Source organism: Sporomusa sp. KB1 (assembly GCF_007830295.1).
Classification (GTDB): Bacteria; Bacillota; Negativicutes; order Sporomusales; family Sporomusaceae; genus Sporomusa.
The window spans coordinates 3,412,770-3,470,440 of record NZ_VLKC01000002.1; the positions used below are offsets into that span (position 1 = coordinate 3,412,770).

Genomic DNA, 57,671 nt, shown 5'->3' on the forward strand with positions numbered 1-57,671 from the left:
GTTCGGTGATCGAAGTTCGAGTGTTCGAATGAGCAACGAATGAAGATAACGAACTAATAGATTAATCCTAATGCGCAGTCTTTCTTCTGTGAAGTTTTTAGGGAACATAATTTAGCAAGATGTTTACCTAATTTATATTCCTCGATAGCTCAGTTGGTAGAGCAATCGGCTGTTAACCGATTTGTCGTAGGTTCGAGTCCTACTCGAGGAGCCATTTATAGATGCCAAACGAGGCAGCTCGTTTGGCATCTATAATCTAAATATATATAATGGCGGCGTAGCTCAGTTGGCTAGAGCATTCGGTTCATACCCGAAGTGTCCGGGGTTCAAATCCCTGCGCCGCCACCAATTGCTTATCTGATAGAAAGAGGCTATGTTGAAACCTAAGTTTCAACATAGCCTCTTTCTATATTTTATTATTGCCGTCAGCTGTAATTAATTAGCAAAGTAGTTTTCCGTAGAATTTTATTGCTTTTTTGCACATGCTATGTAATAATAATATTGTAGAATAAAATTGGATTAATCCATTAATCCAATTGGTTAGGATGATAAATGTGATTGTACAAAAAATTGGTGTACCTATTTATCTGCAAGTAAAAGCGTATGTTCTAGACAAAATAAAAATGGGTTATTACAAGCCCGGTGATAAACTGCCTGCCGAACGTCAATTAGCGGAGATGCTAGGAATTAGTCGTAACACTGTCAGTGCTGCGTATAAAGAATTGCTTTTGGAAGGGATTCTTGATTCCGAACAAGGGCGAGGTACTTTTGTGCGTACCCAGACGGCAGATATAACATCGGCTGGTGCCGACATTGCCGGTAGCCGACTTGAACGGGCACTCAAGGTTATTGACTCAGCTATGACGCAGGTGGTTGAGCTTGGCTTTACTGTTGAGCAATTTGCTACTATTACTGCCATTCGTGCCAAAGAACGGGAACTGGCAACCCGTCAACTCAGGGTGGTTGTCGTAGAGGGGACACAGGAGTATGGTGAACGCTTTATCGATCAGCTTGGGCAAGTAGCTAATGCACACTTTGAAGCGGTTACGCTGCTCCAATTATCAACAGGTGCTGTAAGAACTGAGTATCTTGAGGCTTGTGATTTAGTGGTAACAACAATGGATCATCAGGCCGCAGTTGCTGAGATTCTTGGCAACAGTCCCAAGTTGATGGCTGTGGCTACCACGCCGAACCTTGAGGCGGTAATCAAACTGGCTCGTTTGCCGATTGATAGTGAGGTGGCTGTTATTGCCAAAACACAGGGCTTTATTGATGCTTTAGAACAACTTCTTGCTAAGATTGGGTGTAACGCTGTTAAGCTAATGCCTTATCTCGGGGAAGACCGGGAACAAATAAGGGCAGCTATAGTCAACTATAATGTGGTTATTACTGCCTGGGATTTGCAGAATGTCGTGCGTCAAGTAGCAAGTGCAACACAGGATATCATCACTTTTTATTATGAAATCGACCAGGGATCGCTCCAGCAGGTTGCTAGCCGGTTGGTTGCCGAGACTGATAAAGCAAAGGAGTAATGAAAGATGGCAGATAAGGTAAAGGTTGTATTAGGTGTAATTGGAGCTGACTGTCATGCTGTTGGCAACAAAATCCTCAACCATGCTATAACAGCAGCCGGTTATGAAGTAATTAATCTCGGTGTTCTGGTTCCACAGGAAGAATTTGTTAACGCAGCTATTGAAACTGATGCAAAAGCAATTCTGGTAGCTTCGCTTTATGGTCATGGTGAAATAGATTGTCGTGGATTAAGAGATCGTTGCCGCGAAGCCGGTATTGAAGATATCATGCTCTATGTTGGTGGCAACCTGGTTGTTGGTAAAACAGACTTTAACGAGGTTGAGAAAAAGTTTCTCGACATGGGATATAATCGTGTGTATGAACCAGGTACATTACCTGACAGAGTGATTGCAGACATGAAAGAGGACTTGAAATAAAAGGGGTCTTGTGCTTTGAATAACATTTTACTTATTGATTTTGGTAGTACTTATACCAAAATTACGGCAGTAGATGTTGATCGGGAAGAAGTATTAGGCACAGCTAGGGGTATCACAACGGTTGAAACAGATATTATGGATGGTCTCACGCAGGCGCTGTCGGACTTATTTGCGAAAACAGGTAAGCTTGAATTTGGCCAAGTATTAGGTTGTTCAAGCGCTGCGGGTGGACTGAAGATGATAGCTGTTGGCTTAGTGCCGGAGATGACTGCCGAAGCAGCCAAACGAGCCGCATTAGGTGCTGGTGCTAAGGTGCTAAAGGTATTTACTCACGAACTAAGTGAATATGAGATCGAAGAAATCGAAGAATTAAAGCCTGATATTATTCTTCTTGCTGGCGGGACTGATGGTGGCAATCAGAAAGTTATTATGCATAATGCCGAACTGCTCGCCGGACTGAAAATGGATGTACCAGTGGTGGTAGCTGGCAATAAATCGGTTACACCCAAAGTTGTCAAAATTCTATCAGAAAAGCTTACGGAAGTCCGGCCTACTGAAAACGTCATGCCGAAGTTGGATGAACTCAATATTGAGCCCGCTCGTATTGTTATTCGTGACATTTTTCTAAAGCGGATAACCGAAGCAAAGGGATTAAATCGCGCGAATAAAATGGTTGACCGGTTGGTTATGCCAACACCAGCCGCCGTTCTTACAGCCTCTGAACTTTTAAGTCAAGGCGGGGACGGAGAGCCGGGACTGGGCGATTTGATGGTCATGGATATTGGTGGGGCTACTACTGATGTGTATTCTATCGCCAAAGGTGATCCTACAGCTGGCGGGGTGTCGCTCAAAGGTTTGTCTGAGCCTTTTGGCAAACGTACAGTTGAGGGTGATTTGGGAATGCGTTATAGTGCCGGGGCGCTCCTAAGGGCAGCCGGAGCTCAGATGATTGCCAGTTATGCTGGAACTTCGCCGGAAGAAGTAGTTGCCTATGCTGCTAAAGTGGAAGCCGATATTGACCATCTGCCACAAACAGATACAGAAGACAGTATTGAGATTGCTATGGGTAAAGCCTGTGTACGGTTGAGCGCAGATAGGCATGTTGGTCATCTGGAAACCTATTTTACGCCTTTTGGTACAAGCCTTGTTCAGACAGGTAAGGATTTGACCAAAGTGGCCACTGTAATTGGCACTGGCGGGGTTATTGTCAACCATCATAAGCCTGAGGAAATATTGAAGGGCATTGTGTTTGATGAAACCACCCCTCAAGTACTTAAGCCTCAGCAGCCTGAGTTTTTTATTGACAAGGACTACATTATGGCATCGATGGGGCTGTTGGGCGAAGAATATCCAGCAGTGGCTGTGCGAATGATGAAAAAATATATTGTTAACAAATAGAGATTAGAGGAGGCTTTTCCACATGGAACTTAAAAATAAAAAGTGGACTCATGACGAGTTTAATGCCATTCGCCAAGAGGTTCTCAACCAATGGCCGACTGGTAAAGATGTTAATTTTGAAGAAGCTGTAAAATATCATGAAACCATTCCTGCCAAGCGTCATTTTGCTAAACGTCTGGTTAAGGCCAAGAAAAATGGTGAAACACTGACCCAACCGCGCGCTGGTGTTGCTCTTATTGATGAACATATTAATCTATTAAACTTCTTGAAAAAAGAAGGGGAAGCCGACCTGCTGCCAACCACTATTGACAGCTATACTCGTCAGAACCAATATGAAGCTTGTCAAAAAGGCATTGATGAAAGTCTTAAAGCTGGTCGCTCGTTACTAAATGGTTTTCCGGCCGTTAATCATGGTGTAGCCGGCGTACGCCGGGTTGTTGAAAGTGTTGATGCTCCGCTGCAGGTTCGTCATGGCACCCCGGATGCCCGTCTCCTAGGCGAGATTACGATTGCTGCTGGTTATACTTCCTATGAAGGCGGCGGTATTTCCTATAATATTCCTTATGCTAAAAGTGTTTCATTGGAAAAAACAATTTTTGATTGGCAGTATTGTGATCGCATGATCGGGTTGTATGCTGAACATGGGATTGAGATTAACCGGGAGCCGTTTGGTCCACTGACTGGCACCTTGGTACCGCCTAGCGTTTCCCATGCTGTTGCTGTTATCGAAGGTATTTTGGCCGCTGAGCAAGGGGTAAAGAATATTACCTTAGGTTATGGTCAATGTGGCAATTTAATTCAGGATATTGCAGCTATTAAAGCACTTGAACAGCTTGCGGAAGAATATATGCTCAAACATGGCTATGCCGATTGTGTACTTACTACCGTATTCCATCAGTGGATGGGCGGTTTCCCACAGGATGAGGCCAAAGCCTTTGGCGTTATTTCCTGGGGCGCAGCAACGGCAATACTGGCTAAAGCTACCAAGGTTATTGTTAAAACTCCGCATGAGGCGCTGGGTATTCCTACGAAGGAGGCCAATGCTCAGGGGCTTAGAACCACCAAGCAAATGATTAATATGCTCAAAGATCAGGCATTCCCGCTGACCAGTGAGCTGCAGACAGAAATTAATATCATTAAAGCGGAAACTCGCTGCATTCTTGACAAGGTATTTGAATTGGGTAATGGCGATTACGCGGTTGGTTCAGTTCGCGCCTTCGAAGCCGGTGTTCTTGATGTACCATTTGCTCCAAGCAAATTCAGCTTGAATAAAATCCTGCCTGCCCGCGATAATAACGGTGCTGTACGTTTGTTCGAGGTTGGCAACCTGCCATTTACTCCCGACCTTGTTGCTTTCCACCAGGAAAAAATAGCAGAGCGGGCCAAAGCCGAAGGGCGTGCGCCTAGCTTCCAAATGGTTATTGATGATATTTATGCCATTTCCAAAGGCCATCTGGTAGGTCGTCCGCGTTAGAGTTAGAATCTATCCATAGTCGAACTATAAAAAACAGCAGGCGAGAAAGCCGGGTGAAGCATCTCGCCTGCTTACTAAATAAAAGGTAATAAAGGAGCTTGGATAATGAAAATACTTGATGTAGTTTGTTCAAAAGGCCGTACTGGTTTTTATTTTGATGATCAAAGGGCTATTAAAGCAGGGGCTGGACATGATGGCTTTACCTATATTGGAAAGCCGGTTACTGACGGTTTCAAAGCGGTGCGTCAGGCTGGTGAAGCTGTGTCGGTTATGATCATTGTGGAAGATGGCCAAATCGGTTATGGTGATTGCGCAGCTGTTCAGTACAGCGGTGCAGGCGGACGTGACCCGTTGTTCTTGGCTGAAGACTTTATCCCGGTTATTGAGAAAATGATTAAGCCTCGCCTAATTGGCCGCGAACTGAATTCCTTCAAAGAACTGGCCGAAGAAGTCGACAATTTGAATGACGAAAATGGCAAACGTATTCATACTGCACTACGCTATGGCGTGACCCAAGCCATTCTTGACGCTGTTGCTAAAGCCAAAAAACAGCTTATGTGTGAGGTTGTTGCTGACGAATATAAGACTCAGGTGAGTGAAACCGGAATTGCTATCTTTACTCAGTCAGGTGATGACAGGTATAATAATGTTGACAAGATGATTATTAAACATGCCGAAGTATTGCCTCATGGCCTTATCAATAATGTTAAGGAAAAACTGGGTGAAAACGGCGAATTGTTATTAGAATATGTTGGTTGGCTTCGTGATCGTATTATGAAGCTTAAAACTACGCCTGATTATGCACCTGTACTGCACATTGACGTTTATGGAACTATTGGTTTGGCGTTCAAAAATGATGTTGATCGCATAGTGGAATATTTCCGTCAGTTAGAAAAAGCTGCCGCACCTTTACACCTCCGCATTGAAGGTCCTGTTGACGTGGAAGAACGCGAACAGCAGATTAAAGTACTTGCTGAAATTACCTCCCGCCTTCACAAAGAAAACATCAAGGTTGAAATTGTGGCTGACGAGTGGTGCAATACTTTGCAGGATATTAAAGACTTTGCGGACAACGGTGCAGGCGACATGCTGCAAATCAAAACACCTGACCTTGGTGGCATAAACAATATTATTGAAGCAGTACTATATTGCCAGAAAAAAGGTGTTGGTGCTTACCAAGGCGGTACTTGCAACGAGACTAACCGCTCGGCAGAAGTGTGTGTGCATGTGGCTATGGCTACCAAACCAGCACAAATGCTGGCTAAGCCTGGCATGGGCGTAGATGAAGGCTATATGATTGTTTATAATGAAATGCAACGCATTCTTGCAGTGAGAAAATCACGGAAGTAATGTAAGAATTTGGGGGTACTTGTTAGATGAAGTCCACAGTTACTATGGGTCTTGGCGACCAACTTATGTATGCCAGCTACTTTGCACCGCGTGGCCGCAATCGGATGTATATTCTGGGGCAGCAAATAAGCGAACGCTATTTATCGCCGCTTGACCGGCTAATTGGTGTCATTGGTGACGCCGGTGCCGGTAAGTCTTCGCTGGTAAAAGGTATGTTCCCTGGTTTGGAACTCACCAATGATGATGACGGTGTCAATATCCGGCCGCTGCCGCTCTTAAAGAATATTGATAGAGGCTTTTTTTCCAGCCATACCTACCATGTGGATATTCGGTTTGAACTGGCATTCACACAAATTCATGTTTTAGCGGAAGTCGTTCAGCAAGCGCTGGATCATGGTAAACGGGTTATTGTGGAACACTTTGATCTTTTGTACCCCATACTCAAAACTAACGCCGATGTACTCATCGGCGTTGGCGGCGAGGTTATTGTTGTACGTCCTACGATATTTGGTCCTATACCGCAGGAGATACGTGATGTTGTTGTAAAAACCTTGCAATACCGAAAAATGGCCCATACGGCAGAAGACCTTACTAACCGTATCTTAGTTAAAGAATATGGTGCTATCTTGGAATTTCGTCATCGTGACGTTCACCACGGCTTTGTACTGGAATATCCGTTGGAATTATCGGTAGCGTTACCGGAAGTTGAACGCAAGGTGAATCGAATGATTGACGAAGGTATCAACATTAGCTATTGTGATGAAGAACATATTAAAATTGATGAGATGACGTGGAGTTGCTCGGGTCCGCGCACCCATGTGCGTAATACGGAGGAAATAGAAAACTTCCGCCTTATTCCTGAATATAAATATGACCCTAAGACCCGGACATACCTAATTATTGGTCTTGTTGGCCCTATGTCTGATACGCTTGATGGTTTTATGCTTTAGTGCACCATCAAGGACTAGAGACTGATTGCTGTTATAGCTTCTAATCAGTTTTTTTTCTTTAAGGGAGGTTATTATGAATGAATTAAAACCGGCGCAAGCCGGTACTCTTGAGTCTAACGATATTATGATAACAATGGCGCCAGGTGCTCAGGGAAGCGGTGTCGTTATTGATCTTGAAAGCATTGTATTGGCGCAGTACGGCCCAGCGATAAAGCAAGCAATTGCTGCTGTCGTTGCAGAACAAAACGTTACTGATATATATATTAAAGCAGTTGATCGAGGGGCGCTTGATTGTACCATTCAGGCACGAACGCTGACTGCTCTTGCCCGGATGGGCGTCATTCCCCCAAAGGAGCTGATATAATGGATTTGCGCCGAACTATGCTTTTTATGCCTGGTAATAATCCTGGCATGCTGCAAAACGGTGGTGTATTCGGGGCTGATGCCATTATTCTTGACCTGGAAGATGCTGTTGCTCCTCAGGAAAAGGATGCTGCACGGCTATTGGTGGCCCAGGCGTTGAAAACTATTGACTATGGTACCAGTGAAAAGGTCGTACGGATTAATCCGCTAGATACTTTTGCACATAAAGACATCCCGGCCATCGTACCTTGCTGTCCGGATGCCATTTTGGTACCAAAGGTTGAAAGTCCGGAAGATATACAGGAAGTAGCTCGCTTAGTGGCAGTTGCTGAAAAACCAGGGCAAGCACCGGTAAAACTGATTGCCCTGTTAGAAACCCCACGTGGTATTGCTGAAGCTTATCAAATTGCTAAAGCAGACAAACGGGTAGTGGCATTGGCTTTTGGGGCGGAAGACTATACGGCGTCATTGGGGGCTAAACGTACGAAGGAAGGTACAGAAATATTTACCGCCAGGACAATTGTAGTGAATAGTGCCGCTGCTGCCGGAATCCAGTCTATTGATACCCCGTTTACTGATGTTAATGACCGTGAGGGGCTTGTGGCAGATACCCAACTTGCGAAACAGCTTGGTTTTAAAGGTAAGCTGACCATTAACCCACGACAAATAGATGATATCCATAACGTATTTAACCCAACTGCGCAAGATATTAACTGGGCTGAGCGGATAATTAAAGCGATCCGTAAGGCAGAAGCGGAAGGCGCAGGGGTAGCTTCGCTTGATGGTAAGATGGTAGATGCTCCTATTGTCGCCAGAGCGGAACTCATACTGTATCTGGCCCGTTTGCTGGGCTTGGCAAAGGAGGCTTAACTAATGAATAAATTAACAAATGCCATTGGTCGTGATCTGCCGGAATCTATTGAAGGATATGGTAAGGTGCGGCCTTTTGCCGGTGCTTTTGCCACACTGCCTGATATGCCGCGCCAGGCACCAAAGGTAAAACGGGCGTTGCCTGGTGAGCAAAAACTGGTAGAAAATATAGAGACAGTATTTAAACGAATCCCGATAAAAGATGACATGACACTCTCTTTCCACCATCATTTACGAAATGGCGATGGCGTTGTCAACCTGGTACTCGCTGTTGCTGCTAAGTTGGGACTTAAGAACTTAACCGTTGCAGTGAGCTCGGTATTTCCTGTACATGCCCCGCTGGTGGAGTATGCTAAAAATGGTGTGGTTGTAGGGCTTGACACTAACTATATGTCGGGCCCGGTAGCACAAGCCGTGTCCAATGGTGTATTTCCCCGGCCTGTAGTGATGCGGACCCACGGTGGTCGTGCGCGAGCGATAGAATGTGGGCAACTAAAAATTGATGTAGCCTTTATTGCTGCTCCTGCTGCTGACGATTATGGCAATGTAAATGGCGTGGAAGGTCCTGCTGCCTGCGGTTCACTCGGCTATGCTATTCCTGATGCCCAGTATGCCGACCATGTTGTCGCTATTACAGATCATTTGATGCCTTATCCGCTATCCCCTGTTTCTATTCCACAAACGCGTGTCGACTATGTTGTTAAAGTAGATTGTATCGGTGATCCGAAAGGTATTGTTTCCGGTACGACGAAAATCACGCGCGATCCTGTCGGTCTTAAAATTGCAGAAACAACAGCCAAAGTTATTAAAGCCGCTGGTTTGCTTACAGATGACTTTTCCTTCCAGACAGGAGCTGGTGGTGCATCCCTCGCAGCTGCCTATTATGTCCGGCAGATGATGGAAGAGGCAGGCGTTACCGGCAGCTTTGCCTTAGGCGGTATAACCGGCTATATGGTGGAGATGCTGGAGGCTGGGCTCTTTAGAAAACTGATTGATGTGCAGAGCTTTGACCTTGATGCTGTGCGGTCAATAGCGGCCAATCCCAAACACTTGGAAGTAGGCGCTGACTATTATGCCAGTCCTTTTACTATGGGAGCTGCTGTAAATAAGCTGGATGTAGTGGTGCTTGGGGCCACTGAGATTGATACAGCTTTTAACGTTAATGTAGTTACTGGTTCTGATGGTGTTGTTATGGGTGGTTCAGGCGGACACAGTGATGCAGCTGCCGGTGCCAAGATGACCATTATTGTCACTAATCTGCTGCGTGGTCGTCTGCCGATTATCAAGGGTCAAGTGTTAACGGTGACTACTCCTGGCGAGACAGTAGATGTGCTGGTTACCGAACGCGGCATAGCTGTTAATCCGAACCGTACCGATCTCTATGAAAAATTTAAGGCGGCAGGTTTGCCGTTAAAAACAGTAGAAGAACTACAGGAACTGGCGGAAAAAATGGCAGGCATACCTGAAAATATTACTACTGGAGAAAAAATTGTGGCTGTGGTCGAATATCGCGACGGTACTGTGATTGATGTAGTGCGTCAAGCAAAGTAAGTACACTGGCAGTTAAGGAGGCGTGTGGCATGTGGGAAAACTATGATATACGAGAAATTAACCTGGATAGTCCCGGAGAAGTAGAAAGTGTTCGTGCTTTCCTTGCTGCTTTTGATCTTACTTTTACGGCTACTGTTGACTACACGATTGCTCTTTATCAAAATAATGAAATGATTGCTACCGGCTCGCTGGCGGGGGAAGTGCTGCGGAATATTGCTGTTGCTCCTCAAATGCAGGGCGAGGGTTTGACCGCTGATGTGGTAAGCCGCCTGATACAGCAAGCCGGGCAGCGCGGTATTTACCACTACTTTATCTATACGAAACCCAGTGCTGCACCTATGTTTAGTGCATTAGGATTTAAGGAGTTAGCCCGTAGTGAGCCACATGCTATACTACTGGAGGCCGGGATAGGCTCAATTGACGAGTATTGCCGGGAAATATCCCGCAAAGTCGAAGGCTTGCCGTCTGGTCCAAGGGCCGTACTAGTAGTCAATTGTAATCCATTTACATTGGGGCACAAGGCTGTAATCGCTAAAGCAGCCCAAGATAACCAAGCTGTTGTCGTGCTTGTTGTCAGTGAAGAACGCTCGTTGTTTCCCTTTGCTGTCCGCTTGCGCCTGGTGCGGGAGGGACTGGCTGAATTCAGCAATATTTTAGTGTTGCCTGCCGGTAAATACATTATTTCCGCAGCAACCTTTCCTGGCTATTTTACGCGTGGAGAAGCTACTGTTATAGCGCAGACACGTCTTGATGCCACAATATTTGCCCGCTACATTGCTCCAGCGCTGGGCGTTACCAGGCGTTATGTGGGAGAGGAACCTTATTGCGCAACGACCGGCAGCTATAATGACGCCTTGGCTGATATTCTGCCGCAATATGGGATTGGTCTTGAGACTATCCCCCGTATTACTGTTGGTGGCAAGGTTATCAGTGCATCACAGGTACGAGAGTTCATCCGTCAGGATAACTGGCCGGCGATTAAAGAGCTGGTTCCTGATACTACATACAAGTATCTAATCTCGCCAGAAGCTCAGCCAGTGCTTGCTACTGTTAAAGCGGTGGATTCGCGGCATTGAAAAATAATGCAATGACAGGTACAATATAGCATATATAATGTGTAATTTGCTTACTATAGGAGAAAAAGCGAATTGTTACCAAAATAGGGGGCTTATAATAAATGGATATAGGCGAAGCAGCATTAAAACTTCACCGTGATAATCAAGGAAAATTGGCAGTAACCTCTAAAGTACCATTATCATCCAGGCATGACCTTAGTTTGGCTTATACGCCAGGAGTTGCAAAACCGTGCATGGAAATAAAAGACAACAAAGAGTTGTCTTTTGAACTTACCTGCCGGGGCAATATGATTGCCGTTGTTTCTGATGGTACCCGCGTCTTAGGCCTGGGCGACATTGGACCGGAAGCAGCTCTGCCGGTAATGGAAGGCAAATCTGTTTTATTTAAGATGTTTGGTGATATTGATGCTGTACCTATTTGTCTTGACACCAAAGATCCTGATAAAATCATTGAAACAGTTAAACTTTTGCAGCCTACTTTTGCGGGAATTAATTTGGAGGACTTATCCTCACCAAAGTGCTATGACATTGAAGATGCGTTGAAAGAACAAATGGATATTCCGGTTTTCCATGACGACCAGCATGGAACAGCTATTGCTGCAGTATCGGCGCTAATGGGGGCACTGCGGTTTGTGAAAAAAGAGCTGGCAACGGCGAAGATTGTTGTTAATGGTGCTGGCGCTGCCGGTACTGCCATTGGACGTTTGCTGGTTAATGCTGGTGCAAAAAATGTATTTATGGTTGATGTTCATGGCGCGCTGCACAAAGGTATGACAGGCCTTAACCGTGTTCAGACTGAATTAGCTAAGGTCACTAATCTAACTAAACTAGAGGGCAATCTGGAATTTGTGTCCAAACATGCAGATGCATTGCTTGGCGTATCGGCTCCAGGGGCCTTTACCAAAGATATTATCCAAAGCATGAACCCGGATTCTATTGTGATTGCCATGGCCAATCCGATACCAGAAATAAGCTATGAGGATGCCAAAGCTGCCGGAGCCAGAGTAGCTGGGACAGGACGCTCTGATGCTCCCAATCAAGTAAATAATGTAACTGTGTTTCCCGGAGTGTTCCGGGGAGCCATTGATGTAAGAGCCCGTCAAATCAATGAAGCTATGAAGATTGCGGCCGTTAAGGCGATTAGTAGTTTGATTCCTGAGAATGAGCTCAGAGAAGACTATATTGTGCCTGATCCTTTCGATCCACGTATTGCACCTGCTGTTGCTGCCGCTGTTGCTAAGGCTGCGATGGAGACAGGGGTAGCCCGGATCAAAGTTGATCCTGAAGAAATTCGTAAAAGAACAGCTGAACGGATTAAGCATAACCGTTAAGTTAGGAGGAAGAATGCGTACAATTGATGCTTCACAAATCACAGAGGCTATTGCCAAGCTTGCTGTCGATGCAAATTATTATTTGTCTGACGATATGCGCAGTGCATTAGAAACGGCCAAGGAGCAAGAAGAGTCGCCGCTGGGGAAAGCTATTATTGGACAACTGGTAGAAAACGCCTGTATTGCCCGTGACGAACAAGTTCCTATTTGCCAGGATACGGGGATGGCTGTCATATTTATGGAAATTGGCCAAGACGTTCACATTGCTGGCGGCAGCTTGTCTGATGCCGTTAATGCGGGAGTGGCTAAGGGCTACACCGAAGGTTATTTAAGAAAATCAGTGGTTTCAGAACCATTGTTTAACCGTAAAAATACCGGCAACAATACGCCGGCGGTATTACATACCACTATCGTTCCTGGTGATAAAATCAAGATTGTTCTGGCTCCTAAAGGTTTTGGCAGTGAGAATATGAGTGCACTCAAAATGTACAAGCCCTCAGATGGCTTGCCGGCAATTAAGAAGTTTCTTGTAGACACTATTTTTAATGCGGGTCCTAATCCCTGTCCGCCAATTGTTGTTGGTATTGGTATCGGCGGTACGATGGAGAAAGCGGCATTTTTAGCTAAAAAAGCTTTAATTCGTCCTGTCAATCAGCGAAATTCCCATCCTGAATATGCTAAACTTGAACAAGAATTCCTAAGTCTAGTCAATCAAACAGGCGTAGGGGCGCAAGGGCTTGGCGGAAGGATAACGGCACTTGCTGTTAATATCGAATACTATCCAACTCATATAGCGGGCTTGCCAGTGGCGATCAATATCAATTGTCATGCCACCCGCCATGCTGAAGTTGAGTTATAGAGAGGTATTAGAGATGGAAAATACAATAAAAATTACAACTCCGTTGACCGAGGATAAAGCCCGTAAGCTTAAAGCCGGTGATTTTGTTCTTATTACCGGAACCATTTATACTTCACGGGATGCCGCACATAAACGCATGGTGGAAGCCTTGGCCGCAGGTGAAAAGCTTCCGGTTGACTTTAAAGATCAAATTATCTATTATGTTGGCCCAACTCCTGCCAAACCCGGTCAGGCAATTGGATCAGCAGGACCAACTACCAGTAGTCGTATGGATGCCTATGCGCCGCGCATGCTTGAGGAAGGTTTGCGGGGGATGATCGGCAAAGGCTACCGCTCCCCGGCTGTTGTTGAGGCTATGAAAAAACATGGTGCCGTATATTTTGCCGCTACCGGTGGTGCGGCTGCGCTGATTGCCAAAACTATAAAAAAATATGAGGTCTTGGCGTATGAGGATCTTGGTCCTGAGGCACTGGCTCGTTTAACTGTGGAAGATTTTCCGGCAATTGTTGTTATTGACAGCGAAGGTCGAAATTTCTATGAACAAGGTCAAGAAAAATACCGTACGATCAATTGCTAATGAATCTTTGGATGCCGCAAAACCAAAGGCTTGGCGGCATCCAAAAAATCCTTGAAACCCTGCTTGACAAACAAATGAAATATCAGTATAATATATTTTGTGACTACGGGGCGTGGCTCAGTTTGGTAGAGTACCTGGCTTGGGACCAGGGGGTCGCAGGTTCGAATCCTGCCGCTCCGACCACTTTATCTTAGGATAAAAAAAGTCATTGTTGCGGGTGTAGCTCAATGGTAGAGCACTAGCCTTCCAAGCTAGCTACGAGGGTTCGATTCCCTTCACCCGCTCCATTTTATGTCTAATAACATATGCGCCTGTAGCTCAGCGGATAGAGCAACCGCCTTCTAAGCGGTTGGTCGTAGGTTCGATTCCTACCAGGCGTGCCAGAGAAATCAAGGCTTCCGAGGAATCGGAAGCCTTTTGTTATGGTAAACTTGCCGTTTATTTGCCGTTTATTTTCAAAAAACACTACAAATAAACACTAAAAATATATAAAGATACAAAAAGTTAAGCAGGCTATTTGGCCTGCTTTAAAAAACTTTATTTGCTCTTTCCGTTATAGGCTATCATCTTTAAAGTAAGCCTTAATTAATATGAAGAATGCTACTACTCCCAAACCGGTATAAAAAAGAATATTTAATATGTCGCCTTTAGTGAACCCTATAATCTTCATGTTAGTAAATATCAGCTTCCATGTAGATCGGGGAATGGTATTAATCCAAACAACGCTAGGATCATCTTTGTCATAAATTACTGGTATTCTACTGGTAAGAGAATACTGGTGATCTAGTTCAATATTATTTGTGAATCCATCATATGTAATTGCATGAATGTGTCTGGTTTCTGTTTGTGTGTATTTTTGCCAGAATTTACTTACACGTCCATTTTGGGGTTCATATTCGCTAATAGTTGCGATCGTTTCTACACCGTACTTTTTTAGTTTTATTGCAGTGTGAATGTTTGTTCCAATGTCTAACAGAAGCGAAAGCATAAAACAAGTTATAAGGAGAAATATAATCCAAAATAGTGCTTTAGATCGTGTTGTATTGTGCATTTTTTCAAACTAACCCCTTCCAAATAGAGTCAGAATTATTATATCATTTTATAATAGATATCGAAAAAGCAGGCTATTTTGCCTGCTTTTTTTGTTTCTCCAATATCTCTTTTCCTTTAGCTTTACTATCTGCTAATATGCCTGCCATTATATCGATTGTATTACGTGAGCGTAAATATCGGTAGTGGTAGAAGTTCGGGCGTGTCCTAGTTTACCGGATACTGTGCGAACGTCTACGCCGCTTTTGATTAAGAAGCTGGCCGCCATGTGCCTAAAGCTATGCGGCGATATGTGTGGCAAGTTATTTGCTTCTGTAAATTTACTAAGCCAATTATTCAATGTGTCGGGGTGCATTGCTTTACCGTTCCAGGTACAGAATAAAAAATCGTTTTCCGGTTCTTCTGCGCCTTCCCATTTCCCGCCCTTTTCTATTGTGCCACCTAGTTTTAGCCTTTTTGCAGCTTGTTCTGCCTTATGGCGTTTCAATATAGCCATAACAGTGGGCGGGGCTGATACTATACGGCTGGATAATTCGGTTTTTGGTTCTTTAAGGGTTAGCCCTTCACCTGATATATATTGTAGGGTATGGCGTATTTTTAATATATTTCGGTCAATGTCTATTGAATTCCATTTAAGGGCGAATAATTCTCCGCGTCTCATGCCTGTTGATAGTGCCAGCAGTATTAGCGCTTGATACTTTGTTTCTTCGGCGTCTAGTTTGGCCAGAAATTCAGATAGTGTCTGTTCATTATATACGGTAATATGTGGTGATGTGGCTTTTGGTGTGTCGGTACGTTCGCAAGGATTAGCAGAGCATAGGCCCCACTTTATAGCGCAGATGAGCCACCGGGAAAGGGGAGGGAAACCTCCCCAACTTCCTTGGAGATAGTATATCACCTCTTTTGATAAAATGAAATGGCTTAACACGGAAGTATTATTTATTGTGGTGGCCGCTCTATATTTTTCCTCTCGGAAACCAGTGGGTGGACTCGAAATGACAGCCGATGTATTGATGGTGATCGCCTTGATATTGATTGTAGTAAAACATATTGTGTATAGGTGGTACAAATGAAATACGAATTCGAATCGGAAAAAGATTTAATCCTGTTTATTATTGATAATATAGTCACGACACGCGAAGCTATGGAGATACTCGGCTGCTCCCGGCAAAACATTGATGATTTGATTAAACGCGGGAAGCTGACACCGGTTAAGAAGTGGGACAGAGATAAACTGTTCTGGAAGTCAGATATAATGAAAAGGATAAAGCCGATATAAGTAGCAAAGCCCCTGGCGTGTGCCGGGGGCTTATTTCTTCTGTCAGCCTACTTTGGTTTCAGAAGGAAGTTTTTTATTTAATTTTGAAATCTAAATTTGAAACTTGCCAATGGCATCCTGAAGATCGGATGCCAATTTTGCCAATGATTGACTAGAGGCTGCGATTTCTTCCATGGATGCCGATTGCTCCTCTGTGGCTGCAGAAACAGTCTGCGTCTCGGATGCCGCCTGTTTACTAGCCATATCAATCTTCTGGATAACGTCGACCAGTGTTTGATTGCCATCGGCAATCTGCTGGATAGCACTAGTAATATCTGAAATTTGCTCAGAAAGTCGAAGAATTGCATCTACAATTTGTTTAAAGGTTTCTCCTGTATTATGCACCAAGGAAACACCAACTTCAATACCAGTGGCTCCCGCTTGGGTGGTGGTAACAACTTGATTCAGATTGGTCTCGTTTTTTGCTACCAGGGTGCCGATTTGTTGAGCTGCCTGATTGGATTCTTCCGCTAATTTGCGGACTTCTTCCGCTACCACGGCAAAACCGCGTCCCTGTTCACCGGCCCTAGCTGCTTCAATAGCGGCATTCAAGGCCAGAAGGTTGGTTTGTCCCGCTATAGAAGATATAAGAGTGACCATTTCACGAATATCCCGGGAGCTGTTGCTTAGTTCGGTTATACATTCCTGCGTAGCGGCAGTATTTTGACCAATCTCATTCATTTGTTTTACCGCTTGCTCCGCTATCTGCTGTCCCTGTTCAGCCGACTGGGTAGTAGCGGCAGCTGTATTGGATACATTACTCGCTGATCGAGAGATGTGAGTTACTTGCTCTGTCATATTTTGAGCGATACCTTGGATTTGGTCAGCGTTTTCTGATTGCAGATCCGCGCCGTGAGCAATTTCAGTAATGGATCCGGCAACTTGATTGGCGGCATCGGCCGATTGCTGAGCGCTGGCTGTTAGTTCCTCGCTGGAGGCGGCTAATTGATCGGACTGAGACTGAACTTGCTGTACTAGGCTGCGCAAATTTTGATTCATAAGCAGCATACTATCTTCCAATTCTCCTATCTCATTCTTGGTATGGAATGCTTTTGTCCGGTTTATTAATTTACCTTCGGCAATTTCTTTAGCAATTTGATTGATGCGTAAAATCGGGCGGGCAGACGATCGACTAAGCCAGAAAGTGAAGCCTAATGCAAGTAAGAAACAAAAAAAGGAAGTTCCGAATAAAAGTCTTGATAAGGTTGTAGTTTCACTGGCGGCATCGGCTTCAGTCGTTGTCACCAATAAGAACCAGCGTTGGCCGCCAGGCAAGTCAATTGGGTTAAACGAGCCGATTTGCTCGACACCGGATGTATTCGGTTTGTATTGCACAGCAACATGACCATTTTTCTCAGCTGCTTCTGCAAAAGCGGTGCTTAGCCTAGGGTCAATCCCTTCGGTGATGTTTAATTTATTCTTCAGTTCTGCGGATATCTCACCGGTTTTGACGTTCATATTGCCAGGAATTTCCGGGCGGGTGGGATGTGCCAAATAGATGCCGTTGTTGTCAAGCAAAGCACCGTACCCTTTTTGCTTGAACTTAATATCTTGTACAATTGGAATTAATTTATCCAAAGAATAATTGCCAAACAGGATGCCGATAAATTCATTCCCACGCATGACGGGAATACATAATGATACAGACTGCTTCTGAGTACCTCGGGACAGAAATACCTCAGAAATATATGGCTTTTTTGTAGCTACTACTTTTTTAAAAAATTCCCGTTCACTGACATTAACCGTGAAATTCGCCGCATTAATCAACATGCCATCTGGAGAAGCAAAAGAAATGTCATCGAATTTATCCAGGCGCTGCTGTGCTTCTTTTAGGGCCGGCTGAATTTGTGTTTTATCGCCGCTTTGCAGTCTTGCTATACTAGCGAGATCCTGCAATTGAGACATAGATAATGCAAGCTCTGATTGGACATGGGCGACAGCCTTAGATACTACTGCTTCTTCTGTCTGATTTAGGCTTTCGCGCAGAGATTTCTCAGAAAAATAGTACCCCGTGCAGGATACGAGTAGCAATGTGCCGACAACTAAGGCGCCGATTAGGGTCATTAGCTGAAACCGGATACTTTGAGTGAACTTCATGATAGTCATCTCCCTAGTAAAATATTTTATATTACAGATAAAAACTTGATTTCTACTTTTTACTTTATAAAAAGATATTGCTAATATTCTTACTAATTAAGCTCTAATCAGGCTGAGTGGATGATATTTAAAAAGTATTATAGGCTTTATGAAATACTCATTTTATAAGTTATGTAATTACTACTTACTACTACAAAATAGCAATAAATCCCTCCTATTTACAAAAAATAAAAAGGAATTATTTATCGTGCTGTCTCAATTATACTTTAGAAGATATTGTTTATGTATTTACAGAACAAATGTTCTATGGTATAGTAATACCGAACAAATGTTCTGCGGGGAGGGTGTTACTATGGCTAACGACAAAAACAAGGAATTCGAAAAGAATATCGAAATGGGCAAAGAAAAGGCTCTGGAAAACGCATTACGCGGCATTGAAAAAGAATTCGGTAAAGGCGCGATCATGAAGCTGGGCGAAGCTGCCGCGCAAATGAATGTGGAGGTAATCCCTACCGGCTGCCTGCCGATCGATATGGCTTTAGGCGTTGACGGTGTACCGCGTGGCCGGGTGATTGAAATATTTGGCCCGGAATCGTCGGGTAAAACTACGGTAGCCCTGCATATTATTGAGAAGCGCAGAAAATGGACGGCGTTGCTGTGTTCATTGACGCTGAACATGCACTTGACCCGACCTACGCGAAAAGGCTGGGCGTTGATATAGATAATTTACTGATTTCTCAACCTGACAATGGAGAAGAAGCACTTGATATCGCAGAGGCCTTGGTGCGCAGTGCAGCGGTAGATGTTATTGTTATTGACTCTGTGGCTGCCCTGGTGCCAAAGAGTGAGATTGATGGCGATATGGGCGATTCACATGTTGGCCTTCAGGCTAGGCTAATGTCACAGGCCTTGCGTAAATTAACAGGTTTTGTGAGTAAGTCTCGAACCACAATTATTTTTATTAATCAATTACGGGAAAAAGTTGGTGTTATGTTTGGTAACCCTGAGACAACTACAGGGGGCCGGGCCTTAAAATTTTATGCCTCTGTTCGGATGGATGTCCGGAAAGGCGAGGCACTAAAACAAGACAATGTTGTTGTTGGCAGTCGGACTAGGGTAAAAGTCGTTAAAAATAAAATTGCTCCGCCATTTAAGAAAGCCGAGTTTGATATTATGTACGGCGAGGGTATTTCGCGGGTAGGCAGTCTGATTGATCTAGGAGTAGATTTGGATATTATTGCCAAGAGTGGCGCTTGGTTTTCATATAAAGCAAATCGATTGGGGCAAGGTCGGGAAAACGTAAAAATCATGCTAAAAGAAAATCCGGAGCTTGCAAACGAAATTGAGCAGGCTATCAGGGATAAGATAGCGGGCGGCGCGGAAATGCCGACAGGAACTTCTACTCCTGAGGATAACACCGACGAAGAAGCAAGTTACAGCTTAACAGAGGAGGCGTAACATACGATGCGGAGCTTTGATGAAATAATAGCTGCAGGAGTTATCCGTCATCCAGACGAAGCCGAATGTTTATTTTATGGCAATCATGTTCCCAATCAAGAAAATGGTGCTTTTTTCATGGGAAATTTATTAATCATGGCTACCACAGAACATGAAAATGGCATTATAATAGAACATGTGAGCGCCAGTCTGCCATATGGAAAATTAGATTCACAAGACATTAGGGATATTAAAGAAATTTTTTGGTTGCCACACGAAATAAAAGATGTAGTAAGATTGCATATACCGTCAAAGATAGTTCATTTACAGAGAAAACGTAAAGTTCGAGTCGCGTAATTATAGTAAAATTGGGTGTGCAATTGGTGTGCAATTAACCATGTTTTTTAATAATTTTACGGCTTTTTGCTAAAGATAAATCACGTACTTACTGGATTTGCAAGGTTTTAAAGCCCACTTTTTCACACTTCTAAGCGGTTGGTCGTAGGTTCGATTCCTACCAGGCGTGCCAGAGAAATAAAGGGTTTGCGGGTGATGCAAGCCCTTTAATTATGTCAAGTTGCCGTTTATTTGCCGTTTATTTTCAAAAAAGCATACAAAAGAATACCAAAGATATCAAAAGTTAAGCAGGCTATTTGGCCTGCTTTTTTCGTTTCTCTATAGCATTTTTACCTTCAAGTGTACTCTTCTCTAAGAAGCTTCCATAATGTCAGCGGTTTGCTGCTCAGCCGACTGTATTACATGTGCATATATATCTGTAGTGGTGGATGTACGAGCGTGACCGAGTTTGGCGCTAACAGTGCGAATATCTACCCCGCTCCTTATTAAAAAGCTGGCAGCCATATGCCTAAAGCTATGTGGTGAAATATGGTCCAGTAAAAACGCTCCATTTCAATAGGGAAGCGTTCCATATAATATAGGAGCGCTGCGGTAATAAGGGAGCGCTGATACTAACGGAGTTTTCATATGAATGTGTAAACAGCGATGTATTTAATAGTGCACATGAGCAGTTAGCGAATTTCAGAAACCGACACAAATAATATGGTATTTTGAGTTAAGAAAAGTTAAGGTTTTTTGAAGCTGAAAAGGCAATTGCAGTAGGCCGCGGCGATGAATTTTGCATGTACCCTTTGCACCCCAAAAATGCACCCTGGCTGGGATGCAAATAAGATGCATAAAAAAGTGTGCACATGAGTGCGTTTCCCGCCCGTAAAGCTGCGAGTTATTAAGTATATAGGTTTTTAATTGTCCAGTAAAATATAAGAAGCCCGCCAGGGGCTTAAAAATGGGAGAGATAATAATGAAAAATGTAAAGATGGAAGTAGCCGGCGACATTCTAACAATCACAGTGGATCTGAGCAAGCGCTATGGAAAGAGCAGCAGCGGTAAGAATGTGATTGTGGCCAGCAGTGAAGGTAATCAGGTCGGTACCGGAGACGGATTATAAGATTGGATTGAATATCTACACTAAGGCCGGCGAGGAGTGAAGCACCATAGAACAAAGGAGAAAACGCGGAGCTCCGCCCGGGAATAAGAATGCGGCCGGCCATGGAGCTCCAAAAGGCAATAAGAATGCCGCCAGTAATTGTGGCGGCCGGGGTGGTCCGGTGGGTAATAAGTATGCTGTCGGGCGGGGTAGGCCAAAAAAGGTAGTTGCTGAGTCTGTAACGGGGACGTAGGTGGCCAAGGTAGCTGCATGATTTCGAGTCGTACAGCTTGTTTTTTCAGTTTACTGGTACCCGACGAATACTGCGAGCTGGATAAGGGTCCAAACTATCTGTCCAAACTTGTATTAGGGAAGCATTTTAAGAGGGGAGAAGTAAAAGCCGAAATTAAAACGGCAGATGTACAAACAGACTTCACTAAGAAAAACTCAAAAAAATCAATAGGGTAAGTTAGATTGTTTTGGATTCTTAAAAGGGTATTCGGATTATTGGGTTGAAATCTACCTAGCATAGTCATTAAAGAACCATAAATTTATGTGACAAGGTTTGGAGGCGAATTTCCTATGGACGGCAAAGTAGTAGAATCCTCAATCAAATCCGAAGCAAGACGTGCGTTTCTCGCGCTCTGCATGCATAAAACACGACTCTTACAAGAGCCTGTTGTCGATCCCTATATGGCTTGTGGACATCCAAATCCATCTGGCCTTGGCGAAGCAGCCCGCTTTTCGCAAACTGGTTCCTGGGGGCAAAGTTCAGTTTTGTTTCCTAATCTTGAGACCTATCGTTTAGCGGACAAATGCGGCAGAGCACCTTATGGCGGGGCGGAATATGGCGTTCCTCAGACGCCCGAAGCCGATGTTGTGTGTAGAAAAATTGCGGCGCTTCATAAAGGTCATAGCGCCGTCATCTGTCCCTCGGGATTATCTGCGATTGCGACAACTTTAGACGCATTTTCACCAAAAGCGGTTCTTATCCCTGACAATGTATATGGGCCAATGATCCGATTCCTGAACCGACGACGTATAACCCAAATCCGATATCCATCAGGCGCTTCAACAGATGAATTTAGCTCGGCCCTATTAAAAGCGCGTATCGAATATCCTCAACGCGAAGACTTGATTGTCTATATCGAGGCTCCGGGCAGCGGTACTTTTGAAATCCCCGACATCGATGGTATTATAGCTGCATCACAAAATGCGAAGTTACGTACTGTTATGGACAACACATGGGCAAGCCACGTCCGTTTTATACCGCTTGAACATGGTATAGATGTTGTTGTGCAAGCGACAACTAAATACGAAGGTGGATATGGTGATACTCCATCGGGTATTGTTATCGCCAAGCACCCACAAGACATGCAGATCATCGCCGACGAATTGCGCGCAACCGGTAATGGTGCGGTCGCACCAACGACTTGCTCGCGGCTTTATCATAGAATTGATTCTACAGAAGAACGTCTCAATCAACACGCCGACACCGCACAGCGGCTGATCGACTGGTTCTTGAAACAGCCTTTCGTCACCGCCGTCCTGTCGCCGACTTTAGAAACCTCACCTTATCACGAACGTTTTAAACGCTATTTCGGCAAAGGGAATGGCCTTTTTAGCGTCGTTTTCCATCCGGAAATATCGGCAAAACATATAGAGGATTTTGTCGATGCACTACACTTGTTCTGGGTTGCCGAAAGCTGGGGCGGGCATTTGTCGCTGGTATTGCCAGTGCATGCCAAGCGCGAAGTCACACCCCTGCCGGATGGTTATGTTTTACGTTTCCACGCCGGACTCGAAGAATACCAAGATCTTTTGCGTGATCTCAATCAAGCGACAGGGTGCTTATCGTAAATAAATATGCTGTTGGGAGCGGCAGGCCGAAAAAGGCTGTTGCCGGCTTGGAGTAGTCTGTTACTCACTGTTGGTGAACATACTCTGCTACAGGTGATAGGGGGCGAGACTAAGATCCCGCCCTAAGTGTTTAAACAGCAGTATGCTGGCTTTCCCGGTTTATAGGAAGGGTTTTGTTGGCACAATTGCTATTAAATAATGCCGTCACATGACGTTAAAAGTTGCAGGACAATTACGTCCATTCGTTTCCCCGGTACTTGTTCACTAGATCATTAAATTCCCTTTCATATTTTTCAAGACGTACCTTATCTTCTTGTGAATTCAAAAATGGTTTTCGTTTACCGATAACTAAAACATCCTTTGTCTTTCTCTCAGTTTTAAGCGGATTCTTCAATTTTTTGTAAGGTTCAAGTACAGATGAAGTGATATTAACAGTATTTGCTGTCAACCATGCAATTTGTTCAGTTGAAAACAAATTACCATTAAACTCTAACCTTTCTAATTTCACGATTTTTGCAAGTGGAGTAATATCATTGTCATTAATTTTTTTAGCTGAAAAAATAAGTGTCTTTAAATTTTTTGTGCGTGAAAGCGGTGTTAAAGAATCTAAAATATACTTATTCCATATCTTATCTCCGAAATACAACTCTTCTAAACTAGGTGCTAAGGGGATTTCTTCTAACGTGTGCATCCTTGTAAAGTCGTCAAAACTAAGACCTTTTAATTTTGAGTTTTTTGATAAATCCCAAAGATGAGTAACGCGCTGATTCCAAAAAAATATCAAATACTCAATATTTATAATGGTTTCCAGCTTTTTGAAATCAGCTATTAAAGGGCACTTCCAGAAACATATAATTTTGAATTGGTGCCCATAGGTTTCAATAAAGTACTCGAATGTATCCTGAGTTAATCCACTAATCCATATTTCAGTTGCTTTGCAATCCTTTAAACTATCAATATCATTTTTTGTAATGCGTCCACCAGATATATCGGATTGAAGTAAAGATACGCATTTATCAGCAATCATATCTCTGCAAGAAAAACTCTGTAAGTAATAATCCAATCCTTGTATCTTTCCCATTATTTTCTCCTATTTTATCTGAGCAGTTTTAAATGCCTAGAACTCTGAGGCATCGACAACGAAAGCATAAGTAGTGTGGCTGCTGGCCTTTGATGTTAGATTCGCTCGAATTACAAACTTGCTTTGCTTTTTGTCACAACTGACAAAGTAACTTTCTCGGTGGGGGTGAAGTTCCGTCCTAGGTGTTTAAATTCAGTAGACTTAAACCGGCTAGTGCCGAGAACTTTTCTTAATTCCATATAAACCTAGAGCGTCGCTTGCCAGTGCATCTTTATAAAGATTTATTATATTATTAACTTTGAAAAACATACACTTTGCTTTTCCGATAGTGATATCTTTTATATGGCCTCTGGCATATGCTTGATCTTGTATCTTGTACCAAGCCTTTTCGGGAGGTTTCCCGGTTTCGATATACCATTGCTCTTTGGGGTAATAACGTTGAACTTCAGCTGTCGGCCTAAAAATGTCTTGGATCTCCGATGGAAGATTATCTTCTACATAATGCATGCTAGTGAGCTTATATATATCGACGCCTAATAATAAGCCGTATCCATCTTTAACGTGTAGATTTGATAATCCTTCGCTATTCTTATCCTGTTCCGCACCCCAGGCCGATACTCTATGCATTCCCTCGCCGGTTATTACATCAGGCATTTGCCGAAACGTATCTGAAATAATCCCCATGCCGGTTCTTTCGCTAAAAGTGGGATCTAATATTTTTATTTTGCAGGTTAAACCTCTTTGCTTATCATCTTCTGTGAGTTCAAATGGTTTTGACATGGGAAATGAAGGCATAATAATTGCGCCTTCCGGTGTAACAATATTCTTCAATGCGGAAATTACTGTTTCGGCACCACCATCGACTTTACCAAAACTGCTGAGAGAACTATGGATTTCAATATACATGCCTTTTTGTAAGCCAAGCTCACGGAACCTGGTTTCGATTTCATCACGGGTAATCATATTATTTCCTTCTCTCAATTTGTCTGTAAACCCCTGGAATGAGTAGAGTTCTCAGCATTCCTGGGGTTACTATTTATAAGCTGCAATGGCGGCCGGGCTGGGGCTGGGGCTGGTTTAATAAGTATGCTGTCGGGCGGAGGAAGCTGCAGTGACCAGTGTTTGAAAAACTTTGTGCTTAAAAAAGAATTTGTTTTCAGCCCTAGCCAATAAAAAGAGAGTCCTTACAGCCATCTATAACGTCAAATATACTTACATCTAACTGCGTTTTATATCATATAGAGTAGGAGGGTTAGTCCCCTCCTATGAATTACCCTATGTAAGTTTACCACTAACTACAAAATTCAGCTTTCCTCAACAAACCCCATATCTTCATCCGTTTCTTCAATCCCTAGTTTAATCTCTTTTTGTATTTTTAGTAGCAAAGGATGTTTTGGATTAGAGGCAAGTCCTTTTTGAACTTGAATCATTGCTTCTTCCAAACGCCCCTTATTTCGGTACAGCTTAATTATTAGCATATACCCCGACATATGTCCTGGATTATCTTTAATAGATTCAAGATAAAAGTTTTCTGCTCCCTGAATATCTCCGTCTTTTTCTCTCACCTTCCCAAAAACAGTTTTAATACGTGCTTTCTCCAGCTTGCTAATTCTTTGTTCTTCAGCAATTTCTTCTGATTTTAGCGCCAGACTCTCCGCCTCGTTCCTATATGTCCTTGAGTGTGTTACAAGGGCATATGCAAAACCAGAGTATACCCACCATGCTTTCGGGTCGATTTCGAGAGCCTTATTGAAATGTTTATGGGCCAGGCGTATGTCTCCAACCCGAACATAAGATACTGCTAATCTATACTCAACATCAACGTCGTCCTGCATTTTAGACAGCACAATATAATATTTTATTGCTTCGCTATAATCTCCCCTCTTATAAAGCTCCAAGGCCATAGGCCGAAGTTCGCTTGCATAGGAACTTTTGAATTGGAGCGCCTTATTCAAGTTGAGTGATGCGCTAAAATGAGATACTGTTTCGCCTATATTTTCCGGACTGTTATTCGCTAGGCATAGTCCTTCATAGTATTGAGCTACCTTATCGTGTAATATTAAGCGTTCTTCTTTTGTAAGCATTCGATAGAAATGTTTTTTTAGTAGTGGGTGCAACCAATACTCATCTTGATCATTAATCCCTACAATAAATCTATCAATTAGACTAGATAAAGTATTATAAGCTTCTGTTCCCCAAAGGTTTGTTATTAAGCTTAGTGTTGCTGGAACGTTCAGAACCGATAAAAATTTAGCTAGACTTAATTGATCTTCAGGAATTTCTATGCCTTCTAATAAATATTCAACTAGCAATTCCCTAAAACGGTTATAAATTTCCGGATTGGAAATTATCTCCTGAAGTGAGATTTTTTCAACTTGCTGTGCGGCTAGAATTGCCGCCATAGGATGTCCATGTAAATTTGGAACTAAATCCGTACTATCAAAGCTGTAATTCCCCCCACGAATAGATCTTATATGAAAGTCAAGTATTGCTTTAATATATTCGTCCGACATTGGAAACAGTCGTATAGGATTAGCTTTATATTCAAGTGCAAAAGATCTTGTACCTACTAGAATAATTTTATTTCCCTGGTAACCCGAAGAACTACAAAGACAATCAAAAAATTCTCTAAATCCATTATGAATGAAGTGTCCACTTTGATTCAATACATACTGCCAATCATATATTACGAGACATGCATCACTATACGTATTAAATGCAGCCATTAGCTTATCGATGATAGGCGTATAATCTTTGTTATTGTTATATATTTGTTCTATTTCTTCTGTTTTTATGTCAGCACGTAGTACATGTACTAATTGGCTAAGGAACCGTACTATTCCCGTTCCTGGGGTTAGACGTATTTCACACTTTGTCCACCTTGCTTCGGGTAGAACCTTCTTAAAAATCTGGGATAAAAATGCGGTTTTACCAATACCTCTAATACCTTTAATAAAGACTACTCGTTCATCTTTGCTATTAAAAAAATTGTTTACCGTCGGAATAAGGTCTTCTCGATCAAAAAAAGGCTTACTATCCTCATTAGACTGTTCCTGATGCTTAGTATATTTCGAGAGATTCATAGAAAGGTTCTTTAGAATATCAGGGACTTTAGCTAGATGATCTGGGGATAAATTAGGCATTAGACTTGAAATCTTAGCAAAAGCCTGTTGTAGATTATTAAATCTAAAGGAATCTAAGTTCAAATTCGTCCCTAGTGGCAAATAAGACAATATTTGAGCGACATCTTCCTGGCGTAGTCCTCCATTAGACATAGCTTGAGAAAGGTAATTCATTTTTGCTTTCCAAATTTTGTTTTGAATAACAGGTAAATTATTGTAGTTTCCGGCACTAATTTTATCACACTCAAGTTGCACCTTAGTTAGCGCAGCGCTATCCAAATATAAAATAGGAATATAACTAACCAGTTGGGCGGGCAGATGTTCCACGGCAGACTGTTTTTTTTGAAATTGCAGTTCTAAGTCTATATCAGCGATTACAATAGCTTCACAATCCTTGTTAATGGGCTTAGTGAACTTTTCGTCGGTCATTCCTAGGTTATCCCCAACGAACTGAGCGAAAATCTTAGAATCGCCGATTTTTGCGGTGTTAGCAAATACACTTGGAAGTTCATTTAAAAGTTTACTCGAACAGATATCTTCAAAAGGTGCAGTCGATGGTGACCATGCTGGCACGACTAGCAACAAGTTATCTGTATAATTTGCAGTTAATCGAATAGCTTCAATACATATCATTACCAAGATATTGAACCGCTTTCCGTTTACCTCAACTTCAATACTTTTCCGCTCTTGACTCTCAGTTACTATATCAGTTTCCCATTTAGAGCGATATTGCTTTTTAATAATATAATTCTGACCAGGAGTTATAATTGGACAGACTGCTTTCCGTATATCAGATTCGGTACCAGAAAGAGAGACTGCGATATGGCTTTCTGTATAACTATTCTCCGCATTTGCATTAACGACATGCGTTCCTGCAATTATAATGATATTATTGGATTTTGCAAATTCGTCTAGTTGTGGTAGCAAATAAGGGGGTATAGAATACTCTGGGAAAATAATAATATCCGCTTTGCCCCCAGCCGCTAATTCTAAGCAAGCCTTGATTTTTTCAGTAATAATTTCAAGATACTCTTTTTCTATGTTTGTACAAAATTTCTGTATCGAATCGTTTATTGACCTTATCTGATTAAATCCGTCCTTATAATCACCCGAAGGTTCTTGGAGCCAGTTAGCACTCACTGTCAAATATGCTGGGAAAAAATCAATCTGTGCTAAAGCAACCCGTACCTTTGCCATATTGTTCACCCCCACGATCAGCAAATATATATTGTATTTTCTAGACTAATTGCGATTTTCCTCCACTTTGGTAAACTTTAGTAGAATATTGACTTTTTTTGTATTTATTACAATCCACTGCACATCCAGCAATCTTGTTTTTATGTTTACCTATAATAAATATTTAGAAAACACGGGGATATTCTCTACAGGAGCACAAGACCTATATATCCCATTCAAAATACAAGACCTCTTTGTAAATTCCGACATTTTCCAAGTTAAGAAAAAGAAAAATCCTGACAGATTTGCCAGGATGAAATTAAAATGTCGGGAAGTAGAGTTGATTATTTTTTAGATATGTTGCTGCACGGAACTCACTTGGAAGATTTAAAATATCAAAAAGTATATCAAAATAAATGCATTGCATATAGTCTAGCAAATTTCCGGAAGGACAAGCCAGTAGGCCATTATGTACAATATGGGACCTTAGGCCAAAAATCCTTCCTAGTTGAAAAGTATCATAAACTTTTGATAAGGGCATTTCGTATATCCGTGCTAGCCTTTCGTTAAGGGGTTTGATATTTGTATCAGGCATAGCCAATGTTTCTAATGCAATCCAAAATTTCAAAAAACTGTTTATTCCTTCATCATATGTAGCAAGTTTGAGCCATCTTAATGATAAAAAAATTCTGTTCTGGTCAGGTACTGGTAACATGAATATAATTCTACTCACTTTTGACATAACATTCAATGAATCAGTATCTAACTTAGTTTTTGGCAGACACATTGGATTCCGAAATACTCTCCCAGAAAAGGAAGTTTGTTCCCGGGAGGGAACGATAATTTGGTCAAATTCATGTTCGTACAGTATGTTTTGACCATTAAAAGCAATAAAGAGTCCAGCAATGGTGTCTAGTTTATCTTTTGCTGTATTAATATCCTGCCCCTCTTGAGTTGGGCAAGGAGTTAATAGTACTAAATGCCAACCTTCACTTGTGCTCTTATTATCCAAGTCAACTTCGATTTTAATTTCAGCATTGTTATTCTGATAAATGTTTTGATTCTCCCAAAAGTAAGCTAGTTTACCAAAAATAAATATGGCTTGAACATAGCCAAAGTTTACTGATTTTACTCCATTCGGGACTTCGCTTGGATTAACCCGCAAAATTTTATAAGTTGATAAGAATAATGTAGTATTTCTCCAGGATTCTGGAAGCAAAGCAATTAGATTAAGGGTGTACTTTGATTCTTTAGACATAAAATCACTCACCGATATTAAATAGACTTGTCATTTAAAGCTGTTACTAAACCTTATAATCAACATGATCTCCAACGCCATCCAAGATAGCATGTTGCTGCTTATCTGGTTTCAGCTTGGAGTTATTTTTTTTGGATTTTTTGGCTCTAAACTGCCTTTTTTGTCTTGGTAGGTACTGTGTTTCAAAATCAAAGTAATCCGGCATTGCTTTACGAACGGGCATGATTTTTCTTATAGGTTGTACCGGTTCAACACGTTCCACAATACCACCCCCGCTATTTTGTTAGTACGGAGTTTTACATTATGTTGAAGATTTTTCCTCTTGAGTTGCTATGTATTCTAGTAAATCTCCTAACAGGCAGTTGAAGATTCAGATTTTTTCACCAGTATCATTCAAAACAAAGGCTGCTTCGAAGGTGCAATCAAGAGCGGTAGCAATGGCAGCTAGTTCCTTTTGACTAAAATTATCTCGTGTTAGCTTACCGCTAAGATTTTGTGATGACGTATTAAGTTTTTCGGCTAATGCACTTACTGTCATTTTACGCTTTATGAGAATGATTCGGATTTTTTCAGACATAGACATTTTAGCAAAACCTCCCTTATTAAATTTTAAACTATTTAATTACAAATATCAATAATTAATTAAAAATGTAGCGAAATAATTAAATAAAATATTTACAAATGAAATTAAATAATTTATAATGTAACTATAAAGTTTTAACAAGGGGGGTAACTACAATGTTAAAATCCATAGTAACCACTCTTGGCAATACCCTAGTAAAGCGAGGCATATCCCGCCCACACGCCTTTCAAAAAGCCTGGCGTATGGCCCGGCAAAACAAATTCTTTGCCAAAGCTGTCGGCGTGACTATCGGCAGCCGTCAGGAAGCGCTTAAGCGCCTGGCGCAATATGGCCGGGATATGGTCAGGGTGTACCTGGTGCATGAGAGCAATAACCCGGTGGATTCCAACGCAGTGGCCGTGGTTGTTGCGGTGGCCGGTAAAGGGGAATACAAGGCTGGATATTTGCCGAAAGAAGGCGCCAACCTTTTGGCCCGGGTGATCGATAAGTTAGGCGGGCAGCTGGCAGCCACATTAGAGAATATTACGGGCGGAGGTGATCGCAAATACGGACTAAATATAAGCTATGCATTGAGGGCGGCATAGCTCGCCTGGTAAGAACGGAGTGTGAGAGATGAATTTACAATTGGTAAGCGGTAACATGCTGGAGGCAAAGGAATATCAGGGGCAGCGGGTAGTGACCTTCCGGGACATCGATGCTGTACACCAAAGGCCGGAGGGAACGGCTGGCCGGAACTTTCGAGAGCATCACCACTACTTTGTTTGTGGGGAAGATTTTTTCAGAGTCGCCGGAGATGAATTGAGTAGATTGAAACAGGCGACGAATTTCGTCGGCAGTAACGCGAAGGAATTAATCCTTATCACCGAATCAGGCTATCTCATTCTGGCTAAGTCCTTCATTGATGATCTCGCCTGGCAGGTGCAGCGAATGCTAGTCAAAAGCTACTTCCGGGCCAAAGGCCAGGCCGAGGAAAAGCAACTATCGCCACCAGGCACCACAGCCGACATACTTAAAGAGAATATACTCACAGGTAAAGCCTTTGCCGAAGCTATGGGCCTGGATGAGCATCAAGTCTTAATAGCTGCGATTGCAAAAACTGAGCGCCAAACGGGGGATGATCTTCAAGACTTCAGGCACCTGCTGACTTCTGCGCCGAATGCCAGGCAAATAGAGCCTAGATATAAAGGCAGATCCCGGGGCGAGAACAAGTTAAGCCCTGAGCGGTTAGCTGTATTAGAGGCACTAAGCAACGCCGGGGGGCCGCTAACACCAAAGCAAGTAGCAATTATAACCGGTCGGGGAAGGAATGCAGCACAGAAACTACTTATAAAACTAAAGGAGGCGGGAGCAGTCGATATTGTGAGGTATGGGCAATACGTTCTAAAGGAATCGCAAGTACCAGTCAAGCAATAGAAAAGGCCGCTAAGTGTTTGCACCACTCAGCAGCCAGGGACAAGCAAGGAATCAGGAGAAACCCCGCCGTCAAATTCATTCTATCAGGCGGCGGGATTAGAGTCAAATGATAGGGGGATTAAATATGAATATTAATGTGCCTAAAAATGATGATTCAGGAATTTTACATAGGTTATTTGAGTTAGCCCATAAACGCGGCATTAAGATTTATTCAGATTTCGATCTTGGCGAAAACATTTTTGGCTTGTGTGTTAATTTTGATGGAATAAAGAGAATTGGGCTCAGCAGCAGACTCTCTCTTACTGCGGCAATCTATGTATTATCGCATGAGCTAGGCCATTGTCAGCTACATGCAGCTAAAGTCAATTACGCTCTGTATCACAAGCGGGATAATTACTATGACAGCATAGAGCAGCAGGCAGACCGGTTTGCCGCAAGGTTAATAAAAGTGTTGAATCGGAGTACCGGGGTAAATCACCAAATGAATATTGATGGGGGGCAGTAAGCATGTATTTATCAAATCAAACCTGCCCCGTATGCGGGCACCGTCTACATGTAACCTGGCCGTGGCCGCCGGTCATTACCGGTACGCCAACAGCGCTAGTATTTGTTTGTCAGAACTGCGCTATTAACGAGATGGCTGACGGGTATATAGAACGAAAGCCTTTTGCAGATGATGTGATTATTAAGCCAGAGGGCCGGAATGTTTTAGCGCGGCATTACAGCGCCTATAACCAGGCGATTCCCTATATGGCTGAGAAAAAGTTTCCTCTTGGTGCTTAGGTAGAATATGAGATGGGGAGAAGATATCACATTAATTAGCGCATGCAAGTTAAAGGCGATAGCCCAGATGGTGCCAGACGAAAGCGGCCATCGGCGCTGGCAGATTGATAACGTGGTTGATGTTAAGGATATTCTAAATGCTGTAGGCCAGGAATTTGAGGGCGTTGCTCACAGAGATATTGAATTGGGTAGGGAGGAATAACCGGTGCCTAAGTTAAAAGTGGATGAAAGATTTGTCTGGGCGGAGTTGCTTTGTCTTAAGACGATATTAATAGAAGTTGTGGCTGGTAAGCGGCATGGGATGCATGCAAGGAAAGCTGCGGCGATTGCGGGGCAGATTGAGAGGCTTGCGGCGGCGGTGATCGTACCGGTGGATAAGATGCTGCTGTAGGGGGTTAATCAAAAGGTCGTACAGGGAGAAACTAGGCATTCGACAATAGTTATGAAGTTATATACTGCCGGATATGAAGGATACGGCGGTTAAGGTTTTGGAGGAATGTCTGGTTAACATATAACTTGTTTACCATGGTGACAGGTCGCTACCTGTCTCTTTTTTTATTTGAGAAGCCACTTGGCCAAACGCTCGTTCTTAAGGAATTCATTACGGTATCTTTGATTTTCAGCTAATAAAGGTTCAAATTGCTCAAAGGAATCTTTCCGACTTTTTGCTATTGGACTATTTTGTAGTGTTTTGTAAATTAGACTGAAGACTAAACAAGCAATATTTCCCAGTTCCCAGATATGTGATTGCTTTATTAACTCATCAGCACGATCAAAGTAGTTATTAACATGTGTCTGTTTATCTATTGTTAGTAGCGAGGCAAATAAATTTCCGTGTGCGTAATATTCATTGATTTGTTTTTTTACTCTATGAAGGTGTTCGGACTCCGCTTGATAGCTCTGTTTTAGCCATTTGTACACCTTATGTTTAATCTCTGGTACGGGTTTAGCCCCTATGCTATCAGTAACTATGAAATTTTCAATTTGGGTGTGGTGTAGACTGTAAGCAGCCAAACAAGCCGCTTCAAGCGAAAACCTCAACATTAACTGAGCTTGGACTTGATGATCTCTTAAAGTTGAAAGTAAGCACAGGGAAAGACTACTGTGCACTTGTGCGTTAAGCAAATAGAAAGGCATGGCCTTTCTATTGTGAATTTCTGCTATATTTTCTAGTAGGCCGATTATTTCCTCTGTATTTCGGATGAGGGCTTGGTTATTATCTATAAATTCTTGTACAATCTGGTTTTCTTGCTCAGCCAACTCGTAGATCACCTATATATCACGCCTTTCATTACTGCTCTTTGGTTTCTTCTGCTAAATAATTGCAGAGCATACCTAATTACATAGTAAAAATTTTTCGATTACATGAATATATCCTGCTTACTATATTTTACTATGTAATTAGATTACTGTTAATGGCAAAAATAAAGAGGAATAAATTTCATTTTGCCGAATGCGTACAATAATTAGGAGTCTCATTATTTTAGGGGTTCTGATATAATTTTAAATACCATATTTTAAATTTTAGAGAAGACATATAATAAAGCAGAGGAGAGATGAGGTGCGCCACTATGGCAACGGGTGAGCAAATAAAGGCACTAATAAAGGCACATTTTGAAAACAGCTCTGACCGATTTGCAACAACTGCTCTACAGGTTGCCGCCCATGAAGCCAGACAAGGGCATGATACACTAGCTGAGCAAATTAGGGATATAGTACAAAAATCAAAACCAACAAGTCCTAATGTCTCCGTAATACAGTTTAAGCGAGAAATAAGTGACTTGATAGTTTGTAACAATTCGGAAAACCGGTTAACTGATTTAATTGTTCCTGATCCGGTTAAAAATAGGCTTAAGAGAATATTAACTGAATTTAAGCAACAAGAGAAATTAAGGAAGTTTGGACTGAAAAATAGACGAAAAATCCTTATAACTGGCCCACCTGGGACAGGAAAAACCCTTACAGCTTCTGTACTTGCTGGTGAACTCCACTTACCTTTAATGGTTGTAATGATGGATAAATTACTTACAAAGTTTATGGGTGAAACAAGTGCTAGACTTCGTCAAATTTTTGATACGATTCAGGATAACATGGGCGTTTATTTATTTGATGAATTCGATACTATAGGTGCAGACCGAGCATATGATAATGACGTTGGTGAAATGCGACGTGTCTTAAATTCATTTTTGATGTTTATAGAGCAGGACAACTCATCAAGTATTATTATTGCTGCCACTAACAACGTTCGTATGTTGGATCAAGCATTGTTTCGTCGTTTTGATGATGTATTACAATATGAACGCCCTACTGATACGGATATCGAGCACCTCATTAAGAATAGAGTTAGCTCCTTTATTCCTGCTTCTGGCTTGCCACAAAACCTCATTATAGAGGCGAAGGGCTTAAGCCATGCGGAAATAGTTCAAGCTTGTGATGATGCTTTGAAAGATGCAGTATTGCAAGATAAAATAAGCATATCTCCGGATTTTCTGATTCATTCTGTCCAGGAGAAGAAAAATGCTTACGATCGTGTCTGGGGGATTGATCGTGGCTAAGAAAACACACATTTTTTTGCAAGATCAACAAGAAACTATAAAATTCCGAGCTCCTGGCGGTGGGTCAGAGGAAATACAACTTCCAAGGAGAAATAGGGTAGACCATGCAGCATTCTTAAGGCGCCGGTTAACAGAGGCGTGGAATCAAGCTTCAGTAATAATGACTCAAAGAAAAGCAGTCTCGTTACCAACTAGGCAAGGCGTTTATTTGCAGTTTCGGGGTGCTCCAGGGAATAAACTACCTGTAACTAGTTTGGAGCAGATTAGATCGGGTATTAGGTTACTCAATGTTCAATATGAAGGTGAGCCAGGCCAAGAGGTCACCACTGCTACAGTTTATATTCCAGATGGGAAGCAAGAATTATTTTTAAAAAAAATCGCTAAGTACGAAAAAGAAAATACCCCAAAAAAGGGGGAGCCATATCACGAGAACTTATTTGCTCCATTAGACGATATTCGATATGCAATACTGGAATCATTCTGGCTCGACCTACCAGAATCTATTCCGACTGATGATCCAATTTGGTGTGAAGCTTGGCTACAGGGTAATTCGCTGGAAATTACGGAATCTATTTTTGTTATGGCTGAGGTTTTTGGTATTTTAGTTAATAAGAACGAAATTTTACACTTCCCCGAAAGACAGGTTGTGCTTATTAAGGCGAACCGCCAACAACTCGTAGAACTAATTGAGGGAAGTTCATATATTGCAGAATTTAGAAAGGCTCGAGATACTGCGCGCTTTTTTGAGGAATTGGAAAATGTCGAACAGTCTGACTGGGTAAACGAATTACTATCTCGTTTGCAATTTAATGATAGTGATGTTTCCATATGTATTTTGGATACCGGAGTAAATAATGGGCATCCCTTGCTTGCACCTGTGATTGATGATTGTGACTGTCATACGTTTAATCCTAATTGGGGGAGAGATGATCAACGGGGGCATGGGACTCGTATGGCTGGGTTAGCTGCTTATGGTGATCTACGATGTATCCTTGAAGGTAGCAGTCCTGTTGAGGTAAGGCATCGAATTGAGTCTGTAAAAATCCTCCCTTCAGGAGGAAGTAATGATCCGGATTTGTACGGGTATATTACTCAGCAAGCTGCAAGTCTAACTGAGATTAGCAATCCTACCCGCAGAAGAATATCATGTATGGCCGTGACGACTTCGGAGGGCATTCTTACGGGACGTCCATCTTCCTGGTCAGGTGCAATAGATGCATTAACGTCAGGATATCATGACCAACATAAACGGTTATTTATTGTTTCGGCGGGAACAATTCCCGAGGCTCATTGGGGTGACTATCCCCGAATAAACCTTAAGTATCCTGTTGAGGACCCGGGCCAATCCTGGAATGCATTAACTGTTGGGGCATATACCCAAAAGGATAATGTCACAGATTTACGATATGGGCCTCTAACACCTATAGCAAGTGCTAATCAGCTATCGCCATCAAGTACTACTTCTGTTACATGGGAGGAACGTTGGCCGATTAAGCCTGATGTTGTTTTCGAGGGAGGAAACGGAGTGCGAGATCAAAGTGGTTTCCCTTCCGGTTGCGATGACCTTTCATTGATAACTACATATTTTAAACCACATCAGAGACATTTAAGTGTATTTTGGGGTACTAGTGCTGCTACAGCAGAAGCTTCACATCTAGCTGCTCAGATTCAATGTGAGTATCCTAATATGTGGCCTGAAACAGTTAGAGGTATAATTGTTCACTCGGCAGAATGGACAAGCCAAATGGAAGCACAGTTTCTGGATGGAAGAAGTCGGGCCGATTATAGAAAACTTATGCGGATAGTTGGTTATGGGGTGCCAAATGTCAATCGATGCTTAGAGTGTTCGAGGCACCGCTTGACGCTAATTGCTCAAGAGGAGATGCAACCTTTCGAAAAGTCACCTAAAGGTACTTATCGTGCGAAGGATATGCATATCTATAAACTGCCTTGGCCAACTGAAGTGCTCAGAGGACTTGGGGAAACATTGATTACAATGAAAGTTACCCTATCCTATTTTGTAGAACCAGCCCCAGGCGAAATTGGATGGGGAGATAGGTATCGTTATTCTTCTTATGGATTACGTTTTGATATTAACTCTCCCTTAGAAAGTAAGGATCAATTTTTGGTTAGGCTAAATGCTGCAGTAAGGGACGATGGTGAAAAAGTTGAAACTTCAAGTCGTAGCGATCGCTGGAATATTGGTCAAACGAGTGATCTCGGTTCAATACATTCCGACTTTTGGAAAGGCACCGCGGCGGAAATTGCTGAATGTAATTTAATAGGGATTTATCCCGTATCAGGTTGGTGGAAACTACGGCCACATTTAGGTAAATATGAGCAACGAGCCAGATATTCATTAATAGTCTCACTACAAACACCTGATATTGAAACCGATATTTATACACCAATAGTTACACCTATAATTGTACCAGTCTCGTAACCAAGAGGTAAATTAATGGGGGTGCAACCTAGATAGCGTAACATCACATAGAAATATTATACATAGTAAATAATGAAAGTGGCAATCCCATTGAACCTATTGGGGTTACGGCTACTGTAAGATAGAGTAAAACGCCAATTTGCCAACTTCAAAACCATCTGTGTGGCACTAACCTGTTATGGGTGAGTTCGATTCCTCATAGAAAAATAAAAACATCCGAGTATTTTATCTCGGATGTTTTTTCTTGGTTTAATAAGTGAAATTCATTTTGCAGTGACAATCAAATGACAGTCTAACGTTTTATACTGAAAAGCAGGAGTTGCTATTTCATTTACAGAAAAAGAAATTTATGGGTTGCAGACAGAAAGATTGGAGATATGTGAAATGTTAAAAAATGCACTTTATTATCCGCATATGACTTTCCAAAATCCTAGTTGGCTCAAAGCAATGGCAATGTACTATGAAAACATATATAGAATAGTTCCAGATAATATCATTCCAGATGATCCAGAGGAATTACAATCCTTGTTAGAAGATTCATCTATTGGCAAGATGCTTAATCCAATAAGATATGCAAAAGCTACGGCTCATTTGTTTCTTAAAAAAAAAGAAAATTGGAATGCATCAGCACTAATCGGAGATGACGAAGAAGAGAAAGAAAAAAATTTTATAAGAGTGCATGAGGATAAGACAGATATTTCAGTGCGAAAATTATTCCTCTCCTTGGGATATCAAGAAACCGATTCATGGATAGATTTACCGATAGGCTTAGCATCGAATTACATGTTATTTCTTGCTACAGAAATCGCCAAAAAAAATAAATTAGATTTAATTACCGACTCGTGGGCACCTTGGACAGCAACGACCTATTTCAATGTAGATGGTAATATTGATGAATTCTTATTGCCGTGTGGCGTTGGTGGGTATAGTGAGAACATAGACGATCCTTTTGCATTGTTCTGCCTTCTTATCGGGGAAATTACTCCTATAAACATTCATGAGATTCCGGCAGAAAAAATTGTAGCGTTTAGAGACAGAAGGCGAGATGAAATATCAAATTTTCGAAATAAGGTTGAGGAATTGTACGAAGAGTTACAGAGTTTAGACGATCCGGTAGTAAGGTATGATTCTATTATAAACAAAGTTAAAGAACTAGAAAAAGCAAAACGAGAATATCAAGATAGTGCTGATATAATTAAAGCGAAAAAATGGTTTGGCGCTTCTTTTATGGGGTTTCCTGCTCCGCTTGCATTAGGAAGTGTTTTTAATATTCCAGTTTCGCAAATCGTTACACTGGCTGCTACTAGTATCGCAATTGGCGGGTTATTTAATATAAAAAACTCAAAGGTCGAATTAAACAAATTGAAGAAAGATAATCCGGCATCATTATTGGTTGAAATAGAACGTAGCTTTAAACAATATACCCGATTTAGAGGTGTCGGCGATATGAATCACCACGCTTATAATTGTATGGAAGAGTATATTAATGATTAGTACTCCTGTATTCACGGTAAGTGTCATGGGGAATTTAACTTTATATCTGTAAAATGAGATTTATTTGGAGAGCAAGATTAATAGACAAGAACCATGTTGCATTGTAGATAACTAATGTAAGCATTAAAAATGACGTTAAAGAGTGGCACGAGTCTTTTAATGCTAATAAACCAGTTTTTAATCTGAGTGGATTATAGCGGAATAATAATGAGAGAAAAACAAAAAGGAAGCGTTACTTTTGATAAAAGACAAAGAAGAAATAGAAAAATATATTTATATTTTAAGCGAAACTTTATGTAGAAGCGATTATTGGGATGAAGGACAATTTAATATATGTAAAAATATCGTTGACAATAATTCTAATATGAAAAATTTATATGAAAGTACTCAAAAGAAGTTAGAGACAGATATTTTCAATCAGATGGCTAAAATCAGAAATATAGAAGCTTTTCAGACAGCTTTATTTTGTATTCGTTCTAAAGCAAAAATTTTAATGTATAAAGACAATCTTCACGATTGGACAGAAAGATTTAAGATTGTCAACTATTTGTTTTTGTTTGCTGTTTCAACTGAAATAGGAAATAGGACAGTTCTTTTTTGTAAAGATAGTAATGTTGTTCGAAAAATTATTGGGTTAGGTTATACTTTTTTTTGTAATTTAGAATTTTACAATCAAACAAAATGTAATATAAAAGAAAAAATATATGAAAAATTTTATGCACGTATGGAAAAAGTGACAAATCGGATAGGAGATATGCACACATATCAAATTAAACAAAAGGATATTTTATTGAATCTCCAGAAACGAAACATTAACGAAGTGAAAATGAAATCTAGAATAAATGTACAATTGGAGAACTTTGATAAGATAAAACAAGCACTAAATAATAATAGAGTAATCTCAATCGCCAATAAAAATTCTCCGAAGGACGATTTAATTATTCTTGAAAATAACGCCTTTAAGTGTCTGCAGAAAGAACTACAAGTTTTTATAGAAAGATTTGAAGCGAAAAAAAGTAAAAATCCATCAGACATAGAATGTGATTTTATTTTTTCTTATCGTAATGCATCATATATATTTATATCTAAAAAAATAGTATTTGATACGTTAGAAATGTTTGAAAAGTTTTTTTTAATGGGACAGTATGAGAATCTATTCAAATATTATTATCAAGTAAATATTGATCAAAAAAATTTATCGGATTATAACAAACTTATGACATATAAAATTGTTGATTTTCTTTTTATAAATAATTATTTGTTGCCTTTGGAAACTAGAAAGGATAAATTGATAGTTCCGCGAATAGAAATTGAGGATTATACTTTGGAAAAACAGAGACAACTTGGAGACATTGATGTATTATTTTATTCCTCGAATACAAGTATATTATATGTTGTAGAGTACAAAAATTACCAAATGATGATAACTAGAGAAAATGATGTAAGTGCAGAAATATCTAAAGTGGAACGAGAAGAGACTATAAAAAAAGTATTAAGGCGTCAAGCTTGTATTGAGGAAAATATAGATTATATTTTAGAACACCTTTTCAAAAACCGATATAATGTAAAGGGAATTAAATCAATTATACTAACTACAAAACCAAATTTTTATTTTTTTCAATTTCCAATTGAAAATACTGATTGTGAATATATGGATTGGATAGAATTCGAAGAGAAGGTAATTCAGAAGCAATTTTGATAAAGAAACGCAGAAATGATTAAGAAGCCATTTGGTAGTTCTGCATACGACGATAAATAGCTTACTTAACACGTAGCGACGAATAAAAATTCCGCCGGGTTCTCCTTTGTTTGGCAGATTGTCCAATTTTATCTCCGATTTGTCCTGTAGGTATTATTTAAGATGAGTGAAATTGATTGCTAAGCAACGTGGTCATGAAAAGGCTCGGTATTTGAGCGAAAGGATAAAGCAGGAACATGGAGAGCCAGATTTACTTTATACAGATCTGGTTGTCAATAAGTATACTCTTTCGGACATGCCACAAACCCAGTAAATAAGCACCATAACAGCTATGTAAACTTGCCGTTTATTTGCCGTTTATTTTCGAAAAAGAGCTCAAAAAAGAACAAATGTTCTAAGAATCAAAAACCTTGAAACTCGTATAAAACAAGCATTTTCAAACATAACAAAACGTAAACAAAAGCAATGTTTCCACCTTCTAAGCGGTTGGTCGTAGGTTCGATTCCTACCAGGCGTGCCAGAGAATTAAGGCTCTCGAGGATTCGGGAGCCTTTTGTTATGTTAAATGGGGGATAGTTATTTTATACAAACAACAATAGTTACATATAAATGCAGAAGACAGGTTTTACGTTTGCCTGTTTTTTCATTTGCAGCTTTTCTTGCACGGGCTATTCAGTTTTCCATTAAATTTCCGGTTTCTTGTTCTGCTGATGTGAAAAGCAATAGAAAAGTGAGCCATTTGACATTCAGAAAGTGAGCCACTTTTGATGCTCAAGAAGTGAGCCACCCCGATAAAAAATATTAAACCTCTTGGTCTCCGCTGTTGTTGTCTGGAGTCTCACCTCCAAACTGTCCGGTTGCCGCAATCCTCTGGCGGAGGCGGTATGAGGGACCGTTGGTATCGACAATATGAGAACGATGCGTCATTCGGTCCACGATAGCAGCAGTAAGCATAGGATCACCGAAGATCTCCGTCCAGCGTGAAAACTCCAGGTTCGTAGTGATGATCACACTGCCACGCTCATTACGACTGGATAGAATCTGAAATAGCAGCTCGGCGCTGGAACGCGCGAAGGTTAGATACGACAGTTCATCCAAAATCAATAGATTGAGTTTGGTGAGTTGTTGTTCCAACTTAGAAAGTGTGTGATTTTGCTGAGCTTCTAACAAATCATTCACTAGCCCCGCAGCAGTGTAAAACCGCACGCGCAGTCCTTTTTCACAGGCTTTTAGACCGAGGGCAGTTGCCAGATGCGTTTTCCCAGTACCAGGGTTGCCACAAAAGACAATGCCTTCTTTTTGCTGGATATATTGACAATCAGCCAGTTGCCAAATAACAGCAGGGTCTATGTGTGGTACGTTTTTGAAGTCAAACTCATCGAGGGTTTTAATGATCGGAAACTTGGCTTGCTGCATTTTTAGGCGGCGTTGATTTTCCTGACGATGCGCCACTTCATTTTTCATGATTTTGAGCAGAAAATCCGCATAGCCCCAGCCATTTTGCTCCGCTTCCCGAGCCACCGTCTGGTAGTTAGAGAAACAAGGCAGCTTTAGCTGCTTAGCATAAAACGTAATCATTCCCGCATGGCTATCCATGTTTAATTCCTCCCCTTCATGAGTGTGTCATATTGCTTTAAGTTCACTGGCATGATTTTGGGGAGGCGCGGATCAGTAAGAATAGGCTCTGGTGACTGTACCTGCCTATGTATTGCCTGTAGAAGGTGAAATCGGACAGCCTCAACGGAGTAATGATTGGCTAATTGGGCTTTACGAACAGCACCCAAGACCGCTTCTTGGCCGTACTGGACAGTGAATTTTAGAATAGTAACGAAATCTCTGTCGGCGTTTTTCCCCGTCAGGCGATGCTTGAAATCCATAATCTCTGACGGAAGTCCGGCGTGGCGTACTGGTGCTGCATTGGTGACAGCGCGTGGTTTTTTCTCAAGCACCGGCAAATAATGAGCTAACTTATAGGAAACAGCACCTCTTTTGTAAGAGCGTTGATGAGTCACAATCTTTGCTGATTTGTACCAAACCTCCACATTTAGAGGATATCCTTTAACAGTGACTTCCTGACCAATGAGGTGCACCGGTACAGAGTACTCGTTATGATCGAACTGTATCAAAGATCCATCTCTCACTTTAGCTGGTTTTGTAATGGCACATTCGAAGCTACTGTGCGGCAGAGACGTGAGACAGGCCTGTTCTTCTGCTAGCATAGTACCAACCAGTGCTGGACGGCTTTGGATTTTGTGAGTCAAGTAATCCTTGCTGTATTGATCCAAACAACTTTGCAGTTCTTCCCATGAATCTACGTGGGGAATTGGAACGAGGACATTACGCCGGGAGAATCCTACCAGATTCTCCACCAGACCTTTTTCATTACCCTGTCCTGGATTGCAGAACGTGCTGGCAAAGGCATAATGAGCTTTGAGATATTGAAAGGGCAATTGCTCCTGGGTAACGTGTCTGCCCCAGCCTTCCTTTACTGCAGTCTTTACGTTGTCATAGATTAGACGTCGGGGCACGCCGCCGAAAAATTCGAATGCCTTCCGATGGCCCATGAGAAAAGACTCATAACGTTGAGTTGGGAAGGCTGCTACAAAAATGGCCGCACTATGACAGAGGCGCATGCAAAAGAGTTGGACTACGGTACGTTGGCCTTTTATATACGCGATAGCCGTTCCCCAATCTACCTGGGCTGCTTCGCCTGGATCAAATTCAAGGGGGATATGTACCTTTGTTGTCTGCTTTAGCTGATGGACGAATTGACGAATGGTGGAGTATCCACCGGTAAAACCATGTTCTTTGCATAAACGATCATAAATTCGTTTGGCGGTGTGTCGCTGCTTGGGCAGATTATTTTGCCGGTCTTCTTCAAGATAGCCATTAATGATATCTTTGACCGGCCCGATTACTGGAAAACCACGCTGAGGGGTTTTGACGGTCAATGGCATGACCTCTCCTTCAACGTACTTTTTTACAGTATTTCTAGAAATACCAAGCCTTCTGGCAATTTCTCTTTGCGAAAGCCCTTCAACTGCGTAGGCATGTCTGATAAACTGGTATTGATCCACCTCGATCACCTCTAAAACCTCCTGTCGCTTTTGTCTCAGCAACTCTAGCATACAGGATTTTAATGGGGTCGGGGTGGCTCATTTTGACATTGTCATTTTGAGCCACTTTGGCTCACTTCTAGAATATCATTCACATGCTGATTCCAGTACGTGTGCGTATATATCGGTAGTGGTACTAGTGTTATCTTTCTGACGGATAACAAAGGGGTTTATTGAGGGAATACCCTTTGCAGGTGAGGTTGATAGTAGAAATGTTTCCACAAGCTTATAACAGCCAACATTCAAACTATTCATAGCTATCGTTCTGAACGATAACAAATTTGTTGAGACTTTGGCTCCTGACAATTCAGGAGTCAAAAATAACTATCCCGCCCACAAAGGAAAAAAATAACCGGCGCAATGGCCGGAGTATTACTTAACTGCTTTTAGCTGATGTATGGCTGCTTCCTGCTGGAATAGGCGGGAATTAAGAACTTCAAACTTAGCGTTCAATTCGGCAACATCCTCTTTAGTGGACGCCTTACCGGTTAAAACATTCAAACCATGACCGATACTATGAGTTTGGGCATTCAATTCTTCAGTTCGGTGCAGCAGAGCTTTGATAAACTCGGTGTTTTCACGCTGCTGGCCTGCGATATTGCTGACGGTAGTCTTTAAGTCGGTCAGATCGGACTCTATACGGTCAAAGCGTTTATTAGTCTGTTGTTGACCTTCTTCCATGCGGTCAAGTCGAGCGATAATCTGTTCTAGCAATTCCTCCATGGTGAGCACCGTCCTTTCGTGTATTCTCATTGTAGCATTATTGAGGGCGGGTAGCAATGTACATATAGAAGTTTGCGGATTTCATAGATGATAACAGTTAGGCAGCATGTGTATTCTATGGTACAATATGTATATGAATAAGTTTTAATAAAAGATGTGGCGTTGTTGTTTAATACTTCGATTGTTTAAATTTTCCATAACCAAGCAATAATAGATGTATAAATGATTAGTTTAGTGAGTAACGCTACGCTAACTATAACATGTGTTGAGTAAGGAGGTTGCGAGAAAATGAAACCTACGGTAAGTTTTAATAATACAATGGAAAAATACAGAAAAAAAGTTATTACGGCTACATTGAATGGCGTACGGCTTGAAAAAACTATTCGTGTGCGACCACGGAGCGAAAGTGAAAAAGTTGCTTTGTGTCATGCCGTTATTCATACAATTAATGAAGCAAAACGTTCCGGACGGCTAAAGAAAACTGATAGAGGATATGCGTTGTCATGGAAATTCTGAGAGAACGTCTTAGTAAGTGCAAAGCGATTCAGGAGATATTGCAAAAACAAATGACGGTTGCCGGGATAATTAGCGAAGCATTTAAACAGTATAAACTTACCCCGGTCGTAGTAGGCGGATTGGCTGTAGAATTTTATACATTATCCAGTTATCTTACTCAGGATATTGACATGGTCATACCGGGTGATGCTTATGCAAATGAAATAATGCCTGCATTAGGATTTAAAAAATGTGATAGTGCATGGGTATTTGAACAAGATCCAGCGATTATCGTAGACTTTCCGCGGAGCCCGCTGGGTGGCTCGTGGGATAAGGTGTTACCGGTTGAACTAGAGTCTGGGGAAATTGTATATATGATTTCCATTGAAGACATTATCATAGATCGTTTGTTAGCCGTTAAGTATTGGGGTGATCCAGAAGAATGGTCTCAATATATGATGGCTGCTCACTATGATGATATCGATTGGGACTACTGCTTAAAGCGAGCGGAAGAAGAAGTATGTTTAGCTGTATTCAATAAAGTTAAGGCACTGGCTGAAAAGTACAGACAGGCTTTTAATGAAAGATAACGAACTTTGTTGTTCGACATTTTTGACTCAGCATAGACTCAACATAAGTAGTCTGGCTGAGAAAAATTTTAGTAGGGGACCAAAACCTCGTAAAATTTGATAGAAATGATAGACTGCCTAATCAAAGGTATTCCTGAAATCCTTGATTTATAAGGGTTTGTAGGATTAGAAAAAACGGATTATACAGACCAAATCCAATTTCTAAGCGGTTGGCCGTAGGTTCAATTCTTACCAGGCGTGCCAGAGAAATGTAGCATCTACGCGGGTTTTTCGCCCATGTAGGTGCTCTTTTTATTGTAAAAATAAAACAAAGTGTCAGTAACCCCGTCCCATTGACACCTGTTATACAGGAAAAAAGGGACAGCCTCCTCAGTTTTCTTGAGGGACTATACCTTTTTAAGCATTAAAGGGACTTTTTCAGTGGCCTCGTTACGGACAGCCTTTTTTTATTTTAATAGGGCATATGCTATTTTTTCAGAAATAAGCCTGCTGTTTTCCGGAATTTCATGACTATAAATATCAAGTGTAGTTGAAACTCTTGCATGGTCAAGTGCTTGGGATACACGTAATGGGAACATTATCGGCCAGCAAGGTAGTAGCAAACGTATGTCTTAATGTGTGGAAATTCTTGCAGGGAAACCGTTTCCAACCTTTTTTTTTGACGGCACTCTTCCAATATTACTTCATATGATTTCTTTACGCTCATTGGTTTGGCAATGAAGTTGTTCAATGAAAACTCAATATGTAACTGTAGTTTATTCCAGAAACGCTTTAAAAAGTTCTGTGGGGATATTGGATTGTGGTTATTTGTTACAAAAGCAAGGTCATCATCACCGGGATGGAGCAAACGGCTTTCGGCCCATTTTTTCTTATAATCTTTTAGAGCGGCAACCGTTTGCGGGGGGATACTAATTTTTCGTACACTGCTTTGGTTTTTTGGTGGCTCAAAAATGATACCCTTTTTATTTGATACCTGAAGTGTTTGGCGAATAAATATTTCGTTGTTGTTTAAATCAATATCTTGACATCTTATTTCAAGTAATTCTCCTAATCGAATACCGGTAGTAACCGCTAATAGTAGCAATGGATAAAAACGATCTTTTTTTGCATGGGATAACAATAATTCGATTTCAGTAGAAGTGAGAACATGTATCTCTTCGCGCACTACTTTAGGAGTATCAACAAGGTCGGCAGGATTACTTTGGAGATACTTATTGATTACTGCCCTTCGCAGCGCGTTTCGAATCATTTGGTGAACCTTTTTTCTAGTTTCTCCAGAAAAACCTTCTTCTTGCATGTCGTTATACGATTCTGCAAGTGATTAGGGGTAATTTTTTGAATAGGCATATTCCATAAGGGCTCTGTATGATAAATTTGAGATGTATAGCCTTCATATGTACGCTGTCTTATTTTAGGTTTTGCATAACACAAAAACAGAGAAGTGGCTTAAAACCACCTCTCTGCTAAAAAGGTTATTTATTTGGATTAGGAATATCTTGTGGATTTGCAGTTTCATGGTTTACTGGTTTCTTCTCATCGTGCTTTTGAGGAGAGACAGGCTTTTTATTAGTGTCGTCTTTAGGAGGAAGTGGTTTCTTGTCGTCTAAGTTGCATTTTTCGCCGTGCGGATGATTTTTCTTGCAGTTGGGGTCTTTTTGATGGTTAGGATTCTTGCATTTTTCTCCATCAATGGGTTGATGGTCTTGAGCCTGATTTTGAACAATCGGTGGTCTTTCTGGAATTTGATCATTCTGAGCAGCAAAAACGGACATAGTGCCGGCACCATATGCCATTACCAATCCTAATGTAAGCGATAGCATTGCCTTATTTTTTAGAAACATGGAAATCGCCTCTTTCAAATAATTATTGAGTACCTTTGTTTGGTACGACTTTATCTTAACAATTAATTTTTAAATTTTGTTTAATAAGTTGGCGATATAGGCTAATTTACAGAAATTAACTCAAATAACAGGAGAATACGAAAATGCAAAATAAACTGTCCGATCTAAACAATCACCTGTTCATGCAGCTCGAAAGGCTCGGCAATGAGGAACTGAGCGGCGACAAACTCGCCAAAGAGATTAACCGGGCGAGGCTGTTACGGACGTCGCTCAGCAGATCATCGCGAACGGGAATTTGGTCTTGAAGGCGAAGGTTGCAACTGAAACGGTTGCCAAAGGGTAACAATCCCCCCGATGTTGCTGGAGTAACGCTTCATGAACAAAAAATATACGGCAGAGCACATCAATTATATCGCAGCTAATAGAAATAGGCAAAGGGACGGTGGAAGTGTTTTGAAATGACAAAAATAATGACCAGGACAATACCGCAGTCCCCTTGTCTGGCGTTTTCGATACTACTCTGCTGCGGAAAATCTTCACGGGTTTTTATTTTTCCCGGCGGAACAATTTTTATTTAGTTAGTATATTATATATTAGTTCGGAAAAAGAAAAAGTGATAAAGTTGAGCTATATGAAAAGTGTAAAAGGCGCTTGGAAGGCAATGTTTCTATAGGCGTGCTTGAAGACATTTTACAGTCAGCAGGACATAACATATAATAAGGGGATTTGACATGAGCGAAATTGAGATATTAAACAGTGTTGATCCTGTCGGAAATATTATCTTGTGTAATGACAAAGTGTATCGTGGTATAAATGCAGGTTACGAGGAAGAATATGCACAGATTTATAATAAATGCAAAGTGAATGGATTGCTGGGAAACTTCATAATTCCAACTATAATTGCAGACGATTTTACATTAGAACCATATCAGCTGATATTTGAACATGAATTGGTAAAACCTTATATTTATCCGTTTGAGTGGACGTTATTGATGCACTGCGATGCCGCTTATACAGTGCTGGATTTAGTAGTGAAACTGGATGAAATCGGCTTAGGATTAAAGGACGGACATCGTTTTAATATAGCATTTCATAAAGGCAGATTTTTTTGGATAGATTTTGGCTCAATTATTTCCTATAAAACCACGCATTGGATGATTGAAGAGTTTATTGATTCATTCATACATTCGATTATTTGTATTGATCAAGGTATTTTTTATAAAAAAGATATATACGAATGTCTAACTGAAGCGCAGAAGGAAAAATACGCCTTAGCACGCTCAACTATTATCAATTATGGTATGGCAGGCGATATTTCTAACGCAGTTACACTGCTTTACGACTGGATTAAAATATATGAGCATAACATTAAGATTTTGCCGTATAATCATGTAACTTCTACCGCCGTACTTGACGGACTTATTGCCTTTATTAAAACAGCAAATATAGATCGTGTTCTTGTAATTGACGGTAATGCTGCTGATATTTCATTATCGTTGAATAAATATGGAAATTCAGTTACTGTTTTTAATGCAGATGCTCAGTATATAGATTCTCTTTATTTTCAAATCAGGAGAAAAATAACCAACATCTCGCCGGTTTTTATTGATGTTACGCTTCCGGATAAGTTAAATGAAGGCTTAAAATGGCCTAAAGCTGAAAAAAGGTTTGCGGCAGAAATGGCTATCATAGTTAATCCTCCGGGGTCTCAATGTAATCTAGAATTTAATAAGTTGATTCAAAGCCTCAAGTTGTTTTCTGTCAAGTATGTTGCAATTGAAGTGGAATATCCTTACACTACTAAAACGATTAGCGCCATAGAACAAAGTGTAGAAATCGTAGCGGTGATACAGGATAAATGTAATGATGCAACTTGTTTGATAATTGTTAAGGTATAATCTTGTGTTATGGGGACTCGTAGGAACGGTGTAAGTTTCTTGGAAATTATGGGGACGGTTCCGCTGATGCGAACTCACTCTTCTAGCATGATAATTTCTACTGCATCAAAAGAACCGTTCTGTTCGCCAAGCAGCGCACGGAGTATAGCGGCTGTGAATTCTGCCTGAGAAGGCCCTTGCCGCGACGCGGAAAGACTATGCTCATAAAAAGTTTGAAGCCTTATTGGATTGTGCTAAAGATGCCGAAGTTACTGGTATTCAGCTGTCAGCCAATTTTAGTGTTATACAAATTTACGCTAGCAATATACAATTTATGGATACCAAAATTAAAGCCATTAATGGTGAAATTAATAAATGGGCAGAACAACTTCCTGAAATTGCATTGCTTAAAAGCATACCTGGTATAGGTGAAACATTGGCACCGCTTATTGTGGGAGAAATAGGCGATATCATGCGATTTACCAATGTCAAACAACTTGTAGCTTATTGTGGAATTGATCCATCTGTACGCCAATCTGGAAATTTTGTTGGTACCAGAAACAAGGTGACAAAAAGAGGTTCGCCTTTCTTACGACGAGCATTATATGTTGCCGCAACAACAGCCATTCGCAAAAATCCTAACGGGTGGCTTGTAAATCCAGTCATCTACGAATATTACAAAAAGAAAATTGAGTCAAAACCTAAAAAACAAGCACTAGGTGCAGTTATGAATAAGCTTCTACGAATTATTTTTTCTGTTCTAAAAAACAAACAGCCTTTGTTTAATTACTCCAGAACAGCAAGTTGCTCTGTATCAAGCCAATAGAAAAAAGACGGCGTAAACTCGGCTAAAAATTGAACATTAACATGGCCTTATTAAATAATGTTCGCATTTTTTGAAGGTTTGTTTGCTATACCCTTTTTTAGTACAAGATTTTTTTAGTTTAGGGCTTGACTTCAGTTAGCTGGTCTTTGTCTGCCTTCCTTTGCGCTATGATTATCAAGCTCTTTTTGCATCGTCACAAAATTTGATTGCTTCTTCTTTACTGGTGAAATACTTGTCTTATTTCAAGACTCTAAATTTGATATCAAATACTTGCCCAAATGCAGGAGTCGTATTTATATAGGAAGAATGTAATATTAGGATGCAGTTGGTAGCATCGGCTTCGTAACTATAATAAAACTGGATGGTGACAAATATGATTATCAAAACCCAAGATATGAACGTTGAACAGCGAACTGGTGAACGAGAAGGCACTTTGACAACGCTACTCGAAAATTCTCAGATGCACAACAAAAGTAGCCTCTTTGCCAAAATCACCTTGAAACCAGGACGTAAAACTCCCTATCATAAACACGAAGGTGACTGCGAAGTTTATTACATCGTCTCTGGCCATGCCCAAGTAAATGATAATGGCTCTTTAAAAGATGTCAAAGCAGGCGATATTATATTTACTGATAACGGCGAAAGCCATTCACTGGAGAATATCGGTGATACCGATTTAGAATTCATTGCACTTATTCTCAAGCTTTAACCTTTTTTCTTCTCTACTACAATATTTTTCACTATGAATTTCTAGGGTTACCATAGAAAGATAACTGCAATTAATATAAGTCTGTTTGATAATTACTTAATTATAGACGGCAAACAATACCGCATAGTACACATGATAACAACATAATTGAAGTCTTTGCCGCATCCTCCGGGGTGCGGTTTTTCTATTTCCAAATTTCTCTAAAGAAATTCTAAATAATGGCGGTTATTATTAATCCATGGATCCAGTAACAAACAGTTAGGGAGTGAATGTTTCCATGAAAAATATAGGCAAAAAAGTTATCATATACTCAATGCTTGGTTTACTTCAAGTAGGAATGTTTTCCTCAGTAGCCGCAGCAGCCTCTGGACCATTACATAACGACGGTTTTCAGCGAATCGCGTATCTTGACCGTAATGACCGACATGATAATGACCGCCAACGTCAGCACGATGAACGCAAACGCCAGGAAAACGAGCGGCACGAAAGAGAAATGAAGCGCCGGCCGCATGAAGGTGAAAGAAAATGGCGTGAGCGGCAAGAGCGGGAGAAAGACCGTCATGATCAGAATTTGCGCCAAATTGCTGCCCTTTTAATTGGTATTGCCATAGGGTCTGGCTCATCGGGTAATTGATAAAACTAAGCCACATTTTTAAAGTGCGGCTTTCCAAATTTTTATCCATACAAGTACCCAGCAGCATGCAGTTGCTGGGTACTGAAATAGGCAAAGGGACGGTGACCAGTGTCTTGGAATGACAAAAATAGTGACCAGGACAACCCCTTGTCTGTTCGATGATGGCAAGCCCTTGCTGGGGATGGGAAGGCATGAAAGTAGCAATATATTCGCCTCTTGCGGGATTGGTTTAAGCGACCAGCAGGATAAAAAAAGAAGCCCAATCAGGGCTTATGAGATGCAGTGATTAGCTTCTTTCGAGAACCGCGAATTTAATTAATACCTACGAAACTGTCGAGCACTATAGAACCTACGTCTGCCCGATCTACCGAATCTTCTTTCAGGATCACCAGGCGGATCATCGAACGATGATCCACACATAGGACACATGTTATGTTGGGTTGAATCGAATTCGTGTCCGCAGCAAGGACAGACTTCGCACATATCGTAGCAACAGTTTTCATAAATTCGGAAGTGTCTACTAAAGGTTCCGACACACCTTCTTTGGCAACGTGGTCTGCATTCATTTTTTGGCATGCATTCATGTTCTGGCGTGTAATCACAGTCGGGCATACACTCATCATCACGCATACGGTATCTCATTATTATACCTCCATAATATTTTTCTGAATGGGTCTATAATATTTTATGCGTAATATTGACTACATGCTACGTCAAATAGAGTCTAATAGATAATCTAAAAGGAGGTATTTACCATTCGAGCTATTACTATTTTACAGCCGTGGACAAGCAGTATGTTGGCGGCGATGAAAAAGATGGAGGGGTAAAGTGGTATGACAAATAGGCGAAGGGACGATGGAAGTGTCTTGAAATGACAAAAATAGTGACAAGGACAATACCACCGTCCCTGTCATATCACCGGTATCCAAGAAGCGAAAACCGAGCCAAAAGAAAAGCCAAGGGAAGTCCCAAGGCCAACGACAAACTGTAGTCAAGTATATCTGCTTAAAGTGTAACGAAGAGGAAGCAATTCCCTATAAGGTAGTCAGAGTCTTTGATGCCATGGATGATGGAGACCCAACAGTACCGCCGCAGTTTAGTTGCGAGAAATGTGGTGGGGCCATGTATCCAGAGTATTATAAAGGTATTCACGGATATGAGTATAAGGTTTCGGATGTGAGATAAAGCCCAAGGCCCGCGTTAGCGGTTTTTTTTATTGCCGTCTGCCAGTTGTCTGGTGGGCGGTTTTTTCATAAATAACCTGTAGGCAGATTCATATATTATATAAAGCACAGAAGGGGGGGATTAGGTGTCATTTGATAGTCCGGATCTGTTCAAGGTTGTAGTTATTATATTTGTATCAGTTATTTATGGTATTTTTGCTATAATCAATTCGGATAATGTTTAGAGCCTAAGCAACAGCCCCTGGCATGTGCCGGGGGCTTTGATTTGTTGCAAAACGGCACGACTCAATTAAAAAGGGACATGTAGCATAAATAGCGTTTTTAGGTGTTTAGCTCGGGATAGTATCTATTCTATTGTCTACTATATGTGTTTACGATGTCTAAAAAGTAATATCAAGTGTAAACCGTGGTGCTTATTTAGCGTTTATTTTCGAAAAAGACATAAAAAAAGAACGAACGTGCCAAGAAGATAAAAGCAATCTTAATTACTCTTAATCAGTAGGTTATAGGTTCTGTGCGGGGCCAGTCCCGCCCCTTAACACCTTAACTTAATTTAAAATGGCTATTACTGATCGGCGGGATGATCCCGTCGATTTTTATTTGTACTGTATGGAGGCCAAGAAAGAGCAAGTGATAGCTGAATTCTTGGTGGCCCTTCGCCGATAGCATGGGCAAGACCGTCTTGGGAATTTTGCCCGGCATGGTATAATAAGAAAAACAGAGACACTCTAACTCAGAAGGAGACTTAGCCATGACCTCAAGGAAGAACCACCTCGTTTTTGACACAAAGATTGGCGGCACCAAACCAGTGACCGTTGTCGATAAAGGCCATAAATGCCCCTTCTGCTACCGTGACGAACTTGAGGGCATCATAGCCGAAGATGGGCCAATACTTCTCATCGCCAATAAATACCCGGTGCTCCGGGACACTTTCCCGACTGTCCTTATAGAAACCGATGACTGTGCATCCGAACTATCCCTATATCCAAGGGATCACCTTTACCGGGTCATTCGTTTTGGCATCAAGAATTGGCTGGACATGATTGAAGGCGGCGAATTTGCCTCGGTCCTGTTCTTCAAAAACCACGGCCCCAGCTCGGGCGGCAGCATTCGCCACCCCCACATGCAGATCATCGGCCTTCGCCACCTCGACTACACCGCCAACATCTCCCCGGCCAGCCTCGAAGGAATCGTCATCAGCCGCGACGGCGGCGTCGAACTTGCTATCGCCGACAAGCCGCTGGTCGGCTTCGTTGAACTCAACATCAAGCTCGCCGACCTCGGGCACCTCGACCGCCTGGCCGACTTCTTGCAGATTTGCGCCCATTACTTCCTCCACCACTACAACTGTGACTGCAACAGCTACAATATTTTCTTCTACCATATAAACGGCCAGATAACTGCCAAGATCATGCCCCGGTTCGTTACTTCGCCCATCTACGTCGGCTACGCTATCCCCCAGCTGTCCAGCCGCATTCCCGACGTCGCCGCTGACCTCAAGCGAATATACGGATTATAATTTCAGTCGAGGTGATTTCAGGAGCATAATTGCGGCCCCGTGTAGGCGTTACTTTAATATAAATGCAGAAGACAGGTTTTACGTTTGCCTGTTTTTTTCATTTGCAGCTTTCCTTGCATGGGTTATTAAGCTTTCCATTATATTTCCGGTTTCTTGTTCTGCTGATTCCAGTACGTGTCGTATATATCGGTAGTGGTACTAGTGTTATCTTTCTGACGGATAACAAAGGGGTTTATTGAAGGAATACCCTTTGCAGGTGAGGGTGATAGTAGAAATGTAGCATTATTGAGGGCGGGTAGCAATGTACATATAGAAGTGTCAAAAAGCAGATCTTATTTAGTCTGCTTTTTGTTGCTCCTTTTCCTTTTTTGTTATTTCCGCAGCTTTTTGTAAAAGCATGTAATACTTTCTTCAAAAAATCTTGATAAAATCTTGATAATTTATAAATAAAATCTGGATTTATATTTGTTATCTTAAAACAAAAGTTCAACTCTAATGTAATGCACCGAAAAAGGGAGGAAAGTAGGCTCTGGTGCAACCTCAGAAAGAACACATAGAATTCCATCGACCTGTCCTTCTGAATCATAAGTATTGCTTCAATTCCACAAATTGTTTTTTCTGCGGTTTTAATATGGTCAAATAAACTTCCTAACAGTATTAAAGGAGAGCGAGTTAAACAGATGGTACGCCAATTTTTTGCAAACAGGAAACGAACAAAACTTATGATGCTCATAGGTATAGTGATTATATTTTGCATAGGAGTTGCTGCTTTTACCCGTATGCACGCCAGTAAGCAAATTTATTCCGGAAAAGTGCAGACCACTGTTGATGTTACAAATGTGCAGCGCACAAATTTAATTAAGCGGATATCGTTAACAGGACAAACAGTAGCAGAAGCACAAGTCGATATTGCGGCTAAATATCAGGGTAAAGTTACAGCAGTGAATGTTAGTTTGGGGCAAAGCGTATCACCGGGACAAGTCTTGGTTGTTCAGGATACAGGTGATGCGGAAATCTCAATTAATCAAAACCAGGCAGCCTATCAACAGGCTTCGGCGGATGCGGTGACAAATGAGGTAGCTTTTAATGCTAATTACGATAAAGTGAGTGCCGATTATCAAAAGGCAGCAGCTAGTTATCAGAGAAATAAAAGACTGTTTGATATAGGTGGGGTATCCAAAGGTGATCTGGATGTTGTCGAGCAGCAACTGGCCGATGCCAAGGCTGCTTTTGATGCACTTTCCAATCAAATGAAATCAGGTGTGGCAAGTACCATACAGTCTTCTCAGGCATCGGTTTTAAAAGCGCAGCATGGTATAAGTGCAGCCCAAAAGCAGCGTGATGATTTAATATTACGTGCGCCGCGTTCCGGGATGATCGGCTATCGTCAGGTTGAAGTTGGCGATATTGTTTCAGCAGGGCAAAAATTGTTAAGTATCTATGATAACAGCAATATATATGTGGATTGCCAGGTAGCGGAAGAAGACCTCAGTGCGTTGAGTATTGGTATGGATATTAATGTGCAACTGGAGTCTCTGGGGAAAACGGTACCAGGAAAAATTATTTACATAAGTCCGGCAATTGATTCGCAGAATTTGGTGTTTTCTTTGCGCATTGCATTGATCAATCCTGACCCCAGCATTAGAGCCGGAATGTTTGCCAGAGCAGTTATTCAGTTACCGTTGCGGCAAAATACGTTAGTAGTTCCTAAAGAAGCTCTTGTAGATAAAAGTGGGAAAAATTATGTCTATGTGGTCACTGCGCAAAATACGGTAGAACAGCGTACTGTTCAAATTGGGACCAAAGGCGATCAGAATGTTGAAATTTTAGAGGGGCTTAATGAAGGGGAGCACGTTGCAATCAATAACTTAGCTCGCTTGCGGAATGAGATGGTCATTGTACCTAATTTTATCACACCCAATGAACGGGGTGAAAATCAGTGAATATAACACGTTTTTCTATTCAGAAACCGATAGGCATTTCAATGATTGTCATGCTGTTTGTAGTTTTAGGTTTGGTTAGTTTTTATCGTATTGGAGTTGAACTGTTGCCGGCCATTAATATTCCCTATGTTACAGTAACTGTTAACTATCCTGGGGCCGGCACAGAGGAAATAGAGCAAGAGGTTATTAAACCTTTGGAAAATTCATTATCGGCTTTATCCAACTTAAAGCATATTACGGCAGTTGCCCGGCCCGAAAAGGCACAAATCACGCTGGAGTTTGAATTTTGGGCAAATGTTGATACTTCGGCGATTAATGCCTCGCAATATGTTAATTCAGTACTGAATAAACTGCCGACTGGCATTCAAACACCAACGGTTATGAAACGTGATGTGAATGCGTCACCAATCATGGAAATATCCGTTATTGCCGACAAGCCGCTGGGGGATGTCTATACCGTTGCTAATGATGTTTTTGTGGAACGACTGCAACGGGCCAGCGGGGTATCTGATGTGCAATTATACGGCGGACGTGATAAGGAAATTGCGGTTGAAGTTGATAAAGATAAATTATCTTATTATAATATTTCTCTTAATCAAATTGCCAACCGTATTAAACAAGAAAATGTATTAACTCCCGCTGGATCGGTGTTTAGCGATAATAAGGAAACAAATGTCAGGTTAATGGCACAATATACTTCCCCGGAAGAATTGGCTTCCATTCATGTTACGAATAGCAAAAATGTAAATATTCCTTTGAGCAATCTTGCAACAATAAAGGAGCAGGATAAAAGGGTTACGCGTTATGCGCGTACCAATGGGCAAGATGTAGTTTCTCTGACTGTATATAAAAACAGTGATGCTAATCTGGTGGATGCAGCTAAGGAGACGAAAAAGCAGCTTGATAGTTTACGGACAGAGTATCCTGACTACCAGTTTGTTATCATTACCGATGCGTCACAGTATGTAGAAGATTCATTGCATAATACTTTGGAAGCGTTGATAGAGGGCTTATTTACCACCGGGTTGGTGCTGTATTTATTTTTGCGGGGCTGGCGCTCTACAGCGGCAGTTTTAATTGCTATACCGACATCGTTGATTTCTACCTTTTTTGTGATGTATATTGCCGGGTTTACGTTTAACATGATGTCCTTGATGGGAATGTCGCTATGCATTGGAATTTTAGTTGATGACTCTATTGTCGTGCTGGAAAATATTCATCGGCACTTGATGCTGGGGAAGGATGCCAAAATAGCGGCGGAAGATGGTCGAAATGAAATTGGTATGGCGGCAATAGCCATTACGCTCTGTGATGTTGTGGTATTTATGCCGATTGCCTTTATGAATGGAATGACCGGACAATATTTTCGCCAGTTTGGGCTTACCATCGTATTTGCCACTTTGTGTTCACTGTTTGTTTCCTTTACATTGACACCAATGCTGGCGTCAAGATTTTTTGCCAAGGGAATGCAAGAAGCGAAAGGCAAGTTTTGGGATGCGATGATCCGTGCGGAAAATGTGACAATACAAAAATATGAGCGATTATTGCGCTTAAGTTTAGAGCATCCCAAAAAGATTATTGTGACAGTGTTGCTGATTTTTATAGGGACGGTCTCGCTTATACCCCTAGGAGTGATTGGTGCTGAATATATGC

General features: G+C 41.4%; 56 protein-coding genes, 6 tRNA genes and 1 pseudogene (1 of these 63 only partly in view). 46 read left to right on the forward strand and 17 right to left on the reverse strand.

Features of this window, described 5'->3' with window-relative positions:
* Positions 1-138: 138 nt before the first annotated feature.
* The 18 genes from SALPA_RS19465 (at position 139) to SALPA_RS19550 (ending at position 14,131) form a co-directional block, all read left to right on the forward strand.
* Positions 139-214, forward strand: a tRNA-Asn gene (locus tag SALPA_RS19465).
* A 57-nt stretch (positions 215-271) separates the two neighbouring features.
* Positions 272-348, forward strand: a tRNA-Met gene (locus tag SALPA_RS19470).
* Between the two features lie 206 nt (positions 349-554).
* Positions 555-1,532 (forward strand): GntR family transcriptional regulator, encoded by a 978-nt coding sequence (locus tag SALPA_RS19475; RefSeq protein ID WP_145097779.1) that lies wholly within the window; start codon positions 555-557, stop codon positions 1,530-1,532.
* A gap of 6 nt (positions 1,533-1,538) precedes the next feature.
* On the forward strand, positions 1,539-1,949 hold the full coding sequence (glmS, locus tag SALPA_RS19480) for a methylaspartate mutase subunit S (protein WP_145097782.1): 411 nt from the start codon (positions 1,539-1,541) through the stop codon (positions 1,947-1,949).
* A gap of 15 nt (positions 1,950-1,964) precedes the next feature.
* The gene (gene glmL / locus SALPA_RS19485; RefSeq protein WP_145097785.1) at positions 1,965-3,347 is read left to right on the forward strand and encodes a methylaspartate mutase accessory protein GlmL; all 1,383 of its coding nucleotides are present in this window, start codon (positions 1,965-1,967) and stop codon (positions 3,345-3,347) included.
* Between the two features lie 22 nt (positions 3,348-3,369).
* Positions 3,370-4,821 (forward strand): methylaspartate mutase subunit E, encoded by a 1,452-nt coding sequence (locus SALPA_RS19490; protein WP_145097788.1) that lies wholly within the window; start codon positions 3,370-3,372, stop codon positions 4,819-4,821.
* 105 nt (positions 4,822-4,926) lie between these two features.
* Positions 4,927-6,171 (forward strand): methylaspartate ammonia-lyase, encoded by a 1,245-nt coding sequence (locus SALPA_RS19495; protein WP_145097791.1) that lies wholly within the window; start codon positions 4,927-4,929, stop codon positions 6,169-6,171.
* Positions 6,172-6,197: 26 nt separating this feature from the next.
* Positions 6,198-7,121, forward strand: coding sequence for an alanine-tRNA synthetase second additional domain-containing protein (locus SALPA_RS19500; protein ID WP_255451270.1), 924 nt, complete (start codon positions 6,198-6,200; stop codon positions 7,119-7,121).
* Between the two features lie 70 nt (positions 7,122-7,191).
* Positions 7,192-7,485, forward strand: coding sequence for a citrate lyase acyl carrier protein (citD, locus tag SALPA_RS19505; protein WP_145097794.1), 294 nt, complete (start codon positions 7,192-7,194; stop codon positions 7,483-7,485).
* Positions 7,485-8,354, forward strand: a complete 870-nt coding sequence (locus tag SALPA_RS19510) for a CoA ester lyase (protein ID WP_145097797.1) — start codon at positions 7,485-7,487, stop codon at positions 8,352-8,354. Before citD ends, SALPA_RS19510 begins: the two co-directional genes overlap by 1 nt.
* A gap of 3 nt (positions 8,355-8,357) precedes the next feature.
* Entirely contained in the window at positions 8,358-9,905 is a 1,548-nt protein-coding gene (gene citF, locus SALPA_RS19515) for a citrate lyase subunit alpha (protein WP_145097800.1), read from the forward strand.
* A gap of 29 nt (positions 9,906-9,934) precedes the next feature.
* Positions 9,935-10,981, forward strand: a complete 1,047-nt coding sequence (gene citC / locus SALPA_RS19520) for a [citrate (pro-3S)-lyase] ligase (protein ID WP_145097804.1) — start codon at positions 9,935-9,937, stop codon at positions 10,979-10,981.
* A gap of 101 nt (positions 10,982-11,082) precedes the next feature.
* Positions 11,083-12,312: an NADP-dependent malic enzyme gene (locus tag SALPA_RS19525; RefSeq protein WP_145097807.1), complete on the forward strand. Its 1,230-nt coding sequence runs from the start codon at positions 11,083-11,085 to the stop codon at positions 12,310-12,312.
* Positions 12,313-12,325: 13 nt separating this feature from the next.
* Positions 12,326-13,171, forward strand: coding sequence for a fumarate hydratase (locus SALPA_RS19530; RefSeq protein ID WP_145097810.1), 846 nt, complete (start codon positions 12,326-12,328; stop codon positions 13,169-13,171).
* Between the two features lie 13 nt (positions 13,172-13,184).
* A complete protein-coding gene (locus tag SALPA_RS19535; RefSeq protein WP_145097812.1) occupies positions 13,185-13,748 on the forward strand; it encodes a Fe-S-containing hydro-lyase in 564 nt (187 codons plus the stop codon).
* Positions 13,749-13,854: 106 nt separating this feature from the next.
* A tRNA-Pro gene (locus SALPA_RS19540) sits at positions 13,855-13,931 on the forward strand.
* Positions 13,932-13,961: 30 nt separating this feature from the next.
* Positions 13,962-14,035: transfer RNA gene (locus SALPA_RS19545), tRNA-Gly, on the forward strand.
* A gap of 20 nt (positions 14,036-14,055) precedes the next feature.
* Positions 14,056-14,131: transfer RNA gene (locus tag SALPA_RS19550), tRNA-Arg, on the forward strand.
* Positions 14,132-14,301: 170 nt separating this feature from the next.
* Here the strand turns inward: SALPA_RS19550 and SALPA_RS19555 are convergent.
* Together SALPA_RS19555 and SALPA_RS19560 are read right to left on the reverse strand one after the other, a co-directional pair.
* Positions 14,302-14,736 carry a hypothetical protein gene (locus SALPA_RS19555; RefSeq protein WP_222428061.1) on the reverse strand — a complete coding sequence of 145 codons (435 nt, stop codon included), beginning with the start codon at positions 14,734-14,736 and terminating at the stop codon, positions 14,302-14,304.
* Positions 14,737-14,946: 210 nt separating this feature from the next.
* Positions 14,947-15,696, reverse strand: a complete 750-nt coding sequence (locus SALPA_RS19560) for a site-specific integrase (protein WP_186451145.1) — start codon at positions 15,694-15,696, stop codon at positions 14,947-14,949.
* 13 nt (positions 15,697-15,709) lie between these two features.
* On the opposite strand from SALPA_RS19560, the gene SALPA_RS30520 reads away from it, so the two are divergent.
* Complete coding sequence (locus tag SALPA_RS30520) at positions 15,710-15,871, forward strand: hypothetical protein (RefSeq protein WP_222428062.1); 162 nt, start codon at positions 15,710-15,712, stop codon at positions 15,869-15,871.
* On the forward strand, positions 15,868-16,077 hold the full coding sequence (locus SALPA_RS19565; RefSeq protein ID WP_145097821.1) for an AlpA family transcriptional regulator: 210 nt from the start codon (positions 15,868-15,870) through the stop codon (positions 16,075-16,077). The genes SALPA_RS30520 and SALPA_RS19565 overlap by 4 nt, the downstream gene beginning before the upstream one ends.
* Before the next feature lie 90 nt (positions 16,078-16,167).
* Here the strand turns inward: SALPA_RS19565 and SALPA_RS19570 are convergent, their stop codons facing one another.
* On the reverse strand, positions 16,168-18,213 hold the full coding sequence (locus SALPA_RS19570) for a methyl-accepting chemotaxis protein (protein ID WP_186451146.1): 2,046 nt from the start codon (positions 18,211-18,213) through the stop codon (positions 16,168-16,170).
* 388 nt (positions 18,214-18,601) lie between these two features.
* Between SALPA_RS19570 and recA the strand changes: the two are divergent.
* Positions 18,602-19,671, forward strand: a pseudogene (recA, locus tag SALPA_RS19575) (recombinase RecA).
* Positions 19,672-19,677: 6 nt separating this feature from the next.
* Positions 19,678-20,007 carry a hypothetical protein gene (locus SALPA_RS19580; RefSeq protein WP_145097826.1) on the forward strand — a complete coding sequence of 110 codons (330 nt, stop codon included), beginning with the start codon at positions 19,678-19,680 and terminating at the stop codon, positions 20,005-20,007.
* Positions 20,008-20,358: 351 nt separating this feature from the next.
* On the opposite strand, the gene SALPA_RS33300 is transcribed toward SALPA_RS19580, so the two are convergent.
* Entirely contained in the window at positions 20,359-20,544 is a 186-nt protein-coding gene (locus SALPA_RS33300; RefSeq protein WP_370516740.1) for a tyrosine-type recombinase/integrase, read from the reverse strand.
* A gap of 424 nt (positions 20,545-20,968) precedes the next feature.
* Here SALPA_RS33300 and SALPA_RS19590 point away from each other — a divergent pair, with 424 nt between their 5' ends.
* Together SALPA_RS19590 and SALPA_RS19600 are read left to right on the forward strand one after the other, a co-directional pair.
* Positions 20,969-21,115, forward strand: a complete 147-nt coding sequence (locus SALPA_RS19590) for a hypothetical protein (protein WP_255451271.1) — start codon at positions 20,969-20,971, stop codon at positions 21,113-21,115.
* Between the two features lie 561 nt (positions 21,116-21,676).
* Positions 21,677-22,954: a PLP-dependent aspartate aminotransferase family protein gene (locus SALPA_RS19600; RefSeq protein WP_145097832.1), complete on the forward strand. Its 1,278-nt coding sequence runs from the start codon at positions 21,677-21,679 to the stop codon at positions 22,952-22,954.
* 232 nt (positions 22,955-23,186) lie between these two features.
* Here the strand turns inward: SALPA_RS19600 and SALPA_RS19605 are convergent, their stop codons facing one another.
* The 6 genes from SALPA_RS19605 to SALPA_RS19630 form a co-directional block, all read right to left on the reverse strand.
* A complete protein-coding gene (locus SALPA_RS19605) occupies positions 23,187-24,035 on the reverse strand; it encodes a hypothetical protein (protein WP_145097835.1) in 849 nt (282 codons plus the stop codon).
* Positions 24,036-24,245: 210 nt separating this feature from the next.
* Entirely contained in the window at positions 24,246-24,998 is a 753-nt protein-coding gene (locus SALPA_RS19610) for an AAC(3) family N-acetyltransferase (RefSeq protein ID WP_145097838.1), read from the reverse strand.
* 341 nt (positions 24,999-25,339) lie between these two features.
* A complete protein-coding gene (locus SALPA_RS19615; RefSeq protein WP_145097841.1) occupies positions 25,340-28,354 on the reverse strand; it encodes a tetratricopeptide repeat protein in 3,015 nt (1,004 codons plus the stop codon).
* Between the two features lie 298 nt (positions 28,355-28,652).
* Complete coding sequence (locus SALPA_RS19620) at positions 28,653-29,591, reverse strand: HEPN domain-containing protein (RefSeq protein ID WP_145097843.1); 939 nt, start codon at positions 29,589-29,591, stop codon at positions 28,653-28,655.
* A 46-nt stretch (positions 29,592-29,637) separates the two neighbouring features.
* The gene (locus tag SALPA_RS19625) at positions 29,638-29,853 is read right to left on the reverse strand and encodes a hypothetical protein (RefSeq protein WP_145097846.1); all 216 of its coding nucleotides are present in this window, start codon (positions 29,851-29,853) and stop codon (positions 29,638-29,640) included.
* Between the two features lie 108 nt (positions 29,854-29,961).
* Positions 29,962-30,174, reverse strand: coding sequence for a helix-turn-helix transcriptional regulator (locus SALPA_RS19630; RefSeq protein ID WP_145097849.1), 213 nt, complete (start codon positions 30,172-30,174; stop codon positions 29,962-29,964).
* A 155-nt stretch (positions 30,175-30,329) separates the two neighbouring features.
* Here SALPA_RS19630 and SALPA_RS19635 point away from each other — a divergent pair, with 155 nt between their 5' ends.
* The 6 genes from SALPA_RS19635 to SALPA_RS19660 all read left to right on the forward strand — a co-directional run bounded on the left by SALPA_RS19635 (position 30,330) and on the right by SALPA_RS19660 (position 32,761).
* Positions 30,330-30,758, forward strand: a complete 429-nt coding sequence (locus SALPA_RS19635; protein WP_145097852.1) for an HIRAN domain-containing protein — start codon at positions 30,330-30,332, stop codon at positions 30,756-30,758.
* Positions 30,759-30,786: 28 nt separating this feature from the next.
* Positions 30,787-31,587 carry an ORF6N domain-containing protein gene (locus tag SALPA_RS19640; RefSeq protein WP_145097855.1) on the forward strand — a complete coding sequence of 267 codons (801 nt, stop codon included), beginning with the start codon at positions 30,787-30,789 and terminating at the stop codon, positions 31,585-31,587.
* 124 nt (positions 31,588-31,711) lie between these two features.
* Positions 31,712-32,092 (forward strand): ImmA/IrrE family metallo-endopeptidase, encoded by a 381-nt coding sequence (locus SALPA_RS19645; RefSeq protein ID WP_186451147.1) that lies wholly within the window; start codon positions 31,712-31,714, stop codon positions 32,090-32,092.
* Positions 32,093-32,094: 2 nt separating this feature from the next.
* The gene (locus tag SALPA_RS19650; protein WP_145097860.1) at positions 32,095-32,370 is read left to right on the forward strand and encodes a hypothetical protein; all 276 of its coding nucleotides are present in this window, start codon (positions 32,095-32,097) and stop codon (positions 32,368-32,370) included.
* Between the two features lie 7 nt (positions 32,371-32,377).
* A complete protein-coding gene (locus SALPA_RS19655) occupies positions 32,378-32,572 on the forward strand; it encodes a hypothetical protein (protein WP_145097863.1) in 195 nt (64 codons plus the stop codon).
* Between the two features lie 3 nt (positions 32,573-32,575).
* The gene (locus SALPA_RS19660; protein WP_145097865.1) at positions 32,576-32,761 is read left to right on the forward strand and encodes a hypothetical protein; all 186 of its coding nucleotides are present in this window, start codon (positions 32,576-32,578) and stop codon (positions 32,759-32,761) included.
* Between the two features lie 164 nt (positions 32,762-32,925).
* Here SALPA_RS19660 and SALPA_RS19665 read toward each other — a convergent pair whose 3' ends face one another.
* The gene (locus tag SALPA_RS19665; protein ID WP_145097868.1) at positions 32,926-33,630 is read right to left on the reverse strand and encodes a hypothetical protein; all 705 of its coding nucleotides are present in this window, start codon (positions 33,628-33,630) and stop codon (positions 32,926-32,928) included.
* Positions 33,631-33,941: 311 nt separating this feature from the next.
* Between SALPA_RS19665 and SALPA_RS19670 the strand changes: the two genes are divergently transcribed.
* The 5 genes from SALPA_RS19670 (at position 33,942) to SALPA_RS29155 (ending at position 41,081) form a co-directional block, all read left to right on the forward strand.
* Positions 33,942-34,925: an AAA family ATPase gene (locus SALPA_RS19670; protein WP_145097871.1), complete on the forward strand. Its 984-nt coding sequence runs from the start codon at positions 33,942-33,944 to the stop codon at positions 34,923-34,925.
* The gene (locus tag SALPA_RS19675) at positions 34,918-37,368 is read left to right on the forward strand and encodes a S8 family peptidase (protein ID WP_222428064.1); all 2,451 of its coding nucleotides are present in this window, start codon (positions 34,918-34,920) and stop codon (positions 37,366-37,368) included. Before SALPA_RS19670 ends, SALPA_RS19675 begins: the two co-directional genes overlap by 8 nt.
* A 384-nt stretch (positions 37,369-37,752) precedes the next feature.
* Positions 37,753-38,862: a DUF6236 family protein gene (locus SALPA_RS19680; RefSeq protein ID WP_145097874.1), complete on the forward strand. Its 1,110-nt coding sequence runs from the start codon at positions 37,753-37,755 to the stop codon at positions 38,860-38,862.
* 238 nt (positions 38,863-39,100) lie between these two features.
* Positions 39,101-40,561, forward strand: a complete 1,461-nt coding sequence (locus tag SALPA_RS19685; protein ID WP_145097876.1) for a hypothetical protein — start codon at positions 39,101-39,103, stop codon at positions 40,559-40,561.
* Between the two features lie 450 nt (positions 40,562-41,011).
* A tRNA-Arg gene (locus SALPA_RS29155) sits at positions 41,012-41,081 on the forward strand.
* 281 nt (positions 41,082-41,362) lie between these two features.
* Here the strand turns inward: SALPA_RS29155 and istB are convergent.
* The 3 genes from istB to SALPA_RS19700 form a co-directional block, all read right to left on the reverse strand.
* Positions 41,363-42,157 carry an IS21-like element helper ATPase IstB gene (gene istB, locus SALPA_RS19690; protein WP_145097879.1) on the reverse strand — a complete coding sequence of 265 codons (795 nt, stop codon included), beginning with the start codon at positions 42,155-42,157 and terminating at the stop codon, positions 41,363-41,365.
* A gap of 2 nt (positions 42,158-42,159) precedes the next feature.
* Positions 42,160-43,647, reverse strand: a complete 1,488-nt coding sequence (gene istA, locus SALPA_RS19695; protein WP_222428065.1) for an IS21 family transposase — start codon at positions 43,645-43,647, stop codon at positions 42,160-42,162.
* A gap of 402 nt (positions 43,648-44,049) precedes the next feature.
* On the reverse strand, positions 44,050-44,400 hold the full coding sequence (locus tag SALPA_RS19700; RefSeq protein ID WP_145097886.1) for a hypothetical protein: 351 nt from the start codon (positions 44,398-44,400) through the stop codon (positions 44,050-44,052).
* Between the two features lie 288 nt (positions 44,401-44,688).
* On the opposite strand from SALPA_RS19700, the gene SALPA_RS19705 reads away from it, so the two are divergent.
* Both SALPA_RS19705 and SALPA_RS19710 read left to right on the forward strand, forming a co-directional pair.
* Positions 44,689-44,916, forward strand: coding sequence for a hypothetical protein (locus SALPA_RS19705; protein WP_145097889.1), 228 nt, complete (start codon positions 44,689-44,691; stop codon positions 44,914-44,916).
* Positions 44,904-45,485 carry a hypothetical protein gene (locus SALPA_RS19710; protein ID WP_145097892.1) on the forward strand — a complete coding sequence of 194 codons (582 nt, stop codon included), beginning with the start codon at positions 44,904-44,906 and terminating at the stop codon, positions 45,483-45,485. Before SALPA_RS19705 ends, SALPA_RS19710 begins: the two co-directional genes overlap by 13 nt.
* A 577-nt stretch (positions 45,486-46,062) precedes the next feature.
* Here SALPA_RS19710 and SALPA_RS19715 read toward each other — a convergent pair.
* Genes SALPA_RS19715 through SALPA_RS19720 form a run of 3 tightly spaced genes read right to left on the reverse strand, consistent with a single transcriptional unit; the run spans position 46,063 to position 47,326 of the window.
* Positions 46,063-46,782 (reverse strand): site-specific integrase, encoded by a 720-nt coding sequence (locus tag SALPA_RS19715; RefSeq protein WP_255451272.1) that lies wholly within the window; start codon positions 46,780-46,782, stop codon positions 46,063-46,065.
* Complete coding sequence (locus tag SALPA_RS31605) at positions 46,731-46,916, reverse strand: hypothetical protein (RefSeq protein WP_255451273.1); 186 nt, start codon at positions 46,914-46,916, stop codon at positions 46,731-46,733. The genes SALPA_RS19715 and SALPA_RS31605 overlap by 52 nt, the downstream gene beginning before the upstream one ends.
* A 41-nt stretch (positions 46,917-46,957) precedes the next feature.
* Entirely contained in the window at positions 46,958-47,326 is a 369-nt protein-coding gene (locus SALPA_RS19720) for a hypothetical protein (RefSeq protein ID WP_145097895.1), read from the reverse strand.
* Between the two features lie 143 nt (positions 47,327-47,469).
* Here SALPA_RS19720 and SALPA_RS19725 point away from each other — a divergent pair, with 143 nt between their 5' ends.
* From SALPA_RS19725 to SALPA_RS19765, 9 genes are all read left to right on the forward strand, one after another.
* Positions 47,470-47,631 (forward strand): hypothetical protein, encoded by a 162-nt coding sequence (locus SALPA_RS19725; protein WP_222428066.1) that lies wholly within the window; start codon positions 47,470-47,472, stop codon positions 47,629-47,631.
* Positions 47,632-48,057: 426 nt separating this feature from the next.
* Entirely contained in the window at positions 48,058-49,224 is a 1,167-nt protein-coding gene (locus SALPA_RS31610) for a hypothetical protein (protein WP_255451274.1), read from the forward strand.
* A gap of 223 nt (positions 49,225-49,447) precedes the next feature.
* On the forward strand, positions 49,448-50,029 hold the full coding sequence (locus SALPA_RS19735; protein ID WP_145097897.1) for an IS110 family transposase: 582 nt from the start codon (positions 49,448-49,450) through the stop codon (positions 50,027-50,029).
* A gap of 373 nt (positions 50,030-50,402) precedes the next feature.
* Positions 50,403-50,738, forward strand: coding sequence for a cupin domain-containing protein (locus SALPA_RS19740; protein ID WP_222428067.1), 336 nt, complete (start codon positions 50,403-50,405; stop codon positions 50,736-50,738).
* 277 nt (positions 50,739-51,015) lie between these two features.
* Positions 51,016-51,372 carry a hypothetical protein gene (locus SALPA_RS19745; RefSeq protein WP_145097903.1) on the forward strand — a complete coding sequence of 119 codons (357 nt, stop codon included), beginning with the start codon at positions 51,016-51,018 and terminating at the stop codon, positions 51,370-51,372.
* A 118-nt stretch (positions 51,373-51,490) separates the two neighbouring features.
* A complete protein-coding gene (locus tag SALPA_RS30525) occupies positions 51,491-51,658 on the forward strand; it encodes a hypothetical protein (RefSeq protein ID WP_222428068.1) in 168 nt (55 codons plus the stop codon).
* A 1,649-nt stretch (positions 51,659-53,307) separates the two neighbouring features.
* Positions 53,308-54,075, forward strand: a complete 768-nt coding sequence (locus tag SALPA_RS19755) for a DUF4931 domain-containing protein (RefSeq protein WP_145097905.1) — start codon at positions 53,308-53,310, stop codon at positions 54,073-54,075.
* 779 nt (positions 54,076-54,854) lie between these two features.
* Positions 54,855-56,018, forward strand: a complete 1,164-nt coding sequence (locus SALPA_RS19760) for an efflux RND transporter periplasmic adaptor subunit (protein WP_255451275.1) — start codon at positions 54,855-54,857, stop codon at positions 56,016-56,018.
* A protein-coding gene (locus SALPA_RS19765) for an efflux RND transporter permease subunit (protein ID WP_145097911.1) crosses the window boundary here: on the forward strand, positions 56,015-57,671 show its 5' portion. It continues 1,481 nt past the right edge of the window; only the first 1,657 of its 3,138 coding nucleotides appear in the window; it begins with the start codon at positions 56,015-56,017; its stop codon lies beyond the right edge, outside the window. Before SALPA_RS19760 ends, SALPA_RS19765 begins: the two co-directional genes overlap by 4 nt.

Excerpts from the sequence above, each read along its gene's own strand:
- SALPA_RS19620 (WP_145097843.1), bottom strand. The coding sequence starts at position 29,591 with ATGTCTAAAGAATCAAAGTACACCCTTAATCTAATTGCTTTGCTTCCA.
- SALPA_RS19490 (WP_145097788.1), top strand. The coding sequence starts at position 3,370 with ATGGAACTTAAAAATAAAAAGTGGACTCATGACGAGTTTAATGCCATT.
- SALPA_RS19680 (WP_145097874.1), top strand. The coding sequence starts at position 37,753 with ATGTTAAAAAATGCACTTTATTATCCGCATATGACTTTCCAAAATCCT.
- SALPA_RS19725 (WP_222428066.1), top strand. The coding sequence starts at position 47,470 with ATGCAAAATAAACTGTCCGATCTAAACAATCACCTGTTCATGCAGCTC.
- SALPA_RS19605 (WP_145097835.1), bottom strand. The coding sequence starts at position 24,035 with ATGGGAAAGATACAAGGATTGGATTATTACTTACAGAGTTTTTCTTGC.
- citF (WP_145097800.1), top strand. The coding sequence starts at position 8,358 with ATGAATAAATTAACAAATGCCATTGGTCGTGATCTGCCGGAATCTATT.
- SALPA_RS19700 (WP_145097886.1), bottom strand. The coding sequence starts at position 44,400 with ATGGAGGAATTGCTAGAACAGATTATCGCTCGACTTGACCGCATGGAA.
- SALPA_RS19635 (WP_145097852.1), top strand. The coding sequence starts at position 30,330 with ATGTTAAAATCCATAGTAACCACTCTTGGCAATACCCTAGTAAAGCGA.
- SALPA_RS19650 (WP_145097860.1), top strand. The coding sequence starts at position 32,095 with ATGTATTTATCAAATCAAACCTGCCCCGTATGCGGGCACCGTCTACAT.
- SALPA_RS19615 (WP_145097841.1), bottom strand. The coding sequence starts at position 28,354 with ATGGCAAAGGTACGGGTTGCTTTAGCACAGATTGATTTTTTCCCAGCA.
- SALPA_RS19590 (WP_255451271.1), top strand. The coding sequence starts at position 20,969 with ATGAAAAATGTAAAGATGGAAGTAGCCGGCGACATTCTAACAATCACA.
- SALPA_RS19495 (WP_145097791.1), top strand. The coding sequence starts at position 4,927 with ATGAAAATACTTGATGTAGTTTGTTCAAAAGGCCGTACTGGTTTTTAT.
- SALPA_RS19640 (WP_145097855.1), top strand. The coding sequence starts at position 30,787 with ATGAATTTACAATTGGTAAGCGGTAACATGCTGGAGGCAAAGGAATAT.
- SALPA_RS30525 (WP_222428068.1), top strand. The coding sequence starts at position 51,491 with ATGACAAAAATAGTGACCAGGACAACCCCTTGTCTGTTCGATGATGGC.
- citC (WP_145097804.1), top strand. The coding sequence starts at position 9,935 with ATGTGGGAAAACTATGATATACGAGAAATTAACCTGGATAGTCCCGGA.
- SALPA_RS19530 (WP_145097810.1), top strand. The coding sequence starts at position 12,326 with ATGCGTACAATTGATGCTTCACAAATCACAGAGGCTATTGCCAAGCTT.
- SALPA_RS19580 (WP_145097826.1), top strand. The coding sequence starts at position 19,678 with ATGCGGAGCTTTGATGAAATAATAGCTGCAGGAGTTATCCGTCATCCA.
- SALPA_RS30520 (WP_222428062.1), top strand. The coding sequence starts at position 15,710 with ATGAAATGGCTTAACACGGAAGTATTATTTATTGTGGTGGCCGCTCTA.
- SALPA_RS19570 (WP_186451146.1), bottom strand. The coding sequence starts at position 18,213 with ATGAAGTTCACTCAAAGTATCCGGTTTCAGCTAATGACCCTAATCGGC.
- SALPA_RS19610 (WP_145097838.1), bottom strand. The coding sequence starts at position 24,998 with ATGATTACCCGTGATGAAATCGAAACCAGGTTCCGTGAGCTTGGCTTA.
- SALPA_RS19720 (WP_145097895.1), bottom strand. The coding sequence starts at position 47,326 with ATGTTTCTAAAAAATAAGGCAATGCTATCGCTTACATTAGGATTGGTA.
- SALPA_RS19645 (WP_186451147.1), top strand. The coding sequence starts at position 31,712 with ATGAATATTAATGTGCCTAAAAATGATGATTCAGGAATTTTACATAGG.
- istB (WP_145097879.1), bottom strand. The coding sequence starts at position 42,157 with ATGGATAGCCATGCGGGAATGATTACGTTTTATGCTAAGCAGCTAAAG.
- SALPA_RS19710 (WP_145097892.1), top strand. The coding sequence starts at position 44,904 with ATGGAAATTCTGAGAGAACGTCTTAGTAAGTGCAAAGCGATTCAGGAG.
- SALPA_RS19670 (WP_145097871.1), top strand. The coding sequence starts at position 33,942 with ATGGCAACGGGTGAGCAAATAAAGGCACTAATAAAGGCACATTTTGAA.
- SALPA_RS19740 (WP_222428067.1), top strand. The coding sequence starts at position 50,403 with ATGATTATCAAAACCCAAGATATGAACGTTGAACAGCGAACTGGTGAA.
- SALPA_RS19600 (WP_145097832.1), top strand. The coding sequence starts at position 21,677 with ATGGACGGCAAAGTAGTAGAATCCTCAATCAAATCCGAAGCAAGACGT.
- SALPA_RS19755 (WP_145097905.1), top strand. The coding sequence starts at position 53,308 with ATGACCTCAAGGAAGAACCACCTCGTTTTTGACACAAAGATTGGCGGC.
- SALPA_RS19510 (WP_145097797.1), top strand. The coding sequence starts at position 7,485 with ATGGATTTGCGCCGAACTATGCTTTTTATGCCTGGTAATAATCCTGGC.
- SALPA_RS19705 (WP_145097889.1), top strand. The coding sequence starts at position 44,689 with ATGAAACCTACGGTAAGTTTTAATAATACAATGGAAAAATACAGAAAA.
- SALPA_RS19535 (WP_145097812.1), top strand. The coding sequence starts at position 13,185 with ATGGAAAATACAATAAAAATTACAACTCCGTTGACCGAGGATAAAGCC.
- SALPA_RS19745 (WP_145097903.1), top strand. The coding sequence starts at position 51,016 with ATGAAAAATATAGGCAAAAAAGTTATCATATACTCAATGCTTGGTTTA.
- glmS (WP_145097782.1), top strand. The coding sequence starts at position 1,539 with ATGGCAGATAAGGTAAAGGTTGTATTAGGTGTAATTGGAGCTGACTGT.
- SALPA_RS19525 (WP_145097807.1), top strand. The coding sequence starts at position 11,083 with ATGGATATAGGCGAAGCAGCATTAAAACTTCACCGTGATAATCAAGGA.
- SALPA_RS19555 (WP_222428061.1), bottom strand. The coding sequence starts at position 14,736 with ATGCTTTCGCTTCTGTTAGACATTGGAACAAACATTCACACTGCAATA.
- SALPA_RS19565 (WP_145097821.1), top strand. The coding sequence starts at position 15,868 with ATGAAATACGAATTCGAATCGGAAAAAGATTTAATCCTGTTTATTATT.
- SALPA_RS19500 (WP_255451270.1), top strand. The coding sequence starts at position 6,198 with ATGAAGTCCACAGTTACTATGGGTCTTGGCGACCAACTTATGTATGCC.
- SALPA_RS19715 (WP_255451272.1), bottom strand. The coding sequence starts at position 46,782 with ATGCAAGAAGAAGGTTTTTCTGGAGAAACTAGAAAAAAGGTTCACCAA.
- SALPA_RS19760 (WP_255451275.1), top strand. The coding sequence starts at position 54,855 with ATGCACGCCAGTAAGCAAATTTATTCCGGAAAAGTGCAGACCACTGTT.
- SALPA_RS19655 (WP_145097863.1), top strand. The coding sequence starts at position 32,378 with ATGAGATGGGGAGAAGATATCACATTAATTAGCGCATGCAAGTTAAAG.
- SALPA_RS31610 (WP_255451274.1), top strand. The coding sequence starts at position 48,058 with ATGAGCGAAATTGAGATATTAAACAGTGTTGATCCTGTCGGAAATATT.
- SALPA_RS19630 (WP_145097849.1), bottom strand. The coding sequence starts at position 30,174 with ATGTCTATGTCTGAAAAAATCCGAATCATTCTCATAAAGCGTAAAATG.